The following is a 57,671-nucleotide window of genomic DNA, read 5'->3' as shown; positions in this document are numbered from 1 at the left end:
GGCGCAATCGACAGCAGATGCGAATTGCGCAGGCCGTGTTTGGCAATCGCTTTGCGGATATCTTTCGGCAGCCGTTGCGCAAATACGCCTGCCAGATAACGGGTACTGTCGAACAGAGGGAAGGCTCCTTTTTCTTTCGCCAATTCAGTCGAGGCAAGGTAGGCGGCATCGCGCATTGCTTCAGAAACCTGGCGCGCAAATTCACGGCCTTCTTCGGAGTCGTAGCGTATGCCCAGCATCACCAGGCTGCTGCCCAGACCGAGAAAACCAAGGCCGACCCGTCGTTTCGACATGGCTTCAGCTTCCTGCTGCGGCAAAGGCCAGGCGGTCGCATTCAGGACGTTATCGAGCATCCGGGTGGCGACTGTGACGACTTCCTGAAATGCTTCGGTGTCAAAGCTGGCGGCTACCGTGAACGGATTGCGCACAAAGCGCGTCAGGTTCACCGAACCGAGACAGCAGCAGCCGTAATCGGGCAAAGGCTGTTCGGCGCATGGATTGGTGGCTTCAATCTTTTCACAGTAGTACAGATTGTTTTCAGCGTTCATGCGCGACAGGAACAGGATGCCAGGCTCAGCATGATCATAGGTGGATTGCATAACGAGATCCCACAGCTCACGGGCACGCAGAGTTTGATACACCCACATGCCGTCTTCACGCTGATAGGCCCCGGCCGCCTTGCTTTCTTCACTTGGTTCGGCCTTGTGCACCAGGCAGAAATCGGTGTCATTGGCAACGGCTTCCATGAATTCATCGGTGACGCCGATGGAGATATTAAAGTTGGTCAGCCCGCCCTGATCTTTGGAGCGGATGAATTCCAGAATATCTGGATGGTCGCCGCGCAACACGCCCATCTGCGCACCACGCCGGGCACCGGCGGATTCGACCGTTGAGCACGATGCATTGAATACCTGCATGAAGGAAACCGGTCCTGACGCCCGCGAACGGGTACCGCGTACCAGCGCATCTTTTGGACGGATACTGGAGAAATCGTAGCCCACACCGCCGCCACGCCGCATGGTTTCTGCGGCATCGGCCAGCGCTGCGTAAATGCCTGGCTTGCCATCGGTCGGGTTGGAAACCGAGTCGCCGACTGGCTGCACGAAACAGTTAATCAGGGTGGCACGCAAATCCATGCCAGCAGCGGAGTTAATCCGTCCGGCCGGAACGAAACCGTTTTTCTGCGCCCATAAGAATTTTTCTTCGTAGTAAGCCTGTACATCAGCTTGCTCAACACTGGCCAGCGCCCGGGCGACACGGGTTTGTACATCGTTGATGGTGACTTCATCACCTTTGGCATATTTTTCCAGTAATACGTCGAGAGAAATTTCCTGGGGTGCCATGTCGGTTATTCCTAGCATTTTGTCATTTGCATTCATGTTGAGCTTGTCTGTCTGATGGAGTTGCATTGTGTGGTGGAGCCGTGATGCCGGAACCGCGATGTCATCAGCGTATCAACACGGTCAGTCTGGGTACACCGGCGGCTTCAGTATAGTAGGCAATACCGGTTTTGCCTTGATAGTCGTCAAGCAGGGCAATTTCGTTGCCAATACCCTGCAAAGCGTTCCGTTTTGTTGCGATGTGACTTGACTTCATATGAAAAACGGCAAACCGGCATTTCTGCCGGATGAAGCAATCGATACACAGATTGTGCTGTCAGCGGGGATTCTGTTTTAAAAAGCCATCCAGTATCTGCATGGTTCTGGCGGTTGCTCCCTGGTGTTGTAGGAAAAATCCGTGCGCCTGTTGCCCCATGTGCTGTCTTAGCGGCGCATCAGTCAGCAAGGCGAGCGCCTCATGCAGCATACTCCTTGCGCCATCTACCCGCAACGCAGCTTCAGCCGCGATTGCCTGATCGGTAATTTCAGAAAAATTGAAAGTATGCAAACCTGTCAGTACCGGCTTACCCATGGCACAGGCTTCGATCAGATTGTGTCCGCCAAGCGGTACCAGACTTCCACCGACAAAAGCCACATCGGATGCGGCATAGTACATGTACATTTCCCCCATACTGTCTCCGAGCAGAATCTGCACTTCATTGCCCAGTTGCATCGTTGTATCCTGTTCCATGGCGGAACGGCGTACATACCGGAGATTGCGACTGCCGAGCAAGGCCGAGACCTGGTCAAAGCGCTGCGGATGACGCGGCGTGATGATCAGTAAGGGTTTTTCTGCCAGCAGCGGTAATTGTTCCTGAAATGCATCCAGAATCAGCTCTTCTTCACCATCGCGGGTGCTGGCGCACAGGATGACCTGGCGATTACCGAAACGCTGGCGCAGCACAATGCCTTTTTCTTCCATCAGCGGCGGCGGTGTGACATCGAATTTCATGTTGCCGGTGACGACGGCATGGGAAATGCCCAGCTGTTGCAGACGCTGCGCATCCGGATTCGATTGCGCTGCCACGGCGCGGATTGCATGGGCAGCCGGCAGAATCAGCGACGACAGTCGCAACGCTTTACGTAAGGATTTTTCTGATAGGCGGGCATTGACCAGTGTCACCGGCACCTGATGCGCTTCACATTGCGCGATCAGGTTCGGCCAGACTTCGGTTTCAATCAATACGCACAATTCCGGATCGAAATGCCGGATGAAACGACGCATCATCCAGTTGATATCATAGGGCAGGTATGCTTGCATCAGGCGGGCACCGACATCGGCAAACAGTTTGCCGCCGGTTTCACGACCTGTAGCGGTCATGTGGGTCAGCAGCAACCGGTGTTGCGGGCGGGTTGTCAGCAGCGCGCGGATCAGCGGTTCGGCCGCGCGGGTTTCACCGGCAGAGACAGCATGCACCCAGATTGTGGGCAGGCTGTTACCGACAGGATAAAAGCCCAGGCGTTCGACGATATGCTGGCGGTAGCCAGGCTCCCGGCGACCGCGCCACCAGAGCCGGAATAATGCGAAGGGCAGAGAAAGACCCCAGATCAGGGAATAAAGTGCACGCATGGATTAATTGTGTTTGAAATTCACCAAAACGATACCACCGAGTACCAGCAGTGCGCCAACGGCAAAGCGCAGGCTGACCGGATCCTGCATCAGGATGACACCGGCAGCTACGCCAAACAGCGGTGTCAGGAATGAAAAAACCGCCAGCCTGGATGCCAGATAACGACGCATCAGCCAGAACCATGCGAGATAGCTGGCAAAAGCCACCACCACGCTCTGAAAGATCATGCTGCTCCAGGCAATCGCATTCCAGGCTGCCGGCAGCGACTCACCCTGCAGTGCAACTACTGCCAGCAGGATGACGGCGGCACCTGCCAGCTGATAAAACAGTGTTGTGGTTGGTTCCGCTTCTGACAGACTGGATTTGCGTATTGTGACCGTGGTGGCTGCCCATAACATTGCCGCCAGAATACCGAGACTGTCGCCGATCAGCATGTGCCGGGTATCAGGCTCCGGACCGGCATTACTGAATGCCCCCGAAAAGGCGATAGCAACACCGGCAAACGAGGCAAGAATGCCGCCCCACTGGCTTGCCTGCAAGCGTTCTGCCGGGATCAGGAAATGCAGTCCCAGTACCGTGAAAATTGGCGCTGTGTACAGAAAGACCGAGATGTGGGAGGCCGATGTGAAATTCAGTCCATAGGAAATTGCCAGAAATTCCCCGGCAAACAATAATCCGGCAACTAAGCCCGGCACTACATGCTGATCACGCAATGAGAACGGGATATTGCGGATTCGGATCAGCAGCAGCACCAGCAGTGCTGCAATCGCGGAACGCAGGCCAAGTTGCAGCGTTGAGCCGATGACCGGCGCAGCGAGTTTGACGGCGACCTGCTGTAAGCCCCAGCAGAAGCAAAGCAGGATCATCAGACCGATGGCATTTCCATCGAGACTTTGGCGTGTGGGCATGTGATAAACAGGAAATTAGTAGCGGAAATGATAAGAAAAGATGGAAAAAACGGGATCAAGGGCACGCTTAACCACACAGAAGCAGGACTATACCCTAACTGCGGCAGCTCACGTCTGATGCCGGCTCAGATTCTTGTTCAGCAGGCGCCAGATCTGCCCGACACTGGCAGCACGCTGAGACTGGATGCAGCGGCGTTTGCGCCAGGTATCCGGCAGACCGAGAATTGCGTCGCGTTTGGCACGCAGAATCACTTTACCCTGTCCTTCCTTGATGAAGTACAGCACGCTGGCCAGATTCAGCGCCAGATGCAGCGGCAACAGCAGCCAGAACAAAGCGCCCGGCATATTTTTCACAAATGTCCAGACCAGATTCCGGTGCCCGTGATAGATAGAGAAATCGCTGCGTTTTCCGGTAATGGCCGAACCGACATGGTGCGCAACCGAATCGGGCACATACAGGCAGCGGTATCCCAGCAACTGGTAGCGAAATCCCAGATCAATATCTTCGACGTAGCAGAAATAGTCTTCATCGAAACCGCCGATATGATCGAACACATCGCGCCGGTAAAGGCCAGCCGCTGCGCAGGTGGAAAAAATTTCTTTGCTTTTCAGGTAGCAGTCCTGCATCGCCTGACCATGCGCCTCGCGCCAGACCAGACCGCTGAGATGATATGCATCGCCGATGCCATCGAGTAATTTTCCGGTATTCGCATCCATCAGCCGGCTGCCAAAAATCGCGAATTCGGGATGTTGACGGGCGGCTTTCATCAATGCCTCCAGCCAGCGCGGTTCGGGAAAGGCGTCCGGATTCAGTAAGGCGATCCAGTCACTGTCAGGGGCGCAGTATTGTACGGCTAGATTATTGCCTGCGGCAAATCCCAGGTTGCTGCCGGCATGAATCACCTTCACCTGCGGGAACAGACGCTCCACCGCATGACCTGAGCCATCTGCGCTGGCATTGTCGACCACGATGATCTCGTCCGGTACCAGCGTTTGCGCGCACAGATCTGCCAGGCAGCGACGCAGCAGGTCACCACCGTTCCAATTGACGATGATAACGCTGACTTTCGGCGCGGAGGGCGGAGCTGGTGGCATCTTAAAATTTTTCTCTTGATGTCTGAAATATGACGGGTCGCCGGTACGAATGCAGGATATCGGGGCAGGTGTTCATGAATAACGCTTATTATGCAGCAGGCACAGTTCTGGCCGGCAATAAGAATTGTATAGCCTGCCTGACTTCAGCAGGCGTTGCCGGGCTGCCATTATCGCCGAGGTTGACGATTTGCGGGGACCAGTTTCCTTCGGTTTTCCATCGGGGGGATGCACAGTAGATTTCGATAGTCGGTGTTTCATAAGCGGCTGCAATATGGGTCAGGCCGGTGTCGACGCCAATCGCCAGCCGGGCCGATTGTGCAAGCAGCGTTGCGGCGCGCATGGACAATGCGGGCAGTACTGTGGCATTCGGCATCACAGCCGCCATCGCATCTGCTTCAGCTTTTTCTTCAGGATTGCCCCATGGTAACAGGATCGGTAAGCGATATTCCTGCAGACAGGTTGCAATTTCTACCCAGCATGCGCGCGGCCATTTTTTTGCGGCCCCCGCAGTACTATGAAAAAAGACGGCGTAAGGGCCTGCCGGTTTCCATAGGCTGTCTTCCGGCAATGTTGCCGGTGCTTGCAATCCGAAATTTGCTGGTGTGTCGACGGTATATCCGGCAGCGGCGGCTGCCACCAGTCTGCCGCGCAGCACGGCATGGGTACGATTGTCGACGGGAACGCTCTGGTCGTGAAATATGCGGGAAATGCCTTCATAACCCGAGCCTTCGGTACCGTTGGCGAGCCCTGCCTTTTTACCGCCCGGACTGGATTTGGCCAGCCCCATGAGAATACCTGTTTTGAGCAAGCCCTGGGTATCGAGGATCAGATCGTAGGTTTCCTGACGCAATGCACGGCAGAAATCCGCGATTTCACGGCGTGTCCCGGCACTGGTCAGGCTTTTTCGCCAGCGTCGCAAGGCAAACGGGATGATGCGGCGTACACCCGGATGCAAGCGCACCAGATTCACATAAGCTTCTTCCGTCACCCAGTCAATGGTGGCGTCCGGGTAATGATGCAGCAGATCATTCACAACCGGCATGTTGTGCAGCACATCCCCCAGAGAGGAAACGCGGATCAGCAGGATATTCACAGCAGATACCCGGATGCGGCCATCAGTAAGGCAATTCTGCATCCGGTTTGACTGCCAGCACCGCCTGTTTCAGCGCTGCCTGAATTCTGGACAGTGCAGCCGGCGTCTCTGCTTCAAAACGCATCACAATCACCGGTGTGGTATTGGATGAACGCGCCAGTCCGAAACCGTCAGGATATTCCACACGCAGTCCGTCAATGGTAATGACTTCATCGGCGCCGGGGAATTGTGCTGCGGCCTGCATGGCGGCGATGATGTTGAAATTTTCTCCTTCGCCCAGCTTCAGCTGGAGTTCCGGCGTGGAAGCAGATTGTGGCAGGTTGTTGAGTGTCGCCGTCATGTTGCTTACCCGGCTGAGGATTTCCAGCAGACGGGCGCCGGCATACAGGCCGTCGTCAAAACCGTACCAGCGATCTTTGAAGAAGATATGACCGCTCATTTCTCCACCCAGTGGAGAACCGGTTTCCTTGAGTTTGGCTTTGACCAGTGAATGACCGGTTTTCCACATCAGCGGCACTCCGCCGCGGGCTTTGACCCACGGCGCGATATGGCGGGTACATTTCACATCGTACAGAATCTGCGCGCCTGGATTCCGGGTCAGCACATCCTCGGCAAACAGCATCAGCTGGCGATCGGGGTAAATGATCTGCCCGTCTTTGGTGACCACGCCTAACCTATCGCCGTCGCCGTCAAATGCGAGGCCGATTTCAGCGTCGGTCGTGCGCAGGCATTGAATCAGGTCCTGCAGATTTTCCGGATGTGCCGGGTCGGGGTGGTGATTCGGGAAAGTGCCATCGACTTCACAGAATAATTCAATCACTTCGCAGCCCATACCGCGATATAGATCTGCTGCATAAGCGCCCGCCACGCCATTGCCGCAATCGACGGCAATTTTCAACGGGCGAGCCAGTCTGACGTCGCCGGTAATGCGCTCCAGATAAGCAGTTTTAATGTCATGGGTACGGTAGTTGCCTTGCCCGGTGGCGAACTCTTTTTTCAAGATGGTCTGGTAAAGCGCCTGAATGGCGTCGCCATAAATCGCTGCACCGGCCAGCACCATTTTGAAACCGTTGTAGTCAGGCGGATTGTGGCTGCCGGTGACCATGATGCCGGAGCTGGCGCCGAGCACATGGGTGCCGAAATACACCATCGGCGTCACGACAACACCGAGATCAATCACGTCTACGCCGGTTGACTGCAAGCCTTTGGCCAGCGCGGCACACAATTCCGGGCCTGACAGGCGACCATCGCGGCCAATCACGACGGCTGTTTCTCCCTTTGCTGCCGCGGCGCTGCCGAAGGCTTGTCCGATCTGGTAAGCGACATCGGCGTCCAGGGTTTTGCCGATAATGCCGCGGATATCATAAGCTTTGAAAATGCTGGGTGAGAGTAAAGACATGATGACCTTATGAGAGTGTCGATGAAATTAGTGCAGTAACGGAGCAGCAGGCAGGGGAGAGGAGGCAGCACTGGCTTGCCACAGTAAATCCTCAATGCCGCATTGAGGTTGGTATTCTGCCACTGTTTTTTGTAATAAGGCGCGAATTTGCGGATAATCAAAAATCCGGCAAGCTTGTTCCAACTCCTGCAGATTGACCTGTAATTGCTCCCAGGAAATTTCATTTTCCTGCGCCCGCATGATCAGCGGATGGGTGGTGCCTTCCACGTTGTTGCCAATCAGTAATTCCTCATACAGTTTTTCACCGGGACGCAGGCCGACATGCTGAATTTCGATGGTGCCATCCGGGGTCTGTTCGCACTTCACTTCCAGTCCGCTTAAGTGCACCATGCGCCGCGCCAGATCGATAATGCGGACGGGTTCTCCCATGTCGAGCACAAAGACATCGCCGCCTTCACCCATCGCACCGGCTTGCAGCACCAGTTGCGCCGCTTCCGGGATCGTCATGAAATAGCGCGTGATTTCAGGATGGGTCAGCGTGATCGGGCCGCCTGCCATGATCTGTTTGCGAAACAGCGGGACTACAGAGCCCGATGAGCCGAGGACATTTCCGAAGCGCACCATACAGAATCGGGTAGTGCGCTGTGTGCGCGAAAACGCCTGCAGGATCAGTTCTGCCATTCGTTTGGTGGTACCCATCACATTGGTCGGGCGCACGGCTTTGTCGGTGGAGATCAGAACGAAATTGGCAACCTGGTTGCGCACGGCTGCCTGTGCGACTGACAATGTGCCAAAGACATTGTTGCGGATGCCTTCGATCGGATTGTGCTCCACCAGCGGTACATGCTTATACGCTGCAGCGTGATACAGCGTTTCAACAGCGCAGGTGCTGAAAATTTTATCGAGCCGGGTTTCATCCAGCACGGAGCCGAGAAACGGCAGAATCTCGATATCGAGTTTCAGTTGGGCGCGCAGACTTTGCAGTTCCTGTTCCATGGCGTACAGCGCGTATTCCGACATTTCCAGCAGGATCAGTTTTGCCGGTTTCTGGCGCAGAATCTGGCGACATAATTCTGAACCGATCGAACCGCCGGCACCGGTCACCATAACGTTTTTTCCGGTGATGCAGATGCTCAGAAGTCTGGCATCCGGCGTGACCGGATCACGTCCCAGCAAGTCTTCAATTTCTACATCGCGTACGTCCTGAACGCGCAGTTCGCCATTCACCAGACTTTGAATGGAAGGAGTCACTTTGATTTTGAGCTTCAGATGTTCCAGCTGATTCAGTATCTGCTTCTGCCGGGTCTTGCTGGCAGACGGCAGGGCGAGCAGAATCTGGTTGATCCCTAACCGTGGTACCAGTGCATCAATCTCGGCGGGATCATAGACCTTGACGCCGGCAATGGTCGATCCGTGACGGTTTTTATTGTCGTCCAGAAAGGCGACGCAGTGATGTTCACCACCGGCACGCAATGCTGACGCCAGCTGCGCACCGGCTTTTCCTGCGCCATAGATGCAGACCTGATGAACCGCATTGCCGGTCATATCTGCCCGCAACAACCAGCTGCGTGCCAGAAAGCGGCTGGCGCTCAGATAAAGAATAGAGCCCGTCCAGAAAAATCCGAAGATGGCCCGGGAGATCGGCATGATATGCAGCATCACGCTGATAAATGCCAGCAGCAAAACGGCAATGCTGGCACCGAACATAATCACACTGATGATTTTCTGGTCGATGAACCGCACGACTGCGCGGTACAGACCGATGCGTGTGAATACCGGAATCGAAATCAGCGGGATGGCAAAGATCAGCCAGAAATAATGACGGAATAATTCCATCGTGAAACCATCGTAGCGCAACCAGATGGCCAGAATAAAAATCAGCGGCAGGCAGAGCGCATCCAGACTGGCGGCCAGAATCTGTTTTTGCAGACGAGGGATATGTATCAGGGATTGGATCACGATATGTTTGCCTCAGTGAGTAATACCGTCGCGGCGCACTACTTTAAAAAAGGTCATCCAGAGTATGCGGAAATCCATCAGCAGTGACTGATGCGCAAGGTAATAGGCGTCCATATCGACTTTGAGCGGGATGGGTAATTCATCGCGGCCATTCACCTGGGCCCAGCCGGTCAGTCCGGGTGGAATGGTATGGATCTGTTTTTCCGTTCGTAGTGCAATCAGATCATGCTGATTAAACAGCGCCGGGCGCGGCCCGACAAAACTCATATCGCCTTTCAGGATGCTCCAGAGTTGTGGCAATTCATCCAGACTGGATTTGCGCAAAAAAGAGCCGATTGGCGTCAGGTATTGTTCTGGTTTATCCAGCAAATGTGTCGCCACAGCAGGGGTGTCAATACGCATACTGCGGAACTTTGGCATACGAAAAATCATATTATTTTTACCGACACGGTCGGACCAGTATACGGCGGGGCCGCGCGAAGTCAGTTTGACCAGCAGTGCTGTGATCAGGATCGGCAGCAACAGGACGGTGGTGGCGATCAGGGCAAGTAACAAATCAATCAGGCGTTTCAGCATAATTCAGGAAAAGAAGCGACGGTAGCGGCCAGACCCTGTTCGACTGAATAGGGGGGTGTCCAGTTAAGCAGGCGATTCGCTTTGCCGATATCAACTTGCAATGACAGGCACAGGCGCTCCGCCATCGCAGTTTTCCCAGTAAATTTCGCGCCAGCCATCAGCCAGGAGACAGGAACCGGCAGCAGGTGCGCCGGTCTGTGCATGGCATGTGCACAGGTTTGCAGTAATTCTGTGGTTGATAAATCCCTGCCATCAGATACCAGGAAAATCTGTTGCCGGGCTGCGGGGTGCTGAAGACATAAGGCAGTCAGGTCGACCAGATTGTCGATATACACAAAGCTGCGGCGGTTATTGATGCGGCCAAATGGCAGCGGAATCCCTTTTCGGACCCAGCGCAGCATGTTCAGGAAATTGGCTTTGACACCCGGTCCATAAACCAGCGGCGGCCGGATAATGGTGATGCTCATGCCGGTATCCTGTCCGAGCTGCAGTAATGCCTGTTCGGCTTCCTGTTTTGAAATGCCGTAAGGATCATCTGCCTGCGGCGGATCCGTTTCGTTGAACGGATGTCCTGCCGTCGTCAGTTCACCGTTCACTTTGACTGAACTGATGAAAATAAATTGCCTGACGCCTGCCCGGACTGCCTGGCGCGCCAGTGCCAGGGTGGCTGACACATTCACGGCGCGAAACAGTGACAATGGATCAGCCGCTGTTTCGTGCATCACGTGCACTCTGGCCGCGCAGTGAATCACGGCATCGGCCTGATGCAGCCAGCATGACCAGTCGGTATTTTCTGTCATACCGTCAATGTGCGGATTGCTCAGCAACGGATGTGTCCATGTCAACGGCTGGCGGGAAGGACAGACGATGGCTTTTCCCTGCTGGGCCAAATAATGGGCAACTGCCTGACCCACGAAACCACTGGCGCCGGTGATCAGAAGATGTTTTTCCATAGACGGATTCATGGGCTGATCAATAGGAGCCCGGCACCGGACGCGAATAAACAAAATACTTACGCGACAGGAATTTCAGGAAGCTGCGGATAAACCAATTGGCATGCGGCGACAGGACGCTGCGGTTTTTATGTGCTGCAAAATGTACGGCTTTCAGATGCGGGTAATAGCGCACTCCTTTTCCCAGTTTCAGATAGGAGCGATAGCAGATATCGACATCTTCAAAATACATGAAATAACGGTCGTCAAAACCCTGCAGCTGTTCGTAATGTGCAGCATCGAACGCCAGAAATGCGCCGGAGGCCCAGTCGATATGGGTGGTTGCCGGTAACCGGTTTTTGTCGTATGGCTGGGTCAGTGATTTGACAATCGCCATCCGGAGCGGCGACAGCCAGTCCGGAAACAGCCGCACGTTGGCATCCGGTGTGGTGAACTCATGGTCTTTGTACAGATTCAGTGTTGCCAGCGGAAAGGCATCCCGTTGCATGTCGTGAACCAGTTGCCGCAGCACGGCAGGTTCAATCGCGATATCCGGATTCATGACGACAAACACATCTTTCGCCTTTAAGCCGACACTGTTCTGAATTTGCCGGAACAGGAAATTGTTATTGGCGCCAAAACCGAGTCCCGGCGAGGCATTGGTATAGGAAATGCCGTGCTGCAGGCAATAAGCTTTCAGCTTGGCGGAGGGTTGATTATCCTTGATCCATAAGTGCAGATCGTCCTGCGCATCCAGCAGCCCGCCCAATTGACTGGAGATCAGCAGATCTTCATGGCCGTGGCTGATGATAGCGACATGAATCATGAGACAAAATCCTGTGTGGTTTTATGATGAAATTATTCTTTCCGGGCATTCGTTGCGGCATGGATGTAGCTGACTTGCTGTGAGGCACCGGATCAGGTTATCGCATTGTAAGCGCGGAGAGCTGCATTGTGTGCGTTATCGTCATTCAACCTCCGGTGAACTCCCGAGATCGACAGCGCGCCGCCTCAGAGCAGTGCGCTGTTGGTCTCAGCTCAGGCAGGTCGCGAGTGCATGTTGCCAATTTGGCAATGTAATCCCAAATCGCTGACGGATGTTCGTTGTATCCAGGCAGGAGTTCACGGGCCGGATTGCCGGTGTCGGATATTCTGTTGCCGGTATACCGTGCAAGACAGGAGCTGTTTTGCTGAGCAAACCGTGCAGTGCAGCCTGGTGCAGGATTTCACCGGTAAAACCATGCCAACTGGTATGGCCGGTGGTGGTCAGGTGATAGATGCCCTGGTGCTGTTGCCACCATACCTGCGGGTTACTTGCCAGTGCCAGCTGATCGACGATAGCTGTCGTTGCATCGCTGATGGTTTGGGAAGAGGTCGGTGCGCCCCACTGGTCGTTGACGACGCGCAGTTCATCCCTTTCATTGGCCAGTCTCAACATAGTCAGCAGGAAGTTTTTACCAAAACGGGAATAAACCCAGCTGGTGCGGAAAATCAGGTATTGGCAGCCGCTGGTAATGATAGCCTGCTCACCGGCCAGCTTGGTTCTGCCGTACACATTCAGAGGGTTGGTCGCATGGTTTTCCTGATATGCCTGCAATCCGCCTTCTGCATTGCGCAGGCTGCCGTCGAATACATAGTCGGTGGAGTAGTGGATCAGGCCAATGCCGAGTTCTCTGGCTGTCGCTGCCAATGCTGCCGGTGCCAGGGCATTGACCGCATGAGCAATTTCAGGTTCGCTTTCAGCCTTGTCGACCGCTGTATAGGCAGCGGGATTGATGATCAGGTCAGGACGTGTGGCGAACACATAATCGCGGATCTGATCGGGACGGCTCAGGTCGAGATCGGTCCTGCCCGGGGTGGTCAGCTGATACGAGTGCCCCAGTTGCTGCTGCAAGGCATGGCCGACCTGTCCGCTGACACCGGTAATCAGAATTTTCATGTAAATACCTCGGCATCAGCCAGCAATTTTCCCTGCTGGTCTTTGGCGGATAAGGTTGGGGCATTCTGAATCGGCCATTGAATGCCGATTGCCGGATCATTCCACTGCAGGCTGCGTTCGTATTCCGGTGCCCAGTAATCAGTGGTTTTGTACAGAAACTCTGCCTTGTCGCTGGTAACCACAAAACCGTGGGCAAAACCGGGAGGTATCCACAGCTGGCGCTGGTTTTCTGCAGACAAGACGACACCGGTCCACTGACCAAAACGCGGGGAACTCTTGCGCAGGTCCACCGCAACATCGAATACCTCGCCAGCCACGACCCGCACCAATTTGCCCTGGGCCTGCTGAATCTGATAATGCAGGCCGCGTAAAATATTTTTGGCCGACATCGAGTGATTGTCCTGTACGAATGGCAGATCAATGCCGGTCAGCTCGGCAAATTTCCGTGCATTGAAACTTTCAAAGAAAAAACCACGTTCATCACCGAATACTTTGGGTTCGATGATCAGGACTTCAGGCAGACTGGTAGGAATGACTTTCATACTTAAAACGATTTTTTCTGTAAAAGTTGCAACAAATAACGCCCATATTCATTTTTCTTCAGCGGCTGAGCCAGCTTCTCAAGCTGCTCCGCACTGATGTACTGCCGGCGGAACGCAATTTCCTCCGGACAGGCAATCTTCAGTCCCTGGCGTTTTTCAATCGTCGCCACAAACTGTCCGGCTTCCAGCAGAGACTCATGCGTGCCGGTATCGAGCCAGGCCATACCGCGTCCCATCAACTCCACATTCAGCTGACCTTGTTTCAGATACACGTTATTCACATCGGTAATTTCCAGCTCGCCCCGGGCTGATGGCTGAATCTGTGCCGCGATGTCACAGACTTGCTGGTCGTAAAAATACAGACCGGTCACCGCATAGTTGGACTTCGGCTGCACCGGCTTTTCTTCGATACTGATCGCCTGCCGGTTGCCATCAAACGCGACTACTCCGTAACGCTCCGGATCATGCACATGATAAGCAAATACTGTGGCACCCTGATCCAGGGCATCGGCATGGCGCAACTGTGGCTCAAAATCATGGCCGTAATAAATGTTGTCGCCCAAAATCAGCGCTGAGGGCGCATTGCCGATGAATTCTCTGCCGATGATAAATGCCTGAGCCAGTCCATCCGGAGATGGCTGGACGGCATATTGCAGGTTGATCCCCCATTGGGAGCCGTCGCCCAGCAATTCCGCAAAGCGGGGCGTATCCTGAGGCGTGGAAATGATCAGAATGTCACGTATTCCGGCCAGCATCAGCGAAGTCAGCGGGTAGTAAATCATCGGTTTGTCGTACACCGGCAGCAATTGCTTGGAAATCGCCTGTGTTACCGGATACAGACGGGTGCCGGAACCGCCCGCCAGAATAATGCCTTTGCGTTGGGATGAATGAAAAGTCATGATGCATCCTTGTTGCTATATTGCAGATCAACCCATTTCATGTAATCCCCCGAATGTACCTGGCTGACCCATGAATCATTGGCCAGATACCATTGCACGGTCTGGCGCAATCCAGTGGCAAACGTTTCTGCAGGCTTCCAGCCCAGCTCCCGCTCAATCTTGCGGGCATTAATCGCATAACGACGGTCATGACCAGGACGATCCGTGATATGACGGATCTGGTCCCGGTAACTGCCGCTCGCCTTCGGGGAGAGTTCGTCGAGCAGATCACAGATCGCATGTACCACACTCAGGTTGGTCTGTTCATTCCAGCCACCGACGTTATAGGTTTCACCGCAGCGGCCAGCTTCCAGCACCCGGCGGATCGCCGCGCAATGATCTGTCACAAACAACCAGTCGCGCACCTGCTGACCGTCGCCGTAGACCGGCAGATCCTTGCCGGCACGGGCATTGGTGATGATCAGCGGAATCAGTTTCTCCGGGAAATGATACGGACCATAATTATTTGAACAATTGGTTGTCAGCACCGGCAGACCATAGGTATGGTGATACGCGCGCACCAGATGATCGGATGCCGCCTTGGAAGCGGAATAAGGGCTGTTCGGCGCATACGGTGTCGTCTCGCTGAATGGCGCATCGTCCGGCCCCAGTGTGCCGTAGACTTCATCGGTGGACACATGCAGGAAACGGAATCCGGTTCTGGCTTCCCCTTCCAGGGTATTCCAGTAAGCGCGAGCGGCCTCCAGCAGACTGAAGGTGCCATTGACATTGGTCGTTACGAAGGCAGCGGGACCGTGAATCGATCGGTCGACATGGCTTTCGGCGGCAAAATGCACAATGGCACGTGGACGGTGCTGTGCAAACAGGGACTGCAAGGTGGCGGTATCACAGATATCGCCCTGGACAAACAGATGGCGCGGGTCGTCGCGCAGGCTGAGCAGATTATTCAGATTGCCGGCATAGGTGAGTTTGTCATAGTTCAGTACAGCTTCATCGGATTGTGCGAGCCAGTTTAAGACGAAATTGGCGCCGATGAATCCGGCGCCGCCTGTAACAAAAATCATAAATAACCCCTGTCAGAACCGCTTGTTGAAATGGTAAAGCTGCGATTTTACTTGAGATAACAGGGAATACCACGGATTTTGTCAGACTTTCCAGCAGTCAATAGGCAGCGGGAGGCTCAGAAAAAACTGATCTGCGCAGGTGCCGAGGATGAAATGCAGATCCAGACCACGGCTGCAATCGTATAGATGAATAATAGTAAAGAGATAATGGCTGTTTTCATTATCTGCCCCTGATCAGTCGGAAAGCGAAAAATACGCAGCGTGTTTACCAGAGGGACGATGTATTGACCTGAGTCTGTAAAGTGCGCCAAAAGTGCTGATTCCAGCATAGGGCTGCGCTGCGGCCTTGTCCGTAAAAAAATGTTTATTTTTTGTTACTGAATGTATGAAAAATAAGTTGCAATCAAAATCTCTCTATCTCAAAATCGCGGACTTGAAAAAATGCGGATCATCCCCAATTGCCGCTTCAATATGTTATTGACCGGAGAAACAGATGCAAGAGCAAGAAAATCAACAGACAGAACAGGCTGCGCCGGATAATGCAGCGACACAGGCTGCCGCTGGAAAAGATGCTGCCGGAGCAACAGAAACAATAGTCGCCGTTGATGCAGCGCATGAGGTGATTGAAGACAGCGCCAAGCGCATTGCTGAGCTGGAAGCGAAAGTTGCGGAGCTGCACGATGCTTTTATGCGTGCCAAAGCCGATGGTGAAAATATCCGCCGCCGCGCTCAGGACGATATTGCCAAGGCGCATAAATTTGCTATCGAAGGTTTTGCCGAAGCCATGGTGCCCGTCAAGGATAGTCTCGAAATGGCACTGAAAGTCGAAACGCCATCTGTTGAGTCATTAAAAGAAGGTGTAGAAATTACATTAAAGCAATTAACTGCCGCTTTTGAAAAAAACCGCCTGCAGGAAGTGAATCCGGCGCAGGGTGACAAGCTCGATCCGATGAAACACCAGGCAATCTCGATGGTGCCCGCTGAGCAGGAGTCTAATACCGTAGTATCCGTATTGCAAAAAGGTTATACCATCGCTGACCGCTTGTTGCGTCCCGCGCTAGTGACAGTGGCACAAGGCAAGTAAAAACGTCAAAAAACATAAAAAACGTAAAAAACACGTAAGAATTCCTTGAAAACCGTGTTTTTTACCTTATATCCGAAACAGACGAGCTGAGCGGCCTGATTGCAGTACCATCAGTCTCAGCAGCTCACCAACATCACAAAAAAATCTATATATTGAGGGAATATCATGGGAAAAATGATCGGTATTGATTTGGGTACAACCAATTCTTGCGTTGCAGTTATGGAGGGCGGCCAACCAAAAGTGATTGAAAATGCAGAGGGCGCGCGTACCACGCCTTCTATCATCGCTTATCAGGAAGACGGCGAAATTTTGGTCGGCGCATCGGCGAAGCGCCAGGCTGTCACCAATCCAAAAAATACACTGTTTGCAGTCAAGCGTCTGATCGGCCGTAAATTCGAAGAAAAAGAAGTCCAGAAAGACATCGGTCTGATGCCTTACACCATTTCCAAAGCCGATAATGGCGACGCCTGGGTTTCCGTGCGCGACAAAAAACTGGCGCCGCCACAGATTTCCGCTGAAGTTCTGCGTAAAATGAAAAAAACTGCCGAAGATTACCTCGGTGAAGAAGTGACAGAAGCCGTCATTACCGTACCGGCTTATTTTAACGATGCACAACGTCAGGCAACCAAAGATGCCGGCCGTATCGCTGGTCTGGACGTCAAGCGCATCATCAACGAACCAACCGCTGCGGCGCTGGCTTTCGGTCTGGATAAAAAAGAAAAAGGCGATCGCAAGATTGCCGTCTACGATCTGGGCGGTGGTACCTTTGACGTTTCTATTATTGAGATTGCAGACGTTGATGGTGAAATGCAGTTTGAAGTGTTGTCTACCAATGGCGATACTTTCTTGGGCGGCGAAGACTTCGATCAGCGTGTGATCGACTACATCATCGATGAATTCAAGAAAATCAATGGCCTGGATTTGTCCAAAGATCCTATCGCTTTGCAGCGTATTAAAGCTTCTGCTGAGCGTGCGAAGATTGAATTGTCCAGCTCTCAGCAGACGGAAATCAATGAGCCTTACATCGCGATGGCCAATGGCGCACCAGTGCATCTGAACCTGAAGATCACCCGAGCTAAGCTGGAAGCACTGGTGGAAGAGTTAATCCAGAAGACCATGGAGCCATGCCGTCTGGCGATCAAGGATGCCGGTGTCAAGACATCTGATATCGATGACGTGATTCTGGTTGGCGGTATGACCCGTATGCCTAAGGTGCAGGAGCTGGTCAAGGAATTCTTTGGCAAGGAGCCGCGTAAAGACGTTAATCCTGACGAGGCCGTGGCTGTTGGTGCAGCGATCCAGGGTTCCGTATTGTCGGGCGACCGTAAAGACGTGCTGCTGCTGGACGTGACACCGTTGTCCCTCGGTATCGAAACACTGGGCGGTGTCATGACCAAGATGATCCAGAAGAACACGACCATCCCGACTAAGTTCAGCCAGGTATTTTCGACTGCCGATGATAATCAGCCCGCAGTCACGATCAAGGTGTTCCAGGGGGAGCGTGAAATCGCTGCCGGTAACAAAGGACTGGGTGAATTCAACCTCGAAGGCATTCCGCCAGCACCACGCGGGACACCACAGATTGAAGTCACCTTTGATATTGATGCGAATGGTATTTTGCATGTCGGCGCGAAAGATAAGGCAACCGGCAAGGAAAACAAGATCACGATCAAAGCTAACTCCGGTCTGACTGAAGATGAAATTCAGAAAATGGTGAAAGATGCCGAGCTGAACGCGGAAGAAGACAAGCGCGTGAAAGAACTGGCTGAATCCCGTAATCAGGGCGATGCGCTGGTGCATTCCACCAAAAAGGCATTGGCTGAACACGGGGACAAGCTGGACGCTGGTGAAAAAGAAAAGATCGAAGCTGCAATCAAAGAACTGGAAGACGTGCTGAAGTCCGGTGACAAAGCTGAGATCGACACCAAGCTGGGTGCTTTGTCGACGGCATCCCAGAAACTGGGTGAAAAAGTGTATGCGGATATGCAGGCGCAGCAGGCTGCTGCAGGCGCAGCAGGTGGTGCTGCCGGTGCTGAAGCCAAACCGCATGACGATGATGTGGTCGATGCCGACTTTAAAGAAGTGAAAGACGGTAAATAAATCTTCAGCCTGACGGGGTGATCCGTCATGATGCGCCGGGTCGCTCGCGCTTTGCGATGTCGCCCGGCGTTTGCGCTTAGTCTGCCCCAGAGCGGACAATGAATACAAAGGTTACTAAAGATGGCGAAGCGTGATTTTTATGAAATTCTCGGGGTCGGTAAAAACGCCTCTGAAGACGAAATCAAAAAGGCTTATCGCAAACTGGCGATGAAATATCATCCGGACCGTAATCCGGATAACAAAGTCGCGGAAGACAAGTTTAAGGAAGCCAAAGAAGCGTACGAGATGTTATCCGATAGCCAGAAGCGTGATGCTTACGACCGCTATGGTCATGCCGGCGTCGATCCGAATATGGGTGGCGGCGGTGGCCCGGGGGCAGGTGGTTTCGCAGATGCCTTTGGCGATATTTTCGGAGATATTTTTGGCGGCGGCCGTCGCAATGCCGGTCCACAGGTTTATCGTGGCGCTGATCTGCGTTATAACCTTGAAATTACACTGGAACAGGCGGCGAACGGATTTGACACCACGATTCGTGTGCCGAGCTGGGATGAGTGCGATACCTGTCATGGTTCCGGTGCCAAACCCGGCACCTCTCCGGTAACCTGCACCACGTGCGGTGGTCATGGCCAGGTGCGCATGCAGCAGGGATTATTCAGCATTCAGCAGGCTTGTCCGAAATGTCACGGTACCGGAAAAATGATTCCTGAACCTTGCACCACGTGTTCCGGTGTTGGTCGGATCAAACGGAATAAGACTCTCGAAGTCAAGATTCCTGCCGGGATTGATGATGGCATGCGGATCCGCTCATCCGGTAACGGTGAGCCGGGTGTGAATGGCGGACCGCCGGGTGATCTGTATGTTGAAATCCATATCAAGCAGCATCCGGTATTCCAGCGCGAAGGCGATGATTTGCATTGCGAGATTCCGATTTCTTTTGTGAAGGCAGCTCTGGGTGGTGAGATCGAAGTGCCGACGCTGAGTGGCAAGGCATCGTTCACCGTGCCGGAAGGAACCCAATCCGGTAAGACATTCCGTCTGCGCAGTAAAGGTGTCAAAGGGGTGCGTTCCGGTTATGCTGGTGATCTGTTCTGCCATGTTGTCATCGAGACGCCAGTGAAGCTGACCGAAAAGCAAAAAGAGTTGCTGCGTGATTTTGAAAAGCTGACGGTAGAAGGCGGTTCTAAACACAGTCCACAGAGTAAGAGCTGGATGGATAAGGTCAAGAAGTTCTTTGAATGAACGTTGGTTCATCATGAGTAAGCAAAGCCCTGCCATGTGCGGGGCTTTTCTTTTAGAGGATTTACCGGAAAGCGGCGATGGGACCGGATTAGGTGGCGTGCTCGAAAAAACAGACGGATTTTTCAGCCGGAATCGGTTAAGCTAAAGCGCCATGCAAACAATTACATCACGATCATGGCCATCAGACGGCGAACATCACGCTGATGAAAAATATTCACAGGAGACAATATGCGTTGGAATCGATATAAATGCTGGTTGGTAGGTTTGGGATTGTTGATAGGTATGAGCGCGCAGGCTGCCACCACCGATGTGGCAGGTGTGAAATTCGAGGAATCCGTGCAGGTAGCCAATACCGATCTGCATCTGAATGGGGCAGGCATTCGCTACAAGGCGATTTTCAAGGTGTATGCGGCCGGACTGTATCTGAAAGAGAAAAAAACGACTGTGCCGGATGTGCTGGCATCTGCCGGACCACGCCGCGTCACGCTCGTGATGTTGCGCGACCTCAGTAATGAAGATTTTGGCCGCGGTTTTATGCAAGGCATCCAGCAGAATACGGATAAGGCGGAAAAAGCAAAACTGACTTCCCAGTTTCTGCGGTTCGGCGAATTATTCGCGTCGGTCCCTGAACTTAAAAAGGGCGATGTCATGACCAATGACTGGATTCCTGGTGTCGGCACCATCGTTTCACTGAATGGGAAAAAAATGGGCGAACCTTATCCGGATATCGCTTTTTACAACGCGCTGCTGCGCATCTGGCTGGGTGAAAACCCGGTAGATCGTGGTCTGAAAAAAGCCATGTTGGCAGAAACAGAGAGCAGAAACAGCTATCACTGATTTATTTTCTTAACACTGAACGATGCAACCGACAAACGCAGCAGCCTTCAGGCGCTGCGTTTTCCGTTTATGCAGACTCACGGCAAAAAGGTTAGAATCACGCCTGTTTTCATACTAGGAACCGATGATGACTAATCAGAACCGCACTGACTTAACACCAGAACAGTTGTTTGAAAATAATCGTCAATGGGCACAGTCCATTCGTAGTAAAGACGCTGATTTTTTCAAAAAACTGGCTGCACAGCAAACCCCCGAATATTTATGGATAGGCTGTTCTGACAGCCGCGTTCCCGCCAATGAACTGCTGGGGATGCTGCCAGGCGAGTTATTCGTGCACCGGAATATTGCCAATGTGGTCGTGCATTCCGATCTGAACTGTCTTTCGGTATTGCAGTTTGCGGTCGATGTGCTGGGGGTCAAGCACATCATCATCTGCGGCCATTACGGCTGCTCCGGCGTGCATGCAGCGATGACGGGACGCCGTGTTGGCCTCGCGGACAACTGGCTGCGCCATGTGCAGGATGTGCATCAGAAGCATGAACGCTATCTTGGCGAAACGTTGAACATGAAGCAGCGCACGGATCGTTTGTGCGAACTCAATGTGATCGAGCAGGTCGTCAATCTGTGCCAGACCACGATTATCCAGGATGCCTGGGAACGCGGACAATCTGTCACGGTGCATGGCTGGGTCTATGGTCTGCAGGACGGATTACTGAATGCACTGGGCATGACTATCAGTTCTCAGGAAATGCTGGCAGACCAGCTGGCGGCCAGCCTGGCCCGATATCAGGAATAAACGGCCAGGACTACGGAATCCGGATGGCCAGATCGCGCTGATGGCTGGCGCGATTGCCGTAAAAGTCTTCCGCCATGATGCGAATGATGTAGTTCCCGGCAGGAAGTGCAGGTAAGACCAGCTGTGCCTCCTTGGCATAGCCGTCTTTCACGATATTATTTAGCTTATACAGAAACCGGGTCGTGGCGTTGCCGTGCACGGTGATGCCGCTACCTTCTGCGTAGGCCACTTTGACCGATTCACTATCCGGCGGCAGTTGATTGAATTCAATATTGATAACCGGTTCCGCATACCCCGGTAAAGGCTGTCCATTGACTTGCAACAGCTGATAACCCAGCCGGTATATTCCCAATCGCCGCCGTGCCAGATTACTGTCACTCTGGTCATAGGCTTCCACCATCAGTTTGAGCGGATTAGTGGCGGAGGGTAACAGGATGCGTCCTGCCTGTTTTTTGTAGACTTCACCGTGCGCGCCGGATACCTGAATCTGCTCAATAACAGGCGGCATATTGTCCTTGATCCCGGGAAATGGCAGTGCCAGCGGATTTAACTGACGTCCGTTCAGGCTGTAATTCAGATGGACGTGATACATGCGGTTGATGCTGCCCAACGGATCACCGGTCCGGAAGCGGGTGCCACGCGGGATTCTGACTGCATCGGGCTTTCCCTGCTCATCCGATAAAATCTGGAAACGCTGGCTGTCCAGTAACTGGTTCTGGCTGTCGCGGCCGACTTTCATATGAATGTAGGAAAACTGATCGATCTTCATTCCCTCATTCAACGTGTTATAGCCCCAGGCACTGACCAACTCCCGGATTTTCTCGTCATGCACTGCGTAGATACCGCTGCCCAGATTACCCTGAATGTCGATGCCGCTATGAAAATGGTCACGCGCATCTGCACCGGTCTTGCCACGGACTTCACCCATCGTTCCCACGATTTCATGGGCTGCCTGAAATGGCTTCAGCGGCCATGGTAAGTTTTTTTCTGGGAAAACCGTTTTGATATCGGTAACCGGTGACGGTAACCGATCTTCCTGTGGATTTTCTGCCGTTGCGGTACTGAGTCGGTAGATCACGCTGATCTGGGAATCTGCCACAATCAGCTCACCGGCAGCGCTGATGCAGAGCCCGGCAGGCACACCAATGCGCAACGTCTGCTCCGTTACAGTGGTTAAATCTGCGTCAGAACCTGTGATATCCCGCAGTTCCCCATCCGGCTGAAGCTGCAAAATTGCCCCATGTCCGGTATCGCCGACATAAATCAGGCCTCCCGGCGTGACTGCAATCCCGACCGGGCGCCGCAGTAGCGATTGATGGTCTTCTTTCGCGGATTGATACAGAGTGCAGACATCGCCGTTAGCCGAAATTTGACGGATGGCGTGATTACGGGTATCTGCGATCAGTAACTCTCCCTGTGCGTTGATGGCGATACCGCCGGGCGTATCGAATAAAGCATCTGTCCCCCGGCCATCGCGGTAGCCATGATGCTGGCCGCCTGCCACGGTCGTGACGATGCCGTCGCGGCTGATCCGGCGTATCTTGTCGTTATACGTGTCGGCAACGTACACATTTCCCCGGCTATCTACCGCCAGCGCCACCGGGCTCCGGAATTGCGCCTGCTGCGCCGTGCCATCGCGGTCGCCCGGTTGTCCGTTGCCAGCCAGCGTGCTGACATGCCCTTGCGTGGAAATTTTACGGATGGCATGGTTGCCGGTATCTGCCACATACAGATTGCCATTCGCATCAATGGCGATACCGGACGGTGTATGGAATGCCGCCTGCTGCCGTTCACCGTCGGCGAAGCCTTCCGTGCTGCCGGCAAATGTGCTGACCTGCCCGTCCGGGGTGATTTTGCGTATCAGATTATTCTGCCCGGCATCGGTCAGGTAAAAATTCCCCCGTGCGTCCTGCACGATGCCAAACGGATCGTCGAAACGTGCCTGCAAGGCTGTTCCATCGCGCTTGCCGGTGTTGCCGTCACCTGCGAATCTGCGTAAATGTGGCTGCCAGCCAAATGACATATCAGCCACATCCGGTTGTTGATCATTATGAGCATGTTGGAAGAGATAAAAAGTGATACCAACTATCAAGCTAAAGAGGAGTAACAAGATGGCGGTGATGTTGGAAAACAGGGTTTTGAGAGTATTCACTATCGTTCATATTTATACAATTCATACTGCAGATTAACGCAAGGAAGAACGGTCGCCAACTGTTCAATTGCCCCCAGAGGAAGGTGAAGATATGAGTTCAGACATTTCCAGCGAATATCAATTTCTCCGCTCTGATCTTTATGAGAATCAGGTCAGTAGATTGTTTCAGGAGGAAGTTTCTCTTAGTGCGCAATTAAGCGATAGCCAACACCTGTTTCAGTCAGAAAATACTGCGGTTGCGCCGGTTGATCTTCCAGCTTCTGGCGCAGATTTGCCATGTAGATACGCAGGTAGTGGCTGCTTTCCGAATGATTCGGCCCCCACACTTCTTTGAGCAGCTGCTGATGCGTCATCACCTTGCCGGCATGGCGGGCGAGAACCGACAGCAGGCGGTATTCGATGGGACTCAGATGAATCGCGTTGCCGCTCTTGGTCACAGTGCGCAGTGAAAAATTCACGCTGACATCGCCGAACTCGAAAGCCGATTCGGTTTGCGCACTGGCGGGCTGGCGGCGGCGCAAGTGAGCGCGTATGCGCGCCAGCAGTTCGGCCGCGCCGAAAGGTTTGCTGAGGTAATCATCGGCACCGGCATCGAGCGCCGCCACCTTTTCCTGTTCCTGCGTTCTGGCCGACAAAACGATGATGGGCACTTCGCTCCAGCTGCGGATATCGCGGATGACATCCAGCCCGCTCATATCAGGCAACCCGAGATCGACGATCACCAGGTCCGGCTTGCGGGTAGCGGCGCTGATCATGCCCTGTTTACCGGTTTCGCTTTCAAAGACTTCCATGCCTTCTGCTTCCAGCGAAGCGTTCAGGAAGCGCCGGATTTGTTTTTCATCCTCGATCAGGACGATGTGAATTTTACTGTCGCTCATTGCAATTCGTTCTCAGTCAGTGCCGGCAGGGCAGGAGCGTCACCGACCGGCAGGCTGATGGTCAGGCGGGCACCGCCTTCCGGCAGGTTTTCCGCGGTCACATTGCCGCCGTGCGCATGCATAATGTTTTCACATATCGCCAGGCCGAGACCCACACCGGGGCTGGCGGCCTCGACGTCGCCGCGGGTGAATTTTTCAAAAATATTGATACCGGCCGGTATGCCGGGGCCGTCGTCGCTGATGTGCAGATACACCTGACCGGCAATATGCTCCGCGCTGATATCAATTTTGTTTTTACCATATTTGGCGGCATTTTCCAGCAGATTGCACAAAACTCTTTCGAGCAATACCGCATCGAAGGACAGCAGCGGCAGATCGGACGGAATCTGGGTCATCAACTGATGCCCCTGCAAGGCGTGTGCGCTGGCACGCAGGGCGCTGCCGACCACTTCTTCCAGCGGTTGCCACTGGCGGTTCAGATTCACTTTACCCGATTGCAGTCTGGCCATATCAAGCAGATTCATGACCAGGCCGCTCATGCGCAGCGCTTCGTCGTGTATCGCCAGACTGAGTTCGTGGCGTTTGTCGATGCTGAGATCGTTTTTTTCGTGCAGCGTGCTGGCCAGGCCGACGATGGCGGTCAGCGGTGTGCGCAGATCGTGAGAAATCGCCGATAGCAGCGAATTGCGCAGGCGCTCCGCTTCCATGTTGATCAGGGCATCCTGCGCCACCTCGACATAGTGCACACGCTCCAGCGCCAGTGCGATCTGGGCGGCGAAGGTCTCCAGCAATTGCTGCTGCTCGGGCTGAAAAAGCTGACTGCCTTCGTTGGGCGCAATCGCCAGCACGCCGCGCGTGCGCATCGGTGCGCGCAGCGGCAGGTACAGCACGGCATTCGAGGGCAGCGTATTGGTGCCGAGTCCGGCGGGCTGATGATGTTCGTATACCCACTGCGCCACGCTGGTATCCATTTCCGTCAGCTGGCCGGGACGCGGATCGCCGCTTAAGGGTTGCCGGATTTTTTCATGACTGTCCGGCAGCAGCACCGCGACATGCGCCTGAAAAACCGGCGCCAGATGATCGACGGAGATCTCAATAATCTGCTCCACCATCAGCGCACCGGACAACGATTTGCTCATGGTGTACAGGGCATCGGCGCGCCGCTCGCGATAGTGCGCGATTCTGGCCTGAAAACGCAGATTCGACATCAGGTTACTGATAATCAGCGACACCGCCAGCAATATCATAAAAGTGAACAGATACTGGCTGTCGCTGACGCTGAAGGAAAAACGCGGCGGGACGAAAAAATAGTCGAAACTGGCCACACTCAGAAAGGAGGCCAGTATCGATGGCCCTCTGCCGAAACGGATCGCAACGATCACGACGCCGAGCAGATACAGCATAACCACGTTGGCCAGATCGAAGAATTGCAACAGCCCTGCACTGGCCAGCGTTACGCTGAAGCAGACAGCACAAGTCCACAGATAGGCAATAGAAGGCTTGAAAGCGTTTTCTTCCAAAGCGATATGACTGCTGGCCGGCCCGCGGTTTTCTGTGGCAGTGCTTTGTTCGGCATCGTGACCCACCATCACCACATCCATATCGGTGGTGCGGTTCGCCAGTTCGTCGGCCAGACTGCGTCGGAACAGGCGCAGCCAGGTCGGGCGCCGCGAGCGGCCGATGACCAGCCTGGAGACATTGCGGCTGCGTGCATAACTCAGCAGCAGGTCGGGAATGTTTTCTCCGGCCAGTGAGGTCGTTTCACCGCCGAGTTCGGAGGCCAGTTGCATCGCTCTGCGCATCATCTCGCGCCGTTCGGTACTGAGCTGATGCAGCGCCGGCGTTTCCACGTACACCGCTATCCAGTCGGCGCGCAGGCTGGCGGCCAGACGGGCAGCGCCGCGTATCAGCTTGGTGGCGGAAGCATCGGGACCCACGCATACCAGCAGTCTTTCCTTGGCCTGCCAGACCTGATGAATGGATTGATCGGCGCGGTAATCGCGCATCTCCACATCGACCTGGTCGGCCGTACGACGCAAAGCCAGTTCGCGCAAGGCGATCAGATTCCCTTTGCGGAAAAAATTCTTGGCAGCGCGCTGTGCTTGCTGTTCGAAATAGACCTTGCCTTCCTTTAAGCGACGCAGTAATTCGTCGGGAGGCAAATCCACCAGCGTGATTTCGTTGGCCATGTCGAACACCTTGTCGGGAACGGTTTCCCAGACGCGGATGCCGGTGATCTGGCCGACCACATCGTTCAGCGTTTCCAGATGCTGAACGTTAACGGTGGTATGCACGTTGATCCCGGCGATCAGCAGTTCTTCCACGTCCTGCCAGCGCTTGGCATGGCGCGAGCCGGTGACGTTGGAATGCGCCAGTTCATCGACCAGTATCAATTGCGGATGCCGCTCAACGGCGGCATCCAGATCGAATTCTGTCAGTGTCTTGTCTTTATACGACACTTGCTTTTGCGGCAGAACTTCCAGTCCCGTCAGCATTTTCATGGTGTCCTGGCGGCCGTGGGTTTCCACGATGCCGACCACCACGTCCACGCCCTGTTCGCGCTGCGCGTGGGCAGCGCTGAGCATGGCATAGGTCTTTCCCACCCCGGCGCAGGCACCGAAGAAAATTTTCAGGTGACCGCGCTGCTGGCGCGCATCCTCGCGTTGAATCTTATCGAGTAAGGCGTCGGGATCGGGGCGGGAAACACTCATCATTTCAGCTCATCTAATGCAAGGTTCAGACGTAAAACATTCACACGGGATTCGCCCAGAATACCGAATTGCGGGTCTTCTGTATATTGGCTGACCAGCGCACGCACACGCTCCGGTGCAATGCCGCGCACACGCGCCACGCGCTCCAGCTGGTAATCGGCGGCGGCCGGGCTGATATGCGGATCGAGACCGCTGCCGGATGCCGTTACCAGATCCACCGGAATCGCCTTGGTATTGGCCGGATCGGCTTCTTTCAAAGCCTTGATACGGTCTTCCACAGCTGCTTTCAGTGCCGGATTGGTCGGTCCGCTGTTCGAACCACCGGAAGCCAGGCCGTTGTAGGCGAAGGTGCCGGCAGCCGAAGGGCGGCTCCAGAAGTATTTCGGTGCGCTGAAGTTCTGGCCGATCAGATCAGAGCCGAGCAGTTTGCCGTTTTTCTCGATCAGGCTGCCGCCAGCCTGATTCGGAAAGGCGACTTTGCCGATGCCGGTGACAGCCAGCGGATAAATCACGCCGGTCAGCGCACTCAGCAGAACAAAGGATGCGATTAAGGGTCGCAGGGTTTTCATTTTCTTTCTCCCAGATGACAGCTTTATGCCAGTCCGCAGACGGCAAGGATCATGTCGATCAGCTTGATGCCGATGAACGGTATGATCAGACCGCCGAGGCCGTAGATCAGCAGGTTCCTGCGCAGCAGGATGTCTGCGCCGAGGGCGCGGTATTTAACGCCTTTCAATGCCAGCGGAATCAGGAACACGATGATCAGCGCATTGAAAATCACTGCCGACATGATTGCGCTGGACGGGCTGGTCAGGCGCATCAGATTCAGCGCATCGAGCTGCGGATACGTGGTGGCGAATGCAGCCGGAATGATCGCAAAATATTTCGCAACGTCGTTGGCGATACTGAAGGTGGTCAGCGAGCCGCGCGTCATCAGCATTTGTTTGCCGATTTCCACGATTTCGATCAGCTTGGTCGGATTTGAATCGAGATCGACCATGTTGCCGGCTTCTTTCGCTGCCTGCGTACCGCTGTTCATCGCCACCGCCACGTCAGCCTGGGCCAGTGCCGGCGCATCGTTGGTACCGTCGCCTGTCATCGCTACCAGCTTGCCTTCGGCCTGGTGCGAACGGATCAGGCGCAGTTTATCTTCCGGCGTTGCTTCCGCCAGAAAATCGTCCACGCCGGCTTCTGCGGCAATTGCAGCAGCGGTCAGCCGGTTGTCGCCGGTGATCATCACGGTTTTGATGCCCATTCTGCGCAATTCGGCAAAACGTTCCTTGATGCCGCCCTTCACGATGTCTTTCAGTTCGATCACACCCATCACGCGCTGATCGTCGATGACTACCAGCGGTGTACTGCCCTGACGCGCAACCTGATCGACAGTATCGGTGACGGCTTGCGGGAAGCTGTGACCCTGAGCGGTGAAGTATTTGCGAATCGCATCGACCGAACCCTTGCGGATCTGGCGCACCACGCCGTTGTGTTCGAGATCGACGCCGCTCATTCTGGTTTGCGCAGTGAAAGGAATGAACTGGGCACCGAGTGCGGCGATATCGCGCTCGCGCAGCTGGAACTCCTGCTTGGCGAGGATGACGATACTGCGGCCTTCCGGCGTTTCATCGGCCAGCGAAGACAACTGCGCTGCATCGGCCAGCTGGGCTGCTGTGATGCCGGGAGCAGGATAAAAAGCGGATGCCTGACGATTACCGAGCGTGATGGTGCCGGTTTTATCGAGCAGCAGCACATCGACGTCGCCGGCGGCTTCTACGGCACGGCCGGAGGTGGCGATGACGTTAGCCTGCATCATGCGGCTCATGCCTGCCACACCGATCGCCGACAGCAAGCCGCCGATGGTGGTCGGAATCAGGCAAACCAGCAATGCCACCAGTACGGTGATGGTGACGGCATGGCCGGCGCCGGAGGCTTCCACGCTGAAAACGGAGAACGGCAGCAGCGTGACGGTCGCGAGCAGGAAGACGATGGTCAACGCAACCAGCAAAATCGTCAGTGCGATTTCGTTTGGTGTTTTCTGACGTTTGGCGCCCTCCACCATGGCGATCATGCGGTCGAGGAAGGCCTCGCCCGGATTCACGGTCACCTTCATGATGATCCAGTCGGACAGCACGCGGGTGCCGCCGGTGACGGCGCTGAAATCGCCGCCCGATTCACGGATCACCGGAGCCGATTCGCCGGTAATGGCCGATTCATCGACAGAGGCCACGCCTTCCACCACTTCGCCGTCGGCAGGGATGACGTCGTTGGCTTCCACCAGCACGAAATCGCCCTTGCGCAGCGAAGAGCCGTTGACCAGAATCCGCGTGGCGCTACGGTTCGGTGTCTGCAGTTTTTTGGCGCGCACATCCTGTTTGGCGCCGCGCAGTGCTTCCGCCTGCGCTTTGCTGCGGCCTTCCGCCAGCGCTTCGGCGAAGTTGGCGAACAGAACGGTGAACCATAACCACAGTGAGACGGCCAGAATGAATCCGGCAGGCGCCTCGCCCTGGCCCATAAAGGCCTGAACCGTCAGAGCGGAAGTCAGGATACTGCCGACATACACCACAAACATCACCGGATTTTTCATCTGAATCTGCGGCTGCAGTTTGCGGAAAGCATCGGCTATCGCGGGTTTTACCAGCTTGACGGTAAATAATGATTGATCGGTTTTATGACTCATTTTCTTCTTTCTTACTGAGCGATCATAACCAGATGCTCAACGATAGGACCCAGAGCAAGTGCCGGAATATAAGTCAGCGCACCAACGATGATGACGGTACCCAGCAGCAGCCAGACGAACAGCGGGCCGTGTGTTGGCAGAGTGCCCGAGGTTGGTGCCAGACGTTTTTTGGCAGCCAGCGAACCGGCAATCGCCAGGATAGGGATGATCATCCCGAAGCGGCCGAACCACATGGCAATCGCCAGCATGAGGTTGTAATACGGCGTATTGGCGGAGAGACCGGCAAACGCACTGCCGTTGTTATTGGTGGCCGATACGAAGGCATACAGAATTTCCGTGAAGCCGTGCGCACCCGGATTGGCAATACCGGCTTTGCCATCGGCCAGCAAGACCGACATGGCGGTTCCCACCAGCACCAGCAGCGGGCCGACCAGAATGGTGATGGACACCATTTTCATTTCATAGGCTTCGATTTTCTTGCCCAGATATTCCGGTGTGCGGCCTATCATCAGGCCGGCAATGAAGACGGCCAGAATAGCGAACATCAGCATGCCGTACAAACCGGCACCCACGCCGCCGAACACTACTTCGCCGAGTTTCATCAGCACCAGCGGAACCAGACCGCCGATAGGCGTAAAGGAGTCGTGCATGGAGTTCACTGCGCCGCAGGATGCCGCGGTAGTGATGGTGGCGAACAGGCCGGAAGCGGCGATACCGAAACGGGCTTCCTTGCCTTCCATATTGCCGCCGGCCTGAGCCAGCACCGGTGTATCGACTGCAGCCTGATTCACCGCCAGTTTGCTGAACAGCGGATTACCCTGCTGTTCGGAGTAAATGGCCAGCGAGGCGAAGCTGACGAACAGGATGCTCATCACCGCATACAGCACCCAGCCCTGACGTTTGTCGGAGACCATTTTGCCGAAGGTGATGCATAGCCCGGCCGGGATCACGAAAATTGCCAGCATTTGCAGGAAATTCGAAAACGGTGTCGGATTTTCATAAGGATGGGCGGAGTTGGCATTGAAGAAGCCGCCGCCGTTGGTGCCGACCATTTTGATCGCTTCCTGAGAAGCGACCGGGCCCATAGGCAGCGTCTGCGTGATGGTGCTTTGTGCTTCCATCACGGGTTTGCCAGCTGCATCCATGAGAGGTGCACCGTTGGCGTCGTTTTTAGGGACGGTGTAGTCCAGTTTTTCCATCAGCTGCGCTGTTTTGTAGCCGTCGAAATTTTGGATCACGCCCTGGCTCATCAGGCCGATTGCGAACACCAGTGCCAACGGCATCAGGATATACAGCGTGCTGCGTACCAGGTCTGCCCAGAAATTACCCACGCCTTTGGCGCTGTGACGGATAAAGCCGCGGATCAGTGCGATGACGACGGTAATACCGGTGGCGGCGGATACGAAGTTCTGCACGCTTAAGCCCAGCATCTGGGTCAGGTAGCTCATGGTGGATTCGCCGGTATAGCCCTGCCAGTTGGTATTGGCTACAAAGCTGACGGCGGTATTGAGCGAGGAGTCGGGCGAAACTGCAGGAAAATCCTGGGGATTCAGCGGCAGCGCGCCTTGCAGACGTTGTTGAGCATACAGAACGAGGCAGCCAAGTACATTGAAAGCGATCAGCGCAATGGCATAACGCTTCCAGTTCATTTCTTCATCGGGATTGATGCCCCCGATTTTATAGATCAGGTTCTCGACCGGTTTCAACACGCGTAACAGGAAATGGGCTTCGCCATTCATGACCTTGTACATATACAGGCCAAGCGGAATGGCGATCGCTACCAGCACAATCATGTAAAAAGCGATCTGAAAAAAAGCAGAGTGGTTCATGTCAGAATGCCTCCGGTTTCAACAGGGCATAGATCAGGTAAATCATTAATAAGGCCGCCGCGACGGCAGCGATGATCTGGAACAGAGTCATTCCTTACCTCCGAGACGGCTGCAACCCTCAATCAGGGCAAAGGTGAATACTGAGAAAATCAGCAGACACCCCAGATATAAAAAGTCCATACGATCTCCTTACAGTGGTGAGCTTCTACGATAGAAAAATACGGATAAAGATGTTGTATAGCTTGTCTGCCGGGGTGTAAAAATTGTGTAAACGCCGGCAGGAAGGGGGGCAACGTTTTATCCGGGTACGGCAAGCCGGAACGCATTTCATTTACATTCATGATGTATCCGGAAATCGTGGCTATCGATAAAGCGGGTTCGAATAAAAAAGGGCAGACAGGCGTGCTGTCTGCCCTTTTTGGCGAGGGGAACTATGGCGGGTTCTCTGATCAGAAAGTTTTGGTAGCGATCAGTACCAGGCTGTTTTTTCCGAGGAATTTACCGTTGGCGGGCGTTGCGTAATAATTTTTATCGGCATTGGTGCCGACCGCTGCAAGGCTGACGACTACGCCGCCGAAATCCTTGAATTCCTTGCTGACGCCGATTTTGTAATCGCTGTAAGTCGCGCCGCTGGAATTGATGCCCTGAACTTTTTGGTAACCGGCATGCAGGTTCAGCGTCAGGCCTTCGTGGATTTCAATGTTGGCGCCGGCATCCAGATAACCGCTGTTGCGGCTGTCAACGATACCGAACAGCGTGGTGACGGCGTGCGAATATTTGATGTAGGCGGGACCTTTGCTCAACTGGCCGTACAGCTCCAGCGTATTGCCGTCTTTCATGCCGGCCTGATCGAGATGGTTGGCGGCATAAACGTAACCGAGCACGCCGACGTCATACGCGATATCGGCAGTCAGTTGGCCGCGTTTGCCGGCATACAGGTCGATTTCCAGCGGCGTGCTGCCGGCGCCGGGCGTGTCCTTGATCCACTGGATGGTGGACATCCAGATACCTGCGTACAGGCCGGTCGGGTTGTTGGTGTAATCGGCGCCGCCTTGCAGGGCCGGATCGAGGCGGGTCTGGGAAATGCCTCGATAACGGTAATCGCTGGCCAGGCTCAGGTTGTAGCTGACTTCATTATCCGGTTTCACTTCTTCTGCACCGGCGGCACCGCTAGCCAGCAGTGTGGCGAGGCAGACGAACATGATGGTTTTTTTCATGGATTTATCCTTCGTTTTGACAGATTCGACAGGGAGAGAATCTGATACGGAAGCATAAATATGGGGCCGTAAAAATATCGTAAAGATCGATGGGTATCGTGTTTAGATTGTATAAAGCCGCGTATGTAACTGGCTTTTAGAGAGGAGTTGAGGCACGAGTGGTTATCAGCGATATTCCAATTGCCCATCCCGTAATTTCAGTCTTTGCATGCCGGGCAGGGCGATCAGTTCGCGATCATGGCAGACCAGCATCACACTGCTGCCTGTCTGAATCAACGTCGGAATCAGGGCGATCACCTGCTCACGCGCTTCTCCGTCGAGATTTGAGGTCGGCTCATCCAGCAGCAGCAGGCGTGGCTCCAGCACTTTGGCGCGCGCCAGCGCGACCCGTTGCTTTTCGCCGCCGGACAGGCTGCGTGCTTGTTGGCTTTGCAAGTGACTCACGCCAGCCCAATCCAGCGCGTGCCGGATTTTCTCCCTGCAATCCGGCTCACGCTGCAACCGCAATCCATAAGCAATGTTGTCAGCGACAGTGCCGGAAAACATCACCGGATGCTGATGCACATACACGATATTCTGGCGCAGATGGCGCGGATACGGTTGCAGCATCAGTGACTGACCCAGATAGCGGACCTGCTGGATATACGCGTGTTCCAGACCGGCCAGTATCCGCAGCAGCGTGCTTTTCCCGCTGCCATTCATTCCGGTCAGGACATAGGCCTGCGCTTGTTCAAGATGCAGTTCCTGAATATCCAGCAGTTGCCGGCTGCCAAACGACTTACGCAAACCCTGAATATGCAATAAAGCGCTCATTGCAGCTGCCCTGCATTCCGGGTGTCGCCTTGCAACAGCAGCAGCGCGGCATTCATCAGCAATGCCAGTACAATCAACACCACGCCAAGCGCGATACCCTGTGCAAATTCGCCTTTGCTGGTTTCCAGTGCTATTGCTGTGGTGATGGTGCGGGTGACGCCGGCAATGTTGCCACCGACCATCATGGCGCAACCGACTTCGGATAAGACTCTGCCGAAGCCGCTGATCAGTGCCGCCATGACGCCGAAACGCACTTCATACAACACAGTGCGCATGACTTGCCAGCGGTTTGCCCCCAGTGTGATTGCCGTTTCGGCCAGACGCGGGTCGGCGGATTGCACGGCGCTCAGGGTAAACGCGGTCAGTACCGGAAATGCGATGAACGCCTGACCGGCGATGATGCCGCTTTGCGTGAACAGCCAGTGCCAGGCGCCGAACAAACCCTGGCGACTCAGCAGCAGATACAGCAACAGCCCGATCAGGACGGTCGGCAACGACAATGCCGCCTGCACCAGCCAGATGACAATACGCCGTCCCCGAAAGGCATGACTGGCAATCAGATAGCCGCCCAGAACTGCCGGTGGCGTGGCAATCGCCAGACCGGCGACCGAAGTCACCAGCGAGATCCGGATAATCGTCCAGAGTGCGGTGTCACCGGATAACAACAGCGCGAAGGCGGACTGAATGGCGGTGCGGATATCCACGGGGGGCGGGCGGCTTCAGAAGCAGTGTTCGGGAGCCGGAAACGACTGGTCCTTGACCGCCGCCACGTAGGCCGAAACGGCAGCGTCAATACTGGTCTGACCTTCCATGAAATTTTTTACGAAACGCGCCTTACGGCCGGGGAAAACACCCAGCAGATCGTGCATCACCAACACTTGCCCCGAACAGTCGACACCGGCGCCGATGCCGATGGTTGGAATCCGCAATGCTTCTGTCACTTCTTTGCCGAGTGCCGCCGGAATCGCTTCGAGCACCAGAACGCTGGCACCGGCCGCCTGCACGGCCAGCGCTTCGGCTTTCAGCAGATCGGCTGCTGCCGTGGTTTTTCCCTGCACTTTATAGCCGCCCAGCTGATGTACTGATTGCGGTGTCAGCCCAAGATGGGCGCACACCGGGATGGCGCGTTCGGTCAGGAACTGGATCGTCGGCGCCAGCCAGTGACCGCCTTCGAGCTTGACCATGTGCGCGCCGGCCTGAATCAGCTGTACGGCGTTGTTGAAGGCGGCTTCCGGCGTTGCATAGCTGCCGAAAGGCATGTCGGCTACGACCAGCGCTTTCTGGTTGCCGCGTGCTACTGAAGCAGTGTGATAAGCAATATCGGTCACTGTCACAGGCAGGGTCGAAGTGTGTCCCTGACAGACCATGCCGAGCGAATCGCCAATCAGCAGCATTTCAACGCCACAGCGATCCATCAAAGCCGCAAAACTGGCGTCATAACAGGTCAGCATCGTGATTTTTTCGCCCTGCTCGCACATGGCGGCAAGGCCAGGAATGCTGACGGCCTTACGGTCTTGTAAATATCCAGCCATACTTTTCTCCAATGGTGATGCTGCCGCACGTTTTTATATAGTCAGTTTTGATCGTGTTTTGTGGCAGCGGGTTAGGTCTCCGCCACACCTGTTCTTGAATCAAATCTGCGGTTGAATCCAATCAGTTTCTGAAAATAAAATAAACTGCCCCGATCAGGCAAATGCCTGCCCACAGGTAGTCGAGCCTGAACGGCTGCCCCATGTACAACATGGCAAACGGCACGAAGACACTCAGGGTAATGACTTCCTGCAGGATTTTCAGTTGCGCCAGACTGTACGCAGTGTAACCGATACGGTTGGCCGGCACCTGCAGCAGATATTCAAACAGCGCGATTCCCCAGCTGACTAACGCAGCGATCCACCACGCTTTGCCTGCCAGATTTTTCAGATGACCATACCAGGCGATTGTCATGAATACATTCGACAGGATCAGGAGTCCGGCAGTTTGGGCGATAACAGGTATCTGCATGGGGAGTATCGGTCAAAATGAGCTGATTGTTGTGGATTTTCTTGGGGCTTTAAAAATACTAGGGGGAGTATGTAAGCCTTATTACTCCGCCAGCCGGAAAATTTCCTGTCCGCTGACTGCCGGCAAATACTGCCTGGCTTCCCCGTGACCCGGAATCCGGATGTCCGGCGCGATTTCCAGTAAGGGCAGCAACACGAAGGCCCGCTGCGTCATCCGCGGATGCGGAACGCTCAGCAGTGGTGTTTGTATCGTCTGATCCGCGTACAGCAGCAGATCGAGATCGAGGGTGCGCGGCGCGTTGCGGTAAGGGCGTTCGCGGCCATGCGCCAGTTCCAGTGTCTGCAGCGCCGAGAGCAGAACCTCCGGCATCATATCGGTTTCCAGTGCAACCACAGCATTCACATAATCGTCGCCGCCGGCATCGACCGGTGCGCTGCTGTAGAGCGCGGATGATTGCTGCAGCGAAGTGCCCGGCAGCGTTGCCATCTGTCGGATCGCATGACGTACCGTATCTGCCGCCGCACCGAGGTTGGCGCCGATGCCGATATACGCGATCACCGTCATTCTTGTGCTGCCGCTGCCTTACGCGGCGCGCGGCGGCGCGGTTTGCGCTTTTTGGCGGTTTGCGCGCCGGTACTGAGTTTCGGTTTGCTGTTGATGAGCTGCTCGCGCTGGGTGGCGTCACCATTGATGAAGCCTGTCCACCAGTCACCGATTTCGGCGTCGATTTCACCGGAGGCGCAACGCAGCAGCAGGAAATCGTAACCGGCGCGCAGGCGCTGGTGCTCCAGCATTTTGTAAGGCGTTTTTCCTGCCCGCTTTTCAAAGCGCGGCTGCATGGCCCAGATGTCGCGCATATCCGATGCGATCTTGCGCTGGATGGCGAGGGCATCGGTCTGCCGCATCAGTACATCATCGGCGGCCAGATGCAAGGCCGGGATCGGGAATTCACCGGTTGCTTTATAGGCTTCCCATTTTTCCAGTACCTGATGCCATAGCAGTGAAGCAAACAGAAAGCTCGGTGACACCGGTTTGCCTTGCTGTATCCGCTCATCGGTGTTGGACAGCGCCAGTGCTATAAATTTTTCGCCTAACGGTTGTTCCAGCACGACGTCGAGCAAGGGCATGAGGCCATGATGCAGGCCCTCGCTGCGTAATTGTTGCAGGCAGGCCATGGCATGTCCGCTCATCAGCAGTTTCAGCATTTCATCAAATACCCGTGCCGCCGGTACATTGTTGATCAGGGGCGCCATCACCGCGATCGGCGCCCGGGTTGCCGCATCGATTTTGAATCCCAGTTTGGCGGCAAACCTTACCACTCGCAACATGCGCACCGGGTCTTCGCGATAGCGTGTTTCCGGCACGCCGATAATCCGCAGGGTTTTTTTGCGGATATCCTGCATTCCGCCGTGATAGTCCAACACGGTCTGGCTGGCTGGATCGTAGTACATCGCGTTCACGGTGAAGTCACGCCGCGCAGCATCTTCATGCTGTTCGCCGAAGGTGTTGTCGCGCAATACGCGACCATGCTCATCTTTCGGGGCTTCGTCATTGGACGAACCACGGAAGGTGGTGACCTCCAGCAAGTCCTGGCCAAACATCACATGCACGATCTGAAAACGACGACCGATGATGAAGGCGCGCCGGAACAAACGTTTGACCTGTTCTGGTGTGGCATTGGTGGCGATATCAAAATCTTTGGGTTTGACACCGGTCAGCAAGTCGCGCACTGCGCCGCCGACGATGAATGCCTGATAGCCATTGTCCTGCAGCGTCTGGGTAACGCGGATGGCATTGGCAGACACCAGTTGCGGATTGATGCCGTGCTCCCTTGCTTGCAGTACGGTCGGCGCCACTGGCTTGCCGGATTTGCCGGAAGCGGCAGTTTTTTTGACGCCCAGAATTTTACGAATCAGTTTCTTAATCATTGTTTTTCAAACAGCTTAATTTGAGGCCATCCGCGTGCCGCAGCATGTGCGCTGAGCCGGGCATTCGGATTGGTGGCAACCGGATGGGTGACCACTTCGAGTAATGGAATATCGTTGTGAGAATCGCTGTAAAAATGGCTGCTGGTAAAATCAGTGAGCTGTTTTTGCTGCTGCGCCAGCCAGTTATGCAAGTGAATCACTTTACCTTGCCCCGAAGTGGGTACACCGAGCAGCTTGCCGGTGATGTTGCTTTCTGCATCCAGTTCCGGCTCTGCCGCAAGCAGATGTTGGACACCGAGCGCTGTCGCAATCGGTGCCGTGACGAAACGGTTGGTTGCTGTAATGATGGCGATCAGGTCTTCCTGATCCTGGTGTTTTTTCAGCAGATCGTAGGCTGCCGGTAGCAAGGCGGGCTGAATCACTTCCTGCATGAACTGCATATGCAATTCATCCAGTCTGGCGCGCGGAAAACGGGCCAGCGTACCCAGCGCAAATTCCAGATACTCTACCGGATCCAGCGTGCCAGCCTGATATTGGGCAAAAAATGCAGCATTGCGCCGGGCGAATTCTTCGGCATCGACAGCGCCGACGCGGCAGAGGAATTGTCCCCATTCATAATCAGAGTCAATGGGAATCAGTGTGTGATCAAGATCAAATAAAGCGATGTTGCGCATGAATCGGTTTCCAGGTTCAGGATTGCTGCTGCAGCATCAGTTCCCGCAACAGCGGTAGTGTGATCGGACGCTTGGTCACCAGCGAATAATGATCCAGCTGCTCCAGCATTTGCGATAAAGAACTCATATCACGTCGGTAATGGGTAATCAGATAGGGTAACACGCCGGCAGAAATCTGTATGCCACGCGCATGGGCGGCGCGTTCCAGCGCATCGATCTTGTCTTCGTCGGTGAGCCCGTGCAACTGGTAAATCAACCCCCAGCCAAAGCGGGTCCGCAGGTCGTCCCGCACATTCAGGATCATGGGCGGATGATTGCCGGCGGCTACCAGAAAGCCGCCGTGCGCCCTTGTTTCATTGAACAGATTAAATGCCGCGATCTGATTCAGCGGCGGCAGCTGTTCACAGTCATCCAACAGATACAGACTGACACGTTCGTCGTGATCAAAGGCATTTTCCGGTGCGCTGGCCGGAATATAACGTGCTGCAGGGTAGTCTGCCAAAGCGTGCAGCAGATGCGTCTTGCCGGCACCGGCTTCCCCCCAGATATAGACGGAGTGCTCGCCGTACTGGCTTGGAATCCGCTGCGAAAATAAGCCCAGCAACTGCGCCAGTTCTGCATTTTGTCCAACCACGAAAGTTGCCAGCGATGGCAGTATCTGCGCATCAAGATCTAATAAAAGCTGCCTCATGGCCGACGATAAAAATGACTGTTCAGGTAAGAGTGGCGTAAATGTTTGACGGCCACGGAAATAATCGCCGATGTAGGGAGTGCAACCAGGATACCGATAAAACCAAACAACTGGCCGAATGCCATCAGGGCAAAGATCACGGTCAGCGGATGTAGGCCGATGCGCTCGCCGACCAGCCGCGGCGTCAGGAAAAATGATTCCAGCACTTGCCCGAAACCATAAATAATCGCGACTGAAATCAGGCCGCTGAAGCCATTGAATTGCAGTATTGCACCGATCAGCGCCAGCACCAGTCCGAGACCATAGCCGAGGTAAGGAATAAACACCAGAAAACCGGTAATGATCCCGACCGGTAATGCCAGATCAAACCGGGCAATGCTGAGTGCAATTGAATAATAGGCCGCCAGTACGATCATGACCAGAATCTGGCCGCGCAGATACTGGGCCAGAATATCATCGACTTCATCAGCAGCGCTGATGGTGGCATGCGGCCAGCGACGCGGAATGAAATGTGCCAGCCGGTGAATCAGTGTGTGCCAGTCCAGCAGCAGATAAAACAAAACGATAGGAATCAGCAATAGATTGGCAAACATGCCTAACAGTGCGGTGCCGCCCACCCGGATCGAAGACAGCACAGCCTTGCCAATCACATCGCCGCTACCGGCGACATGCTCGGTCAGCAGGGATTTGATGCCAGCGCTGTCAAGACGGACGTTCAGACCGTAATTGGCCATGAGCGGGGAGACAATTTCGTCGAACTTGTCAAACAGCCGCGGAATCTGATCCTGCAGCTGCGGACCTTCTTTTTGCAGAATAGGGACGATGATCAGCACCATCGCCAGTGCTGCGGCAAAAACGATCACAATCAAAAATGTTGCTGCGATGGCGCGCGGCACATGCAGTTTCCTGAAACGCCAGGCGCACAGCTTATCGACCCAGGGATTGAGTACGTAAGCCAGAATAGCCGCCACGACGAATGGCATCAGGACCGGGCCGAGCAGCGACAGCAGCATGAGCAGCGCTAATGCGACGGCGATCCAGAGCATTGATTGTTTTTGTTCAGTCGTCAAAGAAAAAGGCATTTTTTCTCGTTATTCAATATCAGCGTCCGTCGGGGACGGAAAGTCCGTTAATGTACATCCATGCTGATTTTGCCCGGAATTGTCCAAAAACAGGTTAACCCGCGGTCATTTTGTTAAAATACCGGTTTTGCCGGTGTTTTCTGGCAATTTCTCTATTTTACCGCCTCAAGCCCCCTACTGACGAATATCATGAGCACTTCTACCCCTGTTTCTCTTTCTTATGCCGACGCCGGTGTCGATATGGTTGCTGGCGACGCGTTGGTCGATGCAATCAAGCCTTTTGCCAAACGCACGATGCGCGAAGGCGTCATGGCCGGTATCGGTGGTTTTGGCGCCATGTTTGAAGTCAGTAAGAAATTCAAGGAGCCGGTACTGGTATCCGGCACGGATGGTGTCGGCACCAAGCTGAAGCTGGCATTTCATCTGAACAAGCACGATACCGTTGGTATTGACCTGGTGGCCATGAGTGTGAACGATATTCTGGTGCAGGGTGCAGAACCCCTGTTTTTCCTCGACTATTTCGCTTGCGGCAAACTGGACGTCGCGGCAGCGACGGATGTGATCAAAGGGATTGCTTACGGCTGCGAGCAGGCGGGTTGCGCACTGATCGGTGGTGAAACAGCGGAGATGCCTTCGATGTACCCCGACGGCGAATATGATCTGGCCGGTTTTGCAGTCGGCGCCGTCGAAAAATCAAAAATTATCGACGGTAGCAAGATTCAGCCGGGCGACGTGATTCTGGGTCTCGCTTCTTCCGGAATTCATTCCAATGGCTTTTCTCTGGTGCGCAAAATTATCGAAGTCGCCAATCCTGATCTGAATGCCGATTTTGATGGACGCACTCTGGGCGAGGCGCTGATGGCACCAACCCGTATTTACGTCAAACCTTTGCTGGCGCTGATGGACAGCATGGAAGTCAAGGGCATGGCACACATCACTGGTGGCGGTCTGGTCGAAAACGTACCACGTGTGCTGGGCGACACGCTGACCGCGATATTGCATAAAGACGCATGGCAAATGCCACCTTTGTTCAGCTGGTTACAGCAACATGGCGGCGTGGCAGATGCTGAAATGCACCGTGTGTTCAACTGCGGCATCGGCATGGTGGTGATTGTGGCGCAGGATCAGGCTGATGCGGCGATGGACCAACTGGCGCAGGCCGGGGAGTCGGTTTATCGTATCGGCTATATCCGCAATCGTGAAGGGAATGAACATCCTGCCCAGGTGGTCTGATTACGGCACACCGTATGGCATGATATCGGCTGGTCTTTGATACCGTCTGCTGACACCCGAAAACCGGGCGACAATGACTGATACTGTCATTGTCGCCCGGTTTTTCATTGAGTCACCAGGAGATTAAGTGATGAGAAAACAGTTCATACTGAAGATATTGCATGAATATGTAATTATCAAAAAATATTTATAAAAAATACTTACTAAATAGTAATAAGTTATTCTTTTTGCTCTACAATCAATATTCTTTTGGGGAGATCCGCAAGGGTCTTGTTAAATTAATATTGTAGTAATTTTATTATAATGAAAAAAATCCTTACTCTCAGCTTACTCAGTATTCTTACCGCTTGCGGCGGCGGTGGCGGCAACGTTTCGGTCAGCACTCCCGGCGATACTCCGCAGACGGGTACCGTCTTCCCGCCATCCGCCACGTTGGCGAATTTGTGCGCCCAGCCGAGAAGTAATACCGCTGATCGCCAGGGCACGGTGGAAAACGAAAAAGCCTATCTGCGCTCTTTTGTTGACGAAACCTACCTCTGGTATAAGGATGTGCCAACATTGATTGCTGCGAACTATGCGACTCCACAGGCTTATTTCAACGATCTGAAAACGACGGCAAAAACAGCGTCCGGCTTACCGGTAGATCAGTTCCACTGGTCTCAGACAACAGAATCATGGAATGCCGCTTCTTCCGGTATTTCGCAGGACTATGGCATTCAATGGGCGGCGCAGGCCAGCTCGCCGCCGCGCAACTGGATTGTGGCTGAAGTGGCTCCCGGCTCTCCGGCGGCTCAGGCAGGAGTCAAGCGCGGCGACAAAATCACTTCTGTTGACGGTGTGGATTTTGTGAATGACGCCACCAAAGCAGGTGTGGCTATCTTGAATGAAGGGTTATTTCCCACTGTTCTGGCAGCACATCGCTTCGCCTTTAACGGACAGGCCGCCATCAGTCTGACTCCGGCGCTGATCAATACCGTGACTGTACAGAATGTCAAAACGATTCCAACAGCCAGCGGAACGGTCGGCTACTTTACCTTTGACACCCATATCGCCAAATCGGAAGCTGAGTTGATTGCAGCAATCAACCAGCTCAAGGCCGCCAATGTCACGGATCTGGTAATTGACCTGCGGTATAACGGTGGAGGTCTGCTGTATATCGCCAGCGAATTGGCGTATATGGTTGCTGGTCCCGTGACAACGAATGGCCGGATTTTTGAAAAGCTGACGTACAACGACAAGCTGACTTCCAAAAATACGACGTATCCTTTTTACTCTTCCGGTACCATCAATCAGAGTTTGCCATCGCTGGGGTTGAAGCATGTGAGTCTGCTGGTGACGCATGGCACAGCATCCGCCAGCGAATCCATCATCAACAGTCTGCGCGGGGTTGATGTGACAGTGGATCTGATTGGCGACGTGACACGCGGCAAACCGTATGGCTTTGTGCCTCAGGATAATTGCGGCTATACCTATTTCAGCATTCAGTTCAAGGGTGTGAATGACAAAGGTTTCGGAGATTATGCAGATGGTTTCACGCCGACCTGCAAAGCCGCGGATGACTACACGCATTTGCGTGGTGATACATCAGAAACCATGCTCAAGACAGCGCTGAGTTATCGCCAGACAGGTATCTGTCCGGGTAATACAGCCGGCGCCAGCATCCTGGGCAATGAAGCACGCTATGAACTGGTACGTCCGGCAACGCAGGAAATGCGTATCGTCACACCGATGCCACGTTCATGAAAACTGGATCGATATTCAGCATGATGTTGCTGTTATCCGCCTGCCAGATGCCGCAACCGGCATCCGGGCAGGCGGCAGTTCTGACGATGCCTGATGCAGACGCGCGGCAGGAGTTGCAGCAGCACATACAGACAATGAGCGGATTCAGTCATGTACTGCTGTCTGAAAATGATCTGGTGCAGAGCAGCGAACTGCTCATTGAGCGCCGGCAGCAGGCCACTCCAGAGGGTGACTTGCTGCAGGGACGAAATCTGGAAATGCCGCATCGTTTCCGTTTGCTGGCGCGTGATGGTCAGTGCTGGCTGGTGCATCTGAATTCAGGCGAGCAGCGTTTATTGGCCAGGGCGAAATGTCGCGTACAATAAATCACGTATTCCTTCTTCAGCAAACCCTCTGTATTCCAGAAATACAGAGGGTTTTTTTTAAATACCTGGTGCTGATTCAGTATGTCTGATCTGAAAATAGACGGTGCCTGAATGATCCACAGTAGCGAGATAACCATGACAGTCAGACGTTGCGCCTGGGCCAACCCCGCCAATCCTTTATATCTTGATTATCATGATCATGAGTGGGGCGTTCCCTGCCATGACGAACGGCGTTTGTTTGAAATGTTGAACCTGGAGGGCGCACAGGCTGGTCTGAGCTGGGAAACGATCCTGAACAAGCGCGAACATTACCGGCAAGCGTTTGATGGATGGGATGCTGACAAAATCGCTGCCTATGACGATGTGAAAGTGGCGGAATTACTTGCTAATCCGGGCATCGTGCGTAATCGCCTCAAAGTCGCCGCTGCCATCCAGAATGCTCGTGCTTATCTTCAACTATGCAGGGATGAGGGCGGGCTGGATGCTTATTTGTGGCGGCATGTGGATGGACAACCGGTACGGAATAACGGTGAGCGGATTGTCACAACAGCGCTATCCGATCAGATATCCAAAGATCTGAAAAAACGCGGTTTTAAATTTGTCGGCTCCACCATTATCTATGCCTACATGCAGGCAATCGGCATGGTGCAGGATCATGCGGCAGATTGTGACTGGCGCAGGATCTGAGCAGTTCTCAGTCCTGCATAACGGCCGATCGCGTTGATCTGCGCTGACGGGCTGTAACCGGAATTGTCTGCCGCTCAGGGGGCACGGATATAATCAATCAGCTCCTGCACCTGCTGATCCGGTCTGGGTGTCAGCAGGCTGACGAGGCAGATGGACAAAAAGCCCGCCGGAACGCCGAATACCCCGGCCGAGATGGGCGCAATATTCCACCACTGATTCAGGCTACTGCCGCCGAACAAAGGATGCGTGTGCACCATATAGAACACGCAGACCACAAAGCCGGCAATCATGCCCGCAATGGCACCCTGGCGGTTCGCACGCTTCCAGAAAATGCCCAATACCAGTGCCGGGAACAGCGTTGATGCCGCCACCGAAAATGCCGCGCCGACCAGCGACAGGATATCTGCCGGTTTCAATGATGCCACATAGGCAGCAATCAGAGCGACCACCAGCAGAAACAGTTTGGAAATAGTGACCCGTTTCTGCGTGGACGCGGTCGGATCGACGATTTTGTAATAAATGTCGTGAGACAGCGAATTCGAGATTGTGAGTAGTAATCCGTCCGCCGTCGACAGTGCCGCCGCCAGACCGCCAGCCGCCACCAGCCCCGCCACAACATACGGCAGGCCGGCAATTTCCGGTGTCGCCAGCACGATGATATCGCCATCGATCGTAATTTCAGATAACTGGACGATACCGTCATGATTGATGTCGATAATGCTGACTAATGGATTAATTTTATCGACGTTCGCCCAGTAGGTGACCCAGGAAGGAAGTTTGGAGAATTCGCTGCCGACCAGAGACGTGTAAATATCGTATTTCACGATAATCGCCAGTGCCGGTATGGTGATGTACAGCAGCATGATGAAGAACAGCGACCAGAAGACGGAATCCCGGCTTTCGGTCACAGACGGCGTGGTGTAATAACGGGTCAATAAATGGGGCAGCGCCGCGGTCCCCATCATGAGACACAACACCAGTGCCATGAAATTATTTCGCTTGTTATCCGCTTCAGTTTTATCCTTCGCGGCATACGGGGTGTATTGTGCAAAATTCGGCTGGGATTTTTGCAGATACATATTGCGGATTTCGCCCCAGTGTACGCGCGCTTCGTCCGGCGAAACCGGATAGCCGGCAAGATCGCGGCTCGCGCTTTTGATATCAATCAGCGAACCATTGCCGGCTTTCAGTTGATCCAGATTGTTTTGCAGTTCATTGCGCCCGCTCTCCCATGAGGCAGGCAGTTGCTGGATTTTTCTTTCAAATTCACCGGCCCGCGCTTTGTAGATGGCACGGACCTGTTGTTCTTTCGGGTCGTTGCTGAACTGTTTTTCTTTCTTTACCAGTTCTGGCAAAAATGCGCCATACGATATCTGTGGCACCGGATTATCGCTGTGCTTGGCCGACAGCCAGCCCACCGGAATCATGAAGGCAATGATGATGATGATGTATTGTGACACCTGAGTCCAGGTGACGGCCCGCATACCACCGAGAAAAGAGCAGACCAGAATACTTGCCAGACCAAGAAAAATACCGACGGAGAAATCCACCCCGGTGAAGCGCGAAGTGATGAGGCCAACACCGTAAATCTGCGCTACGACATAAATAAATGAAATAAAAACCGTTGCCAGCACAGCCAGAATACGCACCTGATTTTTATCCTGTGTATCGGAAAAGCGGGTTCCTAAAAAGTCTGCAATCGTGTACTGACCGAATTTCCGGATATACGGTGCGATCAGCATCGCCACCAGGCAAAAACCGCCAGTCCAGCCGATGATGTAAGCAAGTCCGTCAAAGCCCTGCAAATATAGTCCTCCGGCGAGGCTCAGAAAACTGGCTGCTGACATCCAGTCGGCAGCCGTTGCCATGCCGTTGAACACCGCCGGCACCCGTCTGCCGGCCACATAGTATTCGGTGATGTCGGACGTCCGGCTGACCAGCCCGATGCCGGCGTAAATCACAATCGTGGCAAACATGAACAGATAACCGATCCATGCCCGCGGCACACCTTCTTTTTCCAGAATCGTCAGTACGATCAGAAAAATAAAAAACAGCAGGGTGTACCAAAGATAATAACTGGTCAGTCTTTGCGTAAAGCGCTGTTGCGGAGTCATGCTGAACCTTATGATGTTGAGCGCTGTATCCAGCGCATGCAGACTGAATAAACCGCCAGGATCAGGACATAGCTCAGGGTCAGCCCTTGCGCCGCCAGATAAAAGGAGACCGGCCAGCCGAAGATCGTCAGGGCTGATAATTCACGGGCAAAATACAGACTGCCAAATCCCAGCATCCCCCAGCAAAGCAACAGTAAAATTGTCAGATGCCGGGTGCGTCTCCAGTAGCGGGATGGCGTGGGTGCCGGCACTGATGGCAGATTCGGTGGTGAATTCTTTGGTGGTGAATTCATATCATGCGGTCTCGTTCACAAATTCATCGTAGGGGTTGAGCCGAAATGCAATCCGGAATACGCAGCCGGGAAACTGCGGGTCCTGGGGATGCGGATTGTCCAGGATATCAATCTGCGCACCATGTTTCTGGACGATTTCCCGGACGATGGCCAGCCCCAGCCCGCTGCCCTGAACGTTACTGCCCAATATCCGGTAGAAACGTTCAAACACATGCTCCCGCTCGGCTTCGGGAATGCCGGGACCGTTATCCTCGACCTCAATCAGTGCCAATTCCTGCGGAACGCTCACGCTGACCCGCACGGTGACACTATGTCCTGACGGCGTATAACGCAGCGCGTTATCCACCAGATTGCTTAGCATTTCCCGCAGCATGACCGGATCAGCAAAAATCGTGACGGCATACTCGGGTTGCTCAAATCCCAGATCGATTTTTTTAGTAAACGAGGCCGGAATCCAGTCCCGCACTACCTGCATCGCCAGTTCATTCAGATTGACTGGTTCAAAAGGCTTGGTTGCCGGTGTCTGGTTTTCGGCTTTTGCCAGTGCCAGCAGCTGATTGACCAGCCGGGTGGCCGCTTCAGAGCTGGTGGACAGTTGCAGCAGCGAGCGCCGGATTTCTTCCTGATCTTGCTGGCGCAGAGCTAGCTCAGACTGCATGCGCATACCGGCCAGCGGAGTTTTCATCTGATGCGCGGCGTCGGCAATAAAGCGCTTTTGTATTTCTATCGTTTGCGCCAGCCGGGCCAGCATGTCGTTGAGCGAATTGACCAGCGGTGTGATTTCTTCCGGCACCTGGCGCGAATCAATCGGGCTCAGATCATCCGGTCTGCGAGCACGGATACGTTGTTGTAATTCCGCCAGCGGCGATAGTCCGCGGCTCAGTGCAAACCAGACCAGCGCCAGCGCAATCGGCAGGATAATGAATTGCGGCAGGACGACGCCTTTAATAATTTCATTCGCCAGTACCGCGCGTTTTTCCAGCGTTTCCGCGACCTGTATCAGAACCAGCCGGTTATCCCCGGCAGGCTGATTGAACGTGGGCCGGATAACATCGACATAGCTGTAAGCAATGCGGAAATCAATACCACGCAGGGTCAGATTACGGAACTGAATATTGCCTGACAGTGTTTTATCATCGTCCGGCGGCAGCGGCAGATCCGCATCTCCGTCAATGACTTCCCCACGCGCATTTTTCACCTGAAAATGCACATGGTCCAGGTCATCTGCCCGCAGGATATCCCGAGCCGGTTTGGACAGCTGGGTAATTGCCTGGCCATCAAATTCTTTCACCTGTTGCGCCAGCACCAGCACCTTATCCTCCAACGCCCGGTCAAACGGTTGATTGGCGATGGACTTGGCGACCAGATAGGTGATCGCAATACTCATCGGCCATAACAGAAGCAGTGGTGCCAGCATCCAGTCCAGAATTTCTCCGAACAGTGAACGCTGTACTTTTTCTTCGGGCTGGCTCAGCAATGAATTTTCCGGCGCTCCGGCACTCGCTTCCTGAGGCTGGCGACGGTCTTCTGTCATGGTGTGCCGGAATCTGCAGGCGCAGCCTTGGTCGTGGGAGCAACAAAGAATTTTTCCAGGCAATAGCCCAGACCGCGAACCGTGGCGATACGAACGCCATCGATTTCTATTTTCTTGCGCAAACGGTGTACATAGACTTCGATGGCATTATTGCTGACTTCCTCGCCCCATTCGCACAGATGATCCACCAGCTGTTCTTTGGAAACGAGACGACCCGTCCTTTGCAGTAACACTTCCAGCAAACCCAGTTCACGCGCCGACAGATCCAGCATCTGATCATGGATATAGGCGATGCGGCCAACCTGATCGTAACTCAGCGGGCCGTGACGGATGACGGTGGGACCGCCGCCAGCCCCGCGCCGGGTCAGGGCGCGCACACGCGCCTCCAGCTCCGACAGGGCAAATGGTTTTGCCATGTAGTCATCTGCTCCCAGATCAAGCCCCTTCACACGCTGCTCCACGGAATCTGCCGCAGTCAGAATCAATACCGGTAAATGAGAGTTGCGTGCCCGCAAGCGCCGCAACACTTCGAGGCCGCTCATTTTAGGCAGACCCAAGTCCAGTATCAGCAAATCAAAATCCTGTGTTGATAGCGCCGAGTCTGCTTCTTGTCCATTACCGACACAATCGGTGGCATAACCGGACTGGCGCAATGAGCGGGTCAGTCCGTCCGCCAGAACGCTGTCATCTTCTGCTAACAAAATTCGCATGATGAATATCTAAGTGAGGAGTTGTCTCTGAATTTATTTTGACAGATTATGCAACTTGTGCAGCCCGCTGGGCAATCAATTCCTTGTAAAACGGCGCAAGCACCTGCAGCGTGGCAGATTTTCGTGTCGAACATTTAAGGTTCGCAGCGAATGATTGATAAGATAGAAAATATTTTTATGATGAATTACAAATTCTTTACTTGTTCTCATCTGTTGATTGACAATGACAAGGATTAACCTCCAGCGTGTCGCTGATGTATGGCTCAGTATTGAAGACCGCACGAATATTTTTTGTGGCTGGCACCCTCACAATGAATGCCTGCTGCCTGTGCCTGACCTGATGCGGCGGGCAGACTCACGTCAGTCAGGATTACCGCTATAACGCGGCAATATGTTTTGCTATTACTTTTCGACAGCGTTTATTTTTGTTGACTGCAACCTGACCAGTCTGGTCTGAGCAATTTTATCCTTGGCTTCAGGCGCGTGTTTGAAGTGAATTTGTTCGTTATTGTTCCAGAAAGAGCGTTCCAGATCCAGGCTCAGAAAATAGGTTCGGCCTTCCTTCAAAGACCAGATCATGTCATTGCCATGATCTGTTTTTGCCGTCAGGTGATGTTCACCCGGCGTCAGTTCAACGGCCATGTAGGTTTCTGGTCCTAGTATGGCGACCAGTCGTTCATCGATGTAAATCTGACTTTTGCTTTTTAATTCATTGGCTTTCGAACGAACCAGATAGACCTTCGCAAATCCTGTGTGAGGAGGAATAAATTTTTTCTGTTCATTGTCTTCCTCATCTTTGGCCATAGGAACTTTCACACAGTCGTGCCACTGGCCGCTGATTTTGCAGGGAGTCATATTCTCTTCGGCGTAAGCTGACGGCAGATACCATGCTGTCAGCCCGAAACACAGACATCGGAATAACTGAACCACTGACTTTCTCATTTACTCCTCTTTGTTTTTATCTTTGAAGATGGTGTAGCTCAGAGGCAGCAGTAATAACGTGAAAATCGTTGCAGAAACAATGCCGCCGACAATGACGACGGCAAACGGACGCTGGGTTTCCGAGCCGATGCCATGCGACAGTGCGGCAGGCAACAGACCCAGCCCGGCCATCAGCGCCGTCATCAGAATCGGACGCAGACGGGTAACGGCGCCTTCGATGGCACTTGATACCGAAAGCTGTTTCTTTTCCAGATCCAGAATCTGTTCCAGCATGATCACACCGTTTTGCACAGAGATGCCCGCAACCGCGATGAAACCGACGGCGGCAGAAACGGAGAAGTGCAGACCTGCCAGCGCCAGTCCGGCGATGCCGCCTATCATGGTGAATGGCACCATGAGCAGGATCAACAACGACAGTCGTACCGAGCGAAATGCCCAGAACAGCAAAGCAAAAATCAGGAAGATCGTGATGGGGATAATGATTTCCAGTCGTTTCACGGCCCGCTGCTGATTCTCAAACTGACCTCCCCAGACGATGTAATAACCGGCTGGCAGGCTGACTTGCTCGGCGACTTTTTTCTGGGCTTCGGCAACGAAACTGCCCTGATCGCGGCCGATCAGATTGGCTTTGACCGAGGCATTGCGGCCACCTGCCTCGCGGCTGATCCGGCTGGCACCCTGTTTCAGTTCGATTTTTGCCACATCAGCCAGATCAACAGTGCCGGCACCATTCGGCAGATTCACCTGCAAGGCGCTGATATTGTCGATGGACTCGCGGTAATCTGCTTTCAGACGCAGGGTGATGTCAAAGCGCTTGTCACCTTCATAGAAAGTAGAAACAGGCGTATCTGCCAGTGCAGACTGAATTACATTATTTACATCTGACACATTGATACCCAGGCGTGCAATTTTTTCCCGGTCGATCACGATATTCAGCTGACTCTGACCGCCGATCTTAACCGTATCAACGTCGGCCGCGCCCTGTATGCCTTTGAGGATACTGGCAATCTGTTCGCTTTTCTGCGTCAGGATATCGAGATCAGGGCCGAATACCTTGATTGCGATTTCACCTTTGACACCGGACAGCGATTCTTCCACGTTATCCTGAATGACCTGAGAGAAATTGGTTGGTACCCCGGGAATGGAATTAATCTTTGCCGTCATGTTTTCAATCAGGCTTTCCTTGTCGGCAAATTTCCAATCTGAACGCGGTTTCAGATCGGCCAGAATTTCCATGCTGTTCGGGCCCTTCGGATCGGTGCCATCATCGGGGCGGCCCACATCGGAAACGACGGTTTTTACTTCGGGGTAGCTCAGCAGGATTGCGCGGATCTGTTTTTCGATTTCCTTGGTTTTTTCGATCGCAGTCGATGGCGGCAGGCTGATGGCAAGCCAGATGTTGCCCTCATCTAGCTTCGGCAGAAATTCGCTGCCGAGGCGGGGCGCCAGCGCCAGTGTGATGGCCAGCAGGATGGAGGATGCAATCATCACCTGGCGTTTTTTCTGTTCCGTTTTTTCCAGCAGGGCGCGATAACTGTTTTGCAGACGCACCATCCATGCACTGTGTTTTTCCGCCAGGCTGTGATGCTTCATCGTCAGCGTCAGCAAGGTCGGAATGAGTGTCATCGTCAGGATCAGTGCTCCCAGCATGGCGAAGCTCAGTGTCAATGCCACTGGCGAGAAAATTTTTCCTTCGACGCGTTGAAAAGTAAAGATCGGAATGAACGCCAGAATGATGATGGCTTTCGCAAACAGGATAGGATGCCCCATCTCAACGACGGTATCTTTCAATACATGTTTGCGCCACAGAAACAGGCTTTCGTGGCCGTCATGTTGTTTCAGCGCCAGTTTCACCATCAGCGCTTCCACCAGCACCACGGCACTGTCGATAATGATGCCGAAATCAACCGCGCCTAGCGAAATCAGATTGGCAGGAATACCTTTCAGATCCAGCATGATAAATGCGCACAGCAACGACAGTGGAATGACGGTCACCACAATCAGCGCAGTCCGCCAGTTACGCAGGAACGCAATCAGTATCGTTGCCACCAGCAGTGCGCCGACAATCAGATTTTCTGCAACAGTCATCACGGTGTGATGCAGCAGATCGGTACGGTCATAAATCTGTTTCAACTTGACGCCGGCCGGCAGTTTGGCATTCACCGATTCAATTTTTTTCTTCAGTTCCCCAATGATTTTGGCAGCATTACCCCCCTTGGTCATCTGTACGATACCCAGTACATAACTGTCACCCTGGTTGTAAGAGACAATACCTGAGCGTGGACGGTTGCCAATGACCACGTCGGCAACATCAGATACCAGCACGGTTTTACCGTTTTTCGCGCTGATAATCACCCGGCCGATATCGTCTTTATCCTTAAACAGTCCAACGCCGCGTACGACCAGACCTTCGTCTCCGCGTTTCACGGTACCGCCACCGACGTTATTGCTATTGCTGGCGAGCGCCAGATTGACCTGATCCAGTGTAATGCCGAAACGCTTCAGCAGATTTGGATTCACCTGTACCTGGTATTCCTTGACGGTGCCACCAAAGCTGACGACGTCTGCCACGCCGGGAACGATGCGCAACTCCGGACGGACGACCCAGTCCTGCAGTGCGCGTACATCGTTTTCAGACATCGTGGCGGGCGCTTCGATGATATAGCGATAAATTTCACCTACCGCAGTAGTCAGCGGGGCGAGACTAGGCTGAATTCCGGGTGGTAAATTTACGCCCTGCAGTTTTTCCAACACCTGTTGCCGCGCAAAATAATCATCCGTGCCATCTTTAAAGGTCAGCGTAATCACCGACAGGCCGGTGATGGAGACTGAACGTACCTGGGTCTGATTTGGTACGCCGCTCATCTCACGCTCAATCGGTAAGGTGACAGTACGTTCTACTTCCTCTGCCGCCTGACCCGGAAACTGCGTGACAACCTGCACCTGCACGTCTTGCACATCTGGAAATGCTTCGATGGGCAGATTCGTTAGTGAGCGGTAACCGAAAACAATTAACGCAAATGTCAGCACCAGCACGAACACGCGCTGGGTCAGAACAAAATCAACAAACTTATTGAGCATGGGAAGCCACCTCGGAATTCAACAGCAGTGCACCTTCAGTCACAATTTTCTGACCGGCGGCCAGTCCCTGATCAACAAAGCTGACGTCTTTGCTTTTACGAACCAGATTCACCCGTTGCTTTTGGTATTCACCCTCGCGTTTCTCAATGAAGACGTAGTTATGCAGGCCTTCCACAATCAGACTGGCATTCGGAACACGTAACGCTTTTTTATTGTCTTCCGATAAGAACGAAACCCGTGCAAACATTTCTGGCCGCAGTTTTTTATCTTCATTCGGAACGCTGGCACGTACCTGAATCCGTCGCGTGTTCGGATCCAGTACCAGACCGACACGGTCAACTGTGGCAGGGAAAATCTGATCTGGATAGGCGTCCAGTTCCATGCCGATTTTCTGGCCCGGCTGAATCTGGCCGATAAGACGTTCAGGGACATCAATCAAAAGCCATAGGCGACTCAGATTCGAAATGGTGAACAGCGGCCCCGGTGCGTCGGGGCGCGCTTCCATACCCGGATTGACCTGTTTATCCACCAGGATGCCGGCAATCGGTGCTTTCAGTGCAAACTGACCATTTTCCTTACCGCTGGCGTTCAGATTGTGCATACGCAGATTACTGCGCCGGGTTTCTGCCTGTGCCTGCACGTAGTCGGCTTCGGCAGATTCATAATCTTTACGGGCAATGACTTCATGTTCGAATAAACCTCTGGCACGGTCAAAGGCGAGCTTCTTTTTATATTCATCGGCTTTGGCTTTTGTCCAGTCTGCATCTGCGGTGGCCAGATCCGGAGAGTCCAGCTGCGCCAGCGTCATATTTTTAGTCACCACGTCACCGATTTGAACGGGAGCAGACGTAATTCTGCCGAGCACAGGCGAACTGACGCGTGCCGTGATGTTTTCATCAAATGCCAGTTTGCCGTTCATTGCATCGGCAATCGGCAGATTGACCTCTTTGACCGGCGCTACCTTGATAGAAGCAAGTTGTGGCGCATTAACCGGATAGCTGATGCTGCCGGGAGCCTGTTTTTTTACGGCCACAGCTCCGGTACTTGCTTCGTTTGCGGTGACGGTTCGCATGGAGTAAATGGCAATACCCGCGCAGCAGAGCAGACCGGTGACAAGCGAAAGAGAACGGGTAAATTTCATGGTTTGGATTCCTGTGTACTGATTTGCCAGGCGGTTTGTGCCTTGGCGAAGTCGGATTGGGCATTGATGGTATCGATTTCTGTGGCGCGGAAAACGCGCCGGGCATCCAGCACATCCATCACACCAAGCGCACCGTTTTTAAACGCAAATTCTGCTGCGTCGGCAGATTGACGGGCAGCGGGTTGAACCTGGCTGGTCAGCCGTTGCAGAATGTCCTGCGCACTGCTGGCGGATTCCCACAAGCCGCGCAGCTCCTGTGCTGCGGCTTCCCTTGTTTTTCCCAGCATTTCTCTGGCGCTGTCGACGGCGATCTCTGCTGCCCGGATTTCACCCTGGTATTCATACCGGACGAATAATGGGATCTGGACCGAGACGCCGTAACTATTACCTGATCCTTGTGTGTTGGTGGCGCTGGTCGGATAGTGTTCGAATTGCACACCAACAGAAACATCGCGCGTTCTGGCCGCCAGTGCCAGTTTCTTTGCTGCCAGCGCTGCATCCAGCTTCGCCTGTGCGGATTGCACGTCCGGACGCGATTCTATGGCTTGCTGCAACTTGTTTTCCAATTCCGGTGTTGCCGGTAAAGTGGCTGCAGGCCAGCTGTCAGCAGCAGTGATCGCTGTGGGAGAAATACGCAGCGACAGCAGATTGATCAGATGGCTTTGCGCATGAAGTAAATCGTTTTGCGCCTGCCGCATGTCGTTCTCTGAACGTAATGCGTCAACCCGGATACGGGCTGCATCGGCGCCAGCAATGTCGCCAGCTTTTTTGCGCTGATCTGCTGCGGCCTGTGTCTGACCGAACAGTTTTCTGGTTTCCTGCAACAGACGCAGTCTTTGCTGTGCTGCCAGCAGATCAAAATATGCGGCACTGACTGTGATGCGGGTCTGACGCTCTGTATCCATTGCATCGTGTCGCGCTGCCAGCTCCAGATAACGGGCATTTTCCGAACGGTATTCCCGCTTGCCGCCGCGTTCGATCAGCTGATCAATGCGCCATGTGCTGTCGACAGTTTTGTCGCGTAATTTTCCGCTACCGATACCCAATTTCGGATTGATATTGACGGTTTGTATGGTCAGGGTGGGATTCGGTGCGGCTTCTGCTGCGGTTCTCATCGCTCCGGCAGTATCAAGCGCAAGACGGCTGAGCCGGATATCGCGGTTGTCTGTCACGGCAATCTGCAAGGCCTGTTGCAGGCTGAGCGATACCGCTGTTGACGAAGCATTTTCAGCAGCGTTTGCCGGTAGCATTTTCGGCAGATCTGTGTTGATTTGTGCTGGCGTCGCGTCAGCGCCAAGCGCCAGCATTGCCAGCGCGCCGCCGGAGGCCATGCCCATCAGGCAATGGCGGATATTTCCAATAGTCAGTGCAAACATCATGGTGTTCTTACAAATAGCGTAATGATTAACCTTCGTAGTATGTAAAACCAAGCTGTCATCAGTGTGACATTAAGCTGACAAATTGCTGACAGCGTCGAAAAATCAACAGAATATCTGCCGGAACTCAAAGAGATTCATGAGGAACTGGAGGAAATTCGACCAGAAAGACCGTACCGCCATAACGGGCATCCTGTAGTTCGATGCGGGCATCATGATCTTTGGCAATATCGGAAACGATGGACAAACCCAGGCCATTACCTGACACCTGACTGGTGATGGCAGGCCGTTCGTTAATCCGGTAACGGCGCTCGAAGATATGTTTCCGTTCTGCGGCTGGAATCCCGGGACCGTTATCTTCCACCGAAAAGACGCCGGTACCGTCTGCATTGGAATGGCAACGGACTGTCACGATACCATTTTCGGGTGTATAGCTGATGGCATTGTCAATGATGTTTTCAATCAGGTCGCGCAGGAGAAACGCATCACCCAGAATCATCACCGGCTGCAGATCAAAACCGAGGTCGATGTGCTTCCTGTCAGCAGCGTTAAAAAAGACATGGATGCTCTCTGCAATGATTTGATTCAGTGAAAGAGGTTCCAGTCTTTTCCGCTCAAACTTACCGGGTTCAGCACGCGCCAGTGCCAGCAGCTGATTGGTCTGCCGTATCATTCTCTCGGTGGAAATCATCATTAACGATGCCGAACGCGAGGTTTCCTGATCGCTCTTGTAACGTTCCTGTATCCATTCGATCTGGGCTTTCAGACCAGCCAGTGGCGTGCGCAACTGATGCGCGATATTTGCCAGGAAGTCCTGCTGGTTGGTGCTGCCGATTTCGATTTTATGCAGCAGGCGATTGATGGCCTGGGTGACCGGATGCAGTTCTGATGTTTGCGCCATTTCCGGAAGCGGGGATAATTCGTCAAAATTGCGCCGGTTCAGTTCTTGCTGCAAATTCTGTAATGGTGTGAGACCGCGTGTTACCGCGATCCAGACTACGCTGATCAGTAATACTGTGAGGATGATTTCGAGCGTGATCAGGGTAATGAAAATACGTGACTGAATCGCCTTGCGTTTGCTAAGGGTTTCTGCTGCATGAATCACCACCGGTTCATCGCCGATAAGAAATTTGATACTGACGATGCGGATTGCCTCACCACGCATCCGGCCATCGGCAAAGATGCTGTCGTTGTAAGTGACTGGCATGGACACTGCTGGAAAATCCTTATCGCCCGCCAGGATATCGCCAGCCTGACTGCGGATCACGAAATAGACGACATTGACATGATCTACCCGTAAAACCTGTTCCACGGAAGAAGGCAGATCCACGCCGATATGGTTTGCTACCTTGTGCAGCCGGGTACTGAGCGCCCAGCACGTGTCGGCAAGGCTCTGGTCAAATGCGGTTTGCGCCGGCGTCCAGGCAAGCCAGTACACCAATGCCGCGCCAATAAAATTCACGACCAGTAATGGCGCGATCAGCCATTTCAATAAACTGCGACGTATGCTCGGTTGGTGTGCTGGCATATGATTGGTGAGGAATCAGACTTTTTGTTCTTCCAGCATATAGCCGAAACCGCGTATAGTTTTGATGGCGACTTGCGCATCGGCCAGTTTCAGGCGCAGACGGGAAACATAAACCTCAATTGCATTCAACGTCAGGTCTTCCCCATGCGGCAGGATCGCATCAATGATCTGCTGTTTGGAAACCACGCGGGATTCCTGCTGCAGCAGATACTCAAGAATATTCCATTCCCTGACGGACAGATCGACCAGATGCCCGTTGATCATCAGGCGTTTGGTATGGGAATCCAGAACCAGCAGGCCAAGCCGGGTCTCACTGGTGCGCGGAGCCGTTCTTCTAACCAATGCTTTGAGGCGGGCGACTAATTCCAGAGTGGAAAAAGGTTTTACCAGATAATCGTCGGCACCAAGATCGAATCCACGGACACGGTCAGAAATCGCATCCCGTGCGATCAGTAACAGAACAGGCAGATTGCTGCCTCCGGCACGCAGTTTTCTCAAAACTTCCAGACCATCGGTATCCGGCAAACCGATATCCAGCACCATCGCCGAGAGCTGCTGATGTTGAAGCACAAAACCGGCATCGCTGCCAGTGTGTACCACATCTACCAGCATACCGTTTCCCCGCAGCATCTGCGACAAACCTTCTGCCAGAATTTTGTCATCTTCGACGAGTAATATATGCATAAGTCAATTTGCCTGCACGATCAGAATGCCGGAGAATTTCCGGCATCGAATTCTGAACGTTATAGAACAGGAAAGCAAACCTGACACAGTCAGGAAATATCCGGTTGCGATTTGGCAATGATCTGTCAACGATGTTTATCATTGTCTGGCACAGGGACACAGGTGCACAGTTCATCGT

51 protein-coding genes (1 of these 51 only partly in view) are annotated in these 57,671 nt (G+C 53.9%); 9 read left to right on the top strand and 42 right to left on the bottom strand.

Annotated elements, in window-relative coordinates; translation table 11 throughout:
* The 15 genes from HV832_RS11790 to rfbB all read right to left on the bottom strand — a co-directional run.
* Window positions 1–1,379: the 5' portion of an adenosylcobalamin-dependent ribonucleoside-diphosphate reductase gene (locus HV832_RS11790; protein ID WP_176804046.1), read on the bottom strand. It extends 1,111 nt beyond the left edge of the window; 1,379 of the gene's 2,490 nt are visible here — the first part of the coding sequence; its start codon is at window positions 1,377–1,379; its stop codon lies off the left edge, out of view.
* A gap of 67 nt (window positions 1,380–1,446) precedes the next feature.
* On the bottom strand, window positions 1,447–1,596 hold the full coding sequence (locus tag HV832_RS11785) for a hypothetical protein (RefSeq protein ID WP_176804045.1): 150 nt from the start codon (window positions 1,594–1,596) through the stop codon (window positions 1,447–1,449).
* A gap of 60 nt (window positions 1,597–1,656) precedes the next feature.
* On the bottom strand, window positions 1,657–2,949 hold the full coding sequence (gene waaA, locus HV832_RS11780; protein ID WP_176804044.1) for a lipid IV(A) 3-deoxy-D-manno-octulosonic acid transferase: 1,293 nt from the start codon (window positions 2,947–2,949) through the stop codon (window positions 1,657–1,659).
* A gap of 3 nt (window positions 2,950–2,952) precedes the next feature.
* Complete coding sequence (locus HV832_RS11775) at window positions 2,953–3,858, bottom strand: DMT family transporter (protein ID WP_176804043.1); 906 nt, start codon at window positions 3,856–3,858, stop codon at window positions 2,953–2,955.
* A 108-nt stretch (window positions 3,859–3,966) separates the two neighbouring features.
* Window positions 3,967–4,953, bottom strand: a complete 987-nt coding sequence (locus HV832_RS11770) for a glycosyltransferase family 2 protein (RefSeq protein ID WP_176804042.1) — start codon at window positions 4,951–4,953, stop codon at window positions 3,967–3,969.
* An 88-nt stretch (window positions 4,954–5,041) separates the two neighbouring features.
* On the bottom strand, window positions 5,042–6,046 hold the full coding sequence (gene waaC, locus HV832_RS11765; protein WP_176804041.1) for a lipopolysaccharide heptosyltransferase I: 1,005 nt from the start codon (window positions 6,044–6,046) through the stop codon (window positions 5,042–5,044).
* A gap of 22 nt (window positions 6,047–6,068) precedes the next feature.
* On the bottom strand, window positions 6,069–7,445 hold the full coding sequence (locus HV832_RS11760) for a phosphomannomutase/phosphoglucomutase (protein ID WP_176804040.1): 1,377 nt from the start codon (window positions 7,443–7,445) through the stop codon (window positions 6,069–6,071).
* Window positions 7,446–7,472: 27 nt separating this feature from the next.
* The gene (locus HV832_RS11755; RefSeq protein ID WP_176804297.1) at window positions 7,473–9,401 is read right to left on the bottom strand and encodes a polysaccharide biosynthesis protein; all 1,929 of its coding nucleotides are present in this window, start codon (window positions 9,399–9,401) and stop codon (window positions 7,473–7,475) included.
* A 15-nt stretch (window positions 9,402–9,416) separates the two neighbouring features.
* On the bottom strand, window positions 9,417–9,977 hold the full coding sequence (locus tag HV832_RS11750; protein WP_176804296.1) for a sugar transferase: 561 nt from the start codon (window positions 9,975–9,977) through the stop codon (window positions 9,417–9,419).
* Window positions 9,974–10,933, bottom strand: a complete 960-nt coding sequence (locus HV832_RS11745) for a UDP-glucose 4-epimerase family protein (RefSeq protein WP_176804039.1) — start codon at window positions 10,931–10,933, stop codon at window positions 9,974–9,976. Before HV832_RS11745 ends, HV832_RS11750 begins: the two co-directional genes overlap by 4 nt.
* Before the next feature lie 19 nt (window positions 10,934–10,952).
* Window positions 10,953–11,738: a glycosyltransferase family protein gene (locus tag HV832_RS11740; protein ID WP_176804038.1), complete on the bottom strand. Its 786-nt coding sequence runs from the start codon at window positions 11,736–11,738 to the stop codon at window positions 10,953–10,955.
* 207 nt (window positions 11,739–11,945) lie between these two features.
* Complete coding sequence (rfbD, locus tag HV832_RS11735; RefSeq protein ID WP_176804037.1) at window positions 11,946–12,851, bottom strand: dTDP-4-dehydrorhamnose reductase; 906 nt, start codon at window positions 12,849–12,851, stop codon at window positions 11,946–11,948.
* Window positions 12,848–13,393 carry a dTDP-4-dehydrorhamnose 3,5-epimerase gene (gene rfbC, locus HV832_RS11730; RefSeq protein ID WP_176804036.1) on the bottom strand — a complete coding sequence of 182 codons (546 nt, stop codon included), beginning with the start codon at window positions 13,391–13,393 and terminating at the stop codon, window positions 12,848–12,850. The genes rfbD and rfbC overlap by 4 nt, the downstream gene beginning before the upstream one ends.
* A gap of 2 nt (window positions 13,394–13,395) precedes the next feature.
* Window positions 13,396–14,292 carry a glucose-1-phosphate thymidylyltransferase RfbA gene (rfbA, locus tag HV832_RS11725; protein ID WP_176804035.1) on the bottom strand — a complete coding sequence of 299 codons (897 nt, stop codon included), beginning with the start codon at window positions 14,290–14,292 and terminating at the stop codon, window positions 13,396–13,398.
* Complete coding sequence (rfbB, locus tag HV832_RS11720) at window positions 14,289–15,356, bottom strand: dTDP-glucose 4,6-dehydratase (RefSeq protein WP_176804034.1); 1,068 nt, start codon at window positions 15,354–15,356, stop codon at window positions 14,289–14,291. The genes rfbA and rfbB overlap by 4 nt, the downstream gene beginning before the upstream one ends.
* A 493-nt stretch (window positions 15,357–15,849) precedes the next feature.
* Here rfbB and grpE point away from each other — a divergent pair, with 493 nt between their 5' ends.
* From grpE to can, 5 genes are all read left to right on the top strand, one after another.
* Entirely contained in the window at window positions 15,850–16,440 is a 591-nt protein-coding gene (grpE, locus tag HV832_RS11715; RefSeq protein WP_176804033.1) for a nucleotide exchange factor GrpE, read from the top strand.
* A 165-nt stretch (window positions 16,441–16,605) separates the two neighbouring features.
* Window positions 16,606–18,540, top strand: a complete 1,935-nt coding sequence (gene dnaK, locus HV832_RS11710) for a molecular chaperone DnaK (protein WP_176804032.1) — start codon at window positions 16,606–16,608, stop codon at window positions 18,538–18,540.
* Window positions 18,541–18,660: 120 nt separating this feature from the next.
* Window positions 18,661–19,779 carry a molecular chaperone DnaJ gene (gene dnaJ / locus HV832_RS11705; protein WP_176804031.1) on the top strand — a complete coding sequence of 373 codons (1,119 nt, stop codon included), beginning with the start codon at window positions 18,661–18,663 and terminating at the stop codon, window positions 19,777–19,779.
* A gap of 228 nt (window positions 19,780–20,007) precedes the next feature.
* Entirely contained in the window at window positions 20,008–20,616 is a 609-nt protein-coding gene (locus tag HV832_RS11700; protein WP_176804030.1) for a chalcone isomerase family protein, read from the top strand.
* 127 nt (window positions 20,617–20,743) lie between these two features.
* On the top strand, window positions 20,744–21,412 hold the full coding sequence (gene can / locus HV832_RS11695; protein ID WP_176804295.1) for a carbonate dehydratase: 669 nt from the start codon (window positions 20,744–20,746) through the stop codon (window positions 21,410–21,412).
* A 10-nt stretch (window positions 21,413–21,422) separates the two neighbouring features.
* On the opposite strand, the gene HV832_RS11690 is transcribed toward can, so the two are convergent.
* The 17 genes from HV832_RS11690 to HV832_RS11610 all read right to left on the bottom strand — a co-directional run bounded on the left by HV832_RS11690 (window position 21,423) and on the right by HV832_RS11610 (window position 40,062).
* A complete protein-coding gene (locus tag HV832_RS11690; protein ID WP_176804029.1) occupies window positions 21,423–23,435 on the bottom strand; it encodes an NHL repeat-containing protein in 2,013 nt (670 codons plus the stop codon).
* Between the two features lie 311 nt (window positions 23,436–23,746).
* Window positions 23,747–24,442: a two-component system response regulator KdpE gene (gene kdpE, locus HV832_RS11685; protein WP_176804028.1), complete on the bottom strand. Its 696-nt coding sequence runs from the start codon at window positions 24,440–24,442 to the stop codon at window positions 23,747–23,749.
* The gene (locus HV832_RS11680) at window positions 24,439–27,156 is read right to left on the bottom strand and encodes a sensor histidine kinase (RefSeq protein ID WP_223827280.1); all 2,718 of its coding nucleotides are present in this window, start codon (window positions 27,154–27,156) and stop codon (window positions 24,439–24,441) included. The genes kdpE and HV832_RS11680 overlap by 4 nt, the downstream gene beginning before the upstream one ends.
* Window positions 27,153–27,722, bottom strand: a complete 570-nt coding sequence (gene kdpC, locus HV832_RS11675; protein ID WP_176804027.1) for a potassium-transporting ATPase subunit KdpC — start codon at window positions 27,720–27,722, stop codon at window positions 27,153–27,155. Before kdpC ends, HV832_RS11680 begins: the two co-directional genes overlap by 4 nt.
* Before the next feature lie 23 nt (window positions 27,723–27,745).
* Window positions 27,746–29,827, bottom strand: a complete 2,082-nt coding sequence (gene kdpB, locus HV832_RS11670; protein ID WP_176804026.1) for a potassium-transporting ATPase subunit KdpB — start codon at window positions 29,825–29,827, stop codon at window positions 27,746–27,748.
* Between the two features lie 11 nt (window positions 29,828–29,838).
* Window positions 29,839–31,656, bottom strand: a complete 1,818-nt coding sequence (gene kdpA / locus HV832_RS11665) for a potassium-transporting ATPase subunit KdpA (protein ID WP_176804025.1) — start codon at window positions 31,654–31,656, stop codon at window positions 29,839–29,841.
* 1 nt (window position 31,657) lies between these two features.
* Window positions 31,658–31,747 (bottom strand): K(+)-transporting ATPase subunit F, encoded by a 90-nt coding sequence (kdpF, locus tag HV832_RS11660; RefSeq protein ID WP_176804024.1) that lies wholly within the window; start codon window positions 31,745–31,747, stop codon window positions 31,658–31,660.
* Between the two features lie 358 nt (window positions 31,748–32,105).
* Window positions 32,106–32,873 carry a TorF family putative porin gene (locus tag HV832_RS11655; RefSeq protein ID WP_176804023.1) on the bottom strand — a complete coding sequence of 256 codons (768 nt, stop codon included), beginning with the start codon at window positions 32,871–32,873 and terminating at the stop codon, window positions 32,106–32,108.
* A 165-nt stretch (window positions 32,874–33,038) separates the two neighbouring features.
* Window positions 33,039–33,686, bottom strand: a complete 648-nt coding sequence (locus HV832_RS11650) for an ABC transporter ATP-binding protein (RefSeq protein WP_176804022.1) — start codon at window positions 33,684–33,686, stop codon at window positions 33,039–33,041.
* Window positions 33,683–34,390: an ABC transporter permease gene (locus tag HV832_RS11645; RefSeq protein WP_176804021.1), complete on the bottom strand. Its 708-nt coding sequence runs from the start codon at window positions 34,388–34,390 to the stop codon at window positions 33,683–33,685. The genes HV832_RS11650 and HV832_RS11645 overlap by 4 nt, the downstream gene beginning before the upstream one ends.
* A gap of 15 nt (window positions 34,391–34,405) precedes the next feature.
* Window positions 34,406–35,218 carry a 3-methyl-2-oxobutanoate hydroxymethyltransferase gene (gene panB / locus HV832_RS11640; protein ID WP_176804020.1) on the bottom strand — a complete coding sequence of 271 codons (813 nt, stop codon included), beginning with the start codon at window positions 35,216–35,218 and terminating at the stop codon, window positions 34,406–34,408.
* 121 nt (window positions 35,219–35,339) lie between these two features.
* Window positions 35,340–35,687, bottom strand: a complete 348-nt coding sequence (locus HV832_RS11635; protein ID WP_176804019.1) for a DMT family protein — start codon at window positions 35,685–35,687, stop codon at window positions 35,340–35,342.
* 81 nt (window positions 35,688–35,768) lie between these two features.
* Window positions 35,769–36,251, bottom strand: coding sequence for a 2-amino-4-hydroxy-6-hydroxymethyldihydropteridine diphosphokinase (folK, locus tag HV832_RS11630; RefSeq protein WP_176804018.1), 483 nt, complete (start codon window positions 36,249–36,251; stop codon window positions 35,769–35,771).
* Window positions 36,248–37,615 carry a polynucleotide adenylyltransferase PcnB gene (gene pcnB / locus HV832_RS11625; RefSeq protein WP_176804017.1) on the bottom strand — a complete coding sequence of 456 codons (1,368 nt, stop codon included), beginning with the start codon at window positions 37,613–37,615 and terminating at the stop codon, window positions 36,248–36,250. The genes folK and pcnB overlap by 4 nt, the downstream gene beginning before the upstream one ends.
* Window positions 37,612–38,289: a histidinol-phosphatase gene (locus HV832_RS11620; protein WP_176804016.1), complete on the bottom strand. Its 678-nt coding sequence runs from the start codon at window positions 38,287–38,289 to the stop codon at window positions 37,612–37,614. The genes pcnB and HV832_RS11620 overlap by 4 nt, the downstream gene beginning before the upstream one ends.
* Window positions 38,290–38,305: 16 nt before the next feature.
* The gene (gene hda / locus HV832_RS11615; RefSeq protein WP_176804015.1) at window positions 38,306–38,980 is read right to left on the bottom strand and encodes a DnaA regulatory inactivator Hda; all 675 of its coding nucleotides are present in this window, start codon (window positions 38,978–38,980) and stop codon (window positions 38,306–38,308) included.
* On the bottom strand, window positions 38,977–40,062 hold the full coding sequence (locus HV832_RS11610) for an AI-2E family transporter (protein WP_176804014.1): 1,086 nt from the start codon (window positions 40,060–40,062) through the stop codon (window positions 38,977–38,979). The genes hda and HV832_RS11610 overlap by 4 nt, the downstream gene beginning before the upstream one ends.
* Before the next feature lie 189 nt (window positions 40,063–40,251).
* On the opposite strand from HV832_RS11610, the gene purM reads away from it, so the two are divergent.
* The 4 genes from purM to HV832_RS11590 all read left to right on the top strand — a co-directional run bounded on the left by purM (window position 40,252) and on the right by HV832_RS11590 (window position 44,090).
* On the top strand, window positions 40,252–41,295 hold the full coding sequence (gene purM, locus HV832_RS11605; RefSeq protein ID WP_176804013.1) for a phosphoribosylformylglycinamidine cyclo-ligase: 1,044 nt from the start codon (window positions 40,252–40,254) through the stop codon (window positions 41,293–41,295).
* A gap of 303 nt (window positions 41,296–41,598) precedes the next feature.
* On the top strand, window positions 41,599–43,038 hold the full coding sequence (locus HV832_RS11600; protein ID WP_176804012.1) for a S41 family peptidase: 1,440 nt from the start codon (window positions 41,599–41,601) through the stop codon (window positions 43,036–43,038).
* A gap of 20 nt (window positions 43,039–43,058) precedes the next feature.
* Entirely contained in the window at window positions 43,059–43,403 is a 345-nt protein-coding gene (locus HV832_RS11595) for a hypothetical protein (protein ID WP_176804011.1), read from the top strand.
* A gap of 135 nt (window positions 43,404–43,538) precedes the next feature.
* Window positions 43,539–44,090, top strand: a complete 552-nt coding sequence (locus HV832_RS11590) for a DNA-3-methyladenine glycosylase I (protein WP_176804010.1) — start codon at window positions 43,539–43,541, stop codon at window positions 44,088–44,090.
* 74 nt (window positions 44,091–44,164) lie between these two features.
* Here HV832_RS11590 and HV832_RS11585 read toward each other — a convergent pair whose 3' ends face one another.
* The 10 genes from HV832_RS11585 to HV832_RS11540 form a co-directional block, all read right to left on the bottom strand.
* Window positions 44,165–46,204: a sodium:solute symporter family protein gene (locus tag HV832_RS11585; RefSeq protein WP_176804009.1), complete on the bottom strand. Its 2,040-nt coding sequence runs from the start codon at window positions 46,202–46,204 to the stop codon at window positions 44,165–44,167.
* Window positions 46,205–46,212: 8 nt separating this feature from the next.
* Window positions 46,213–46,497, bottom strand: coding sequence for a DUF4212 domain-containing protein (locus HV832_RS11580; RefSeq protein ID WP_176804008.1), 285 nt, complete (start codon window positions 46,495–46,497; stop codon window positions 46,213–46,215).
* Between the two features lies 1 nt (window position 46,498).
* Window positions 46,499–48,031, bottom strand: a complete 1,533-nt coding sequence (locus tag HV832_RS11575; RefSeq protein WP_176804007.1) for a sensor histidine kinase — start codon at window positions 48,029–48,031, stop codon at window positions 46,499–46,501.
* Entirely contained in the window at window positions 48,028–48,741 is a 714-nt protein-coding gene (locus HV832_RS11570) for a response regulator transcription factor (protein ID WP_176804006.1), read from the bottom strand. The genes HV832_RS11575 and HV832_RS11570 overlap by 4 nt, the downstream gene beginning before the upstream one ends.
* 402 nt (window positions 48,742–49,143) lie before the next feature.
* Entirely contained in the window at window positions 49,144–49,596 is a 453-nt protein-coding gene (locus HV832_RS11565) for a DUF2846 domain-containing protein (RefSeq protein ID WP_176804005.1), read from the bottom strand.
* 87 nt (window positions 49,597–49,683) lie between these two features.
* Window positions 49,684–52,764, bottom strand: coding sequence for an efflux RND transporter permease subunit (locus tag HV832_RS11560; protein ID WP_176804004.1), 3,081 nt, complete (start codon window positions 52,762–52,764; stop codon window positions 49,684–49,686).
* Complete coding sequence (locus HV832_RS11555; RefSeq protein ID WP_176804003.1) at window positions 52,754–53,905, bottom strand: efflux RND transporter periplasmic adaptor subunit; 1,152 nt, start codon at window positions 53,903–53,905, stop codon at window positions 52,754–52,756. Before HV832_RS11555 ends, HV832_RS11560 begins: the two co-directional genes overlap by 11 nt.
* A complete protein-coding gene (locus HV832_RS11550; RefSeq protein ID WP_176804002.1) occupies window positions 53,902–55,284 on the bottom strand; it encodes a TolC family protein in 1,383 nt (460 codons plus the stop codon). Before HV832_RS11550 ends, HV832_RS11555 begins: the two co-directional genes overlap by 4 nt.
* Before the next feature lie 124 nt (window positions 55,285–55,408).
* Window positions 55,409–56,809: a sensor histidine kinase gene (locus HV832_RS11545; RefSeq protein ID WP_176804001.1), complete on the bottom strand. Its 1,401-nt coding sequence runs from the start codon at window positions 56,807–56,809 to the stop codon at window positions 55,409–55,411.
* 15 nt (window positions 56,810–56,824) lie between these two features.
* Entirely contained in the window at window positions 56,825–57,493 is a 669-nt protein-coding gene (locus HV832_RS11540; RefSeq protein WP_176804000.1) for a response regulator transcription factor, read from the bottom strand.
* Window positions 57,494–57,671 lie beyond the last annotated feature (178 nt).

It is taken from the genome of Cognatundibacterium oligocarboniphilum (assembly GCF_013377855.1).
GTDB lineage: Bacteria > Pseudomonadota > Gammaproteobacteria > Burkholderiales > Burkholderiaceae_D > Undibacterium > Undibacterium oligocarboniphilum.
This window is presented reverse-complemented; position numbering and strand designations above follow the sequence as displayed.

What these genes read in the sequence shown, in the direction of transcription:
- HV832_RS11785 (WP_176804045.1), bottom strand. Translation starts at nt 1,596, where the DNA reads ATGAAGTCAAGTCACATCGCAACAAAACGGAACGCTTTGCAGGGTATT.
- waaA (WP_176804044.1), bottom strand. Translation starts at nt 2,949, where the DNA reads ATGCGTGCACTTTATTCCCTGATCTGGGGTCTTTCTCTGCCCTTCGCA.
- HV832_RS11775 (WP_176804043.1), bottom strand. Translation starts at nt 3,858, where the DNA reads ATGCCCACACGCCAAAGTCTCGATGGAAATGCCATCGGTCTGATGATC.
- HV832_RS11770 (WP_176804042.1), bottom strand. Translation starts at nt 4,953, where the DNA reads ATGCCACCAGCTCCGCCCTCCGCGCCGAAAGTCAGCGTTATCATCGTC.
- HV832_RS11760 (WP_176804040.1), bottom strand. Translation starts at nt 7,445, where the DNA reads ATGTCTTTACTCTCACCCAGCATTTTCAAAGCTTATGATATCCGCGGC.
- HV832_RS11745 (WP_176804039.1), bottom strand. Translation starts at nt 10,933, where the DNA reads ATGGAAAAACATCTTCTGATCACCGGCGCCAGTGGTTTCGTGGGTCAG.
- HV832_RS11740 (WP_176804038.1), bottom strand. Translation starts at nt 11,738, where the DNA reads ATGATTCATGTCGCTATCATCAGCCACGGCCATGAAGATCTGCTGATC.
- rfbD (WP_176804037.1), bottom strand. Translation starts at nt 12,851, where the DNA reads ATGAAAATTCTGATTACCGGTGTCAGCGGACAGGTCGGCCATGCCTTG.
- rfbC (WP_176804036.1), bottom strand. Translation starts at nt 13,393, where the DNA reads ATGAAAGTCATTCCTACCAGTCTGCCTGAAGTCCTGATCATCGAACCC.
- rfbA (WP_176804035.1), bottom strand. Translation starts at nt 14,292, where the DNA reads ATGACTTTTCATTCATCCCAACGCAAAGGCATTATTCTGGCGGGCGGT.
- rfbB (WP_176804034.1), bottom strand. Translation starts at nt 15,356, where the DNA reads ATGATTTTTGTTACAGGCGGCGCCGGATTCATCGGCGCCAATTTCGTC.
- grpE (WP_176804033.1), top strand. Translation starts at nt 15,850, where the DNA reads ATGCAAGAGCAAGAAAATCAACAGACAGAACAGGCTGCGCCGGATAAT.
- dnaK (WP_176804032.1), top strand. Translation starts at nt 16,606, where the DNA reads ATGGGAAAAATGATCGGTATTGATTTGGGTACAACCAATTCTTGCGTT.
- dnaJ (WP_176804031.1), top strand. Translation starts at nt 18,661, where the DNA reads ATGGCGAAGCGTGATTTTTATGAAATTCTCGGGGTCGGTAAAAACGCC.
- HV832_RS11700 (WP_176804030.1), top strand. Translation starts at nt 20,008, where the DNA reads ATGCGTTGGAATCGATATAAATGCTGGTTGGTAGGTTTGGGATTGTTG.
- can (WP_176804295.1), top strand. Translation starts at nt 20,744, where the DNA reads ATGACTAATCAGAACCGCACTGACTTAACACCAGAACAGTTGTTTGAA.
- HV832_RS11690 (WP_176804029.1), bottom strand. Translation starts at nt 23,435, where the DNA reads ATGTCATTTGGCTGGCAGCCACATTTACGCAGATTCGCAGGTGACGGC.
- kdpE (WP_176804028.1), bottom strand. Translation starts at nt 24,442, where the DNA reads ATGAGCGACAGTAAAATTCACATCGTCCTGATCGAGGATGAAAAACAA.
- HV832_RS11680 (WP_223827280.1), bottom strand. Translation starts at nt 27,156, where the DNA reads ATGATGAGTGTTTCCCGCCCCGATCCCGACGCCTTACTCGATAAGATT.
- kdpC (WP_176804027.1), bottom strand. Translation starts at nt 27,722, where the DNA reads ATGAAAACCCTGCGACCCTTAATCGCATCCTTTGTTCTGCTGAGTGCG.
- kdpB (WP_176804026.1), bottom strand. Translation starts at nt 29,827, where the DNA reads ATGAGTCATAAAACCGATCAATCATTATTTACCGTCAAGCTGGTAAAA.
- kdpA (WP_176804025.1), bottom strand. Translation starts at nt 31,656, where the DNA reads ATGAACCACTCTGCTTTTTTTCAGATCGCTTTTTACATGATTGTGCTG.
- kdpF (WP_176804024.1), bottom strand. Translation starts at nt 31,747, where the DNA reads ATGACTCTGTTCCAGATCATCGCTGCCGTCGCGGCGGCCTTATTAATG.
- HV832_RS11655 (WP_176804023.1), bottom strand. Translation starts at nt 32,873, where the DNA reads ATGAAAAAAACCATCATGTTCGTCTGCCTCGCCACACTGCTGGCTAGC.
- HV832_RS11650 (WP_176804022.1), bottom strand. Translation starts at nt 33,686, where the DNA reads ATGAGCGCTTTATTGCATATTCAGGGTTTGCGTAAGTCGTTTGGCAGC.
- panB (WP_176804020.1), bottom strand. Translation starts at nt 35,218, where the DNA reads ATGGCTGGATATTTACAAGACCGTAAGGCCGTCAGCATTCCTGGCCTT.
- HV832_RS11635 (WP_176804019.1), bottom strand. Translation starts at nt 35,687, where the DNA reads ATGCAGATACCTGTTATCGCCCAAACTGCCGGACTCCTGATCCTGTCG.
- folK (WP_176804018.1), bottom strand. Translation starts at nt 36,251, where the DNA reads ATGACGGTGATCGCGTATATCGGCATCGGCGCCAACCTCGGTGCGGCG.
- pcnB (WP_176804017.1), bottom strand. Translation starts at nt 37,615, where the DNA reads ATGATTAAGAAACTGATTCGTAAAATTCTGGGCGTCAAAAAAACTGCC.
- HV832_RS11620 (WP_176804016.1), bottom strand. Translation starts at nt 38,289, where the DNA reads ATGCGCAACATCGCTTTATTTGATCTTGATCACACACTGATTCCCATT.
- hda (WP_176804015.1), bottom strand. Translation starts at nt 38,980, where the DNA reads ATGAGGCAGCTTTTATTAGATCTTGATGCGCAGATACTGCCATCGCTG.
- HV832_RS11610 (WP_176804014.1), bottom strand. Translation starts at nt 40,062, where the DNA reads ATGCCTTTTTCTTTGACGACTGAACAAAAACAATCAATGCTCTGGATC.
- purM (WP_176804013.1), top strand. Translation starts at nt 40,252, where the DNA reads ATGAGCACTTCTACCCCTGTTTCTCTTTCTTATGCCGACGCCGGTGTC.
- HV832_RS11600 (WP_176804012.1), top strand. Translation starts at nt 41,599, where the DNA reads ATGAAAAAAATCCTTACTCTCAGCTTACTCAGTATTCTTACCGCTTGC.
- HV832_RS11595 (WP_176804011.1), top strand. Translation starts at nt 43,059, where the DNA reads ATGATGTTGCTGTTATCCGCCTGCCAGATGCCGCAACCGGCATCCGGG.
- HV832_RS11590 (WP_176804010.1), top strand. Translation starts at nt 43,539, where the DNA reads ATGACAGTCAGACGTTGCGCCTGGGCCAACCCCGCCAATCCTTTATAT.
- HV832_RS11585 (WP_176804009.1), bottom strand. Translation starts at nt 46,204, where the DNA reads ATGACTCCGCAACAGCGCTTTACGCAAAGACTGACCAGTTATTATCTT.
- HV832_RS11580 (WP_176804008.1), bottom strand. Translation starts at nt 46,497, where the DNA reads ATGAATTCACCACCAAAGAATTCACCACCGAATCTGCCATCAGTGCCG.
- HV832_RS11575 (WP_176804007.1), bottom strand. Translation starts at nt 48,031, where the DNA reads ATGACAGAAGACCGTCGCCAGCCTCAGGAAGCGAGTGCCGGAGCGCCG.
- HV832_RS11570 (WP_176804006.1), bottom strand. Translation starts at nt 48,741, where the DNA reads ATGCGAATTTTGTTAGCAGAAGATGACAGCGTTCTGGCGGACGGACTG.
- HV832_RS11565 (WP_176804005.1), bottom strand. Translation starts at nt 49,596, where the DNA reads ATGACTCCCTGCAAAATCAGCGGCCAGTGGCACGACTGTGTGAAAGTT.
- HV832_RS11560 (WP_176804004.1), bottom strand. Translation starts at nt 52,764, where the DNA reads ATGCTCAATAAGTTTGTTGATTTTGTTCTGACCCAGCGCGTGTTCGTG.
- HV832_RS11555 (WP_176804003.1), bottom strand. Translation starts at nt 53,905, where the DNA reads ATGAAATTTACCCGTTCTCTTTCGCTTGTCACCGGTCTGCTCTGCTGC.
- HV832_RS11550 (WP_176804002.1), bottom strand. Translation starts at nt 55,284, where the DNA reads ATGATGTTTGCACTGACTATTGGAAATATCCGCCATTGCCTGATGGGC.
- HV832_RS11545 (WP_176804001.1), bottom strand. Translation starts at nt 56,809, where the DNA reads ATGCCAGCACACCAACCGAGCATACGTCGCAGTTTATTGAAATGGCTG.
- HV832_RS11540 (WP_176804000.1), bottom strand. Translation starts at nt 57,493, where the DNA reads ATGCATATATTACTCGTCGAAGATGACAAAATTCTGGCAGAAGGTTTG.